Here is a 57,306-nt window from a genome sequence, read left to right as displayed (position 1 = left end):
CTGGCTAGTTGGCAAACGCATCAATGATGAGATACTGAAAAACAGCCGAGCTGCGTATGGCAAGCAAATCGTGACTACACTCGCCCAGCAGCTGACGCAGGAATACGGTGCCGGCTGGAGCCAAAAGCAACTGCTGCACTGCATCCGATTTGCCAGCATTTTCGATGATGAGCAGATTGTCTACGCACTGCGTAGACAATTGACCTGGACGCATATCCGGACAATCATTTACTTGGATGATGAGCTAAAGCGCAACTTTTATATCCAGATGTGCAGGCTTGAGAAATGGAGCTCACGTACCCTGCAGGACCGGGTAAGATCTATGCTCTACGAGCGCACAGCAATATCTAAACAACCGGAAGTCACTATCCAGAATGATCTGCAACAGCTGAAGGATTCTAGCCAGCTCACACCTGAACTGGTTTTCCGAGATCCGTATATTCTTGATTTCTTAGGTTTAGCAGATACCTATTCAGAGAAAGATCTGGAAGCCTCCATATTAGCAGAGCTGCAGCGCTTTATAATTGAGATGGGAAGTGACTTTGCTTTTGTTGCCCGTCAGAAGCGCATTACCATCGACAATCGGGACTACTACATTGACCTGCTCTTTTACCACCGGCGTTTGAAGTCCCTGGTGGCGATTGATCTGAAAATAGGCGAGTTCGAGGCCGGCTTCAAAGGGCAAATGGAGCTATACCTACGGTACCTGGAGAAACATGAAATGGTGGAGGGGGAAAACCAGCCGATAGGGCTTATCCTCTGCACCGGCAAGAACAAGGAGCATGTAGAGCTGCTGCAGCTGGACAAAAGCAATATTCGCGTAGCCGACTACCTGACGCAACTTCCACCGAAAGAGCTACTGCAGGCAAAGCTGCATCAATCCATTGAGATTGCCAGAAGCAGGTTGTCAAAGGAGGAGAGCTAGTAAGAGGAGCGCTGAAAAGAACCTACAGAACATAAAAGCAGGTATAAAGCACTATCGTTTTGAGTATAAATCCACTCCGGGCAATTCCGTAAAGCATAAGACAGCAAGTTGGGAAACAATGGAGTACAGGCCGATTGATACACAGAGGCAGTATGAGTTTGTCGCCAGGCGCATAGAGCAGCTACAGCATGCTGCCCCCCACGCGCCGGAGGCAGATGAGCTGAAGATACTGACAGAACTGATAGTGGACTATGAGCTGAGGATGGCGGCTTCTGACGATAAGCCGTCCGGAGCCTCTGCGCCTGCCTCTCCGGCATAGCTGAAACCGATGCGGAATCCGTAACCCGCGTTGTGTATTGCGCCATGCGCCTACCCCCTTATTTGTCCGGAATTGCACCCTTCTCAGAAAACGCCCCTGTTTAACATAAAAGTGGTTATGGGGGAAGAGAAGCCTTTGACAGCTAACTGGTCAGAATGAAAGGACTGCTTTAGATGGGCAGCAGGTTGCCGTCACTTTTACAGCATCCGTCCTACCGCTACATCGTCGTTCTCTCAGAACCGGACCAGCAGGCCGCCGCCCCAGTGGTAGCGGGAGTCGTAGCCGCCGGTTAAGGCAAAGCGCTTGTTGAGCACGTACTGCAGGTCCAGGTGGTACTCCCGGTCGGTGTTAACGCGCCAGCCGAAGAACAGGCGGGGCAGCAGCCAGGCATCGCTCTCCAGGTTCAGCCGCACGTGCCCTTTGGCGTTCACCCGCAGCTCCGACTCGATGAAGAAAGGCAGGGTATACCGCACCCCGACCACCGGCAAGGCGAATTTCTGGTCATAGAGCCTGTCGCCGTTCAGCACGCTATAGTACTTCTCGCGCAGCGCAGTAACCCCGACAAAGGGCCGTAGCCACTGCGTCAGGTACCGTTCGTAGCTCAGGTCGGCCTCATACTGCCCGCCGTAGTTGGCATCGGCCTCCATCCTGAAAGCGCTTTTGGTGTTGGTATAGTTCGCGTCAAACTCCACCATGTTGCTCTTGGCGGCGATGCTCCCGAAGAACACCCGCATGATGTCCTCTTGCAGCAGCCCCTTGACCGGGTATGGCTGCATAATGGGGTTGCGCTCGCTGCCCTCGTAATGCACGATGCGGGCCATGCCGCTCACCAGGTGGTAGAGGATGTGGCAGTGGAAAAACCAGTCTTTCTCCTCATCCGCCGCAAACTCGATGGTGATGGTGGTCATGGGTGGCACATCCACCGTATGCTTCAGGGGCGCGTACTCTCCCTGGCTGTTGAGCACCCGGAAGAAGTGGCCGTGCAGGTGCATCGGGTGGTTCATCATGGTCTGGTTCACCATCTTAAAGCGCACCACGTCTCCTTTTTTTATGCGGATGTAGTCGGCCTCGGAAAGCACTTTGTTGTTAATGGACCAGACGTAACGGTACATGTTGCCCGTCAGGTTGAGTGTGTATTCTTTGCGCGGCCGCGACGCCGGGAAGTCCGTTTTGTGGAGCGCCCGCAGCATGTTGTAGTTATACTCTACCAGCGTGTCGTTGTCCTGGCTGCTTTCCATCGCCATGTCCATCCCGGCCATACTTCCTTTCTGCGGATTTTGCACCGTGTCCTGCTGCAAGGTATGTTGCTGGGCGGCCATGCCTGGCGGCATGTCTTTCATTTTTTCGGTGGAGTCCGGCATAGTCATGTTGCCCATCTGCATGGTGTGGTCCATATGCATGCCCGGCATCTGCATCGGTTTGGTAGTATCCGGTTGAGGCTGCTCCATGTGCATGTCATGCATGCCGTCCAGCTGCATCTTCTTCTTTCCCTTTTTCTTGTCCATCGGCATACCCTTCATGCCGCCCATGTCCATGCCGGCCATTGGGCCGGGCATGTTCACGGCCATTGCCGGCATCATGGCGCTCATTAGCCACACGTTCGGCTTCGGAATAGCAGGAGGCGCCAGCGTGTCGCCGCGCCCGAAATAGGCGGAGGCGTAACCCGACACGTCCTCGGGGGTGGCCCGGAACTCGGCGGTGCCGCTGGCGGGGATGGTGAGGATGAAGTCATAGGTCTCGGCCACGCCCACCAGCATGCGGTCCACCTCCACGGGCTCCACATCGTTTCCGTCCGCCGCCACTATCTGTAGCTTGCCGCCGCCATACTGCAGGTAGCAGTAAGAGGAGGCGGCGCCGTTGATGAAGCGCACGCGCACGCGCTGACCGGGGCTATACTTCGACAGGTCCAGCCGGGGCCGCCCGTCCAGCAGAAAGCGGTCGTAGTACACATCGGCCACATCCATGGGCGGCATGCGGTGGAAGGCCGCCTTGAGGCGCTCGCCCCACGCGTGGTGCTGCAGCAGCTTGTCCAGGCTCTGGGCATAGCCTTTCCGGAAAGAGTACCACTCGCTGCCCTCGTCCTCCCGGCGCAGGTTCTTCATCACGCTGCGGGGCTTTTCGTTGGTCCAGTCCGAGAACAGCACCACCACCTCATCGTCCACCGCATAGCGCTTCTGCCGGGGCTCAATCACAATGCCCCCGTACAGTCCCACCTGCTCCTGCAGCATGGTGTGTGAGTGGTACCAGTAGGTGCCGGACTGCTTGAGGGCGAAGCGGTAGGTTAGGGTCATGCCGGGCCGGATGGGCGGTGTGGTGAGGTAGGGCACGCCGTCCATGATGTTGGGCAGCAGCAGGCCGTGCCAGTGTACCGACGTCTCCACCTGCATGCTGTTGTGGACGTGTATCACCGCAGAGTCGCCTTCGGTGAAGCGTAGCGTGGGGGCCGGGATGGAGCCGTTCACGGCGATGGCGCTCACTCTTTTGCCGGTGTAATTCACGGTGGTATCGGCAATGTCCAGGTTGTACTCCACCACCTTTCCGGTGAAGGGCGCCGTGCTTGCCTGGGGTTGCGGCTGGTCCGGGTGCTGCCGGGCAAGCAGCAGCGTGGGCAGACTAACTATAAGTATAAACAGAAGGGGAATTTTTTTCATGGGAAGAATGGAAAGCCCGCTGTGCAGGCAGAATGGGTTACTCAATCGTGAAAGTCCAAAGATGTTATACCGGCCAACGGGAAGTTTGTTACCTACCCATCAAATATGTACAAACCGAAGTGAAAAATATAAACCGATTTTACGTAGCTGGCGTAACTGAAATGTTTTCAGCAGGTTGCCGGAGTCGGCTATGGCAATGATGAACAGGGGCAGCGCGGCCGAAGCAGCGCTTTGGCTGGCTTGCCGCGCCGCAAACTGGCAAATCAGTCGATTATTTAGTACATTTACCTACTGGAGAAGACATTGCCGGTTGAGGATAACAATGCGCAGAAAAAAGAAACAGGACAGATACACACAGGTGACGGGGCTGCTATTGCTGGCGGCCTTCCTGTGCATGTATGTGGTTCAGTTTGCCTGCAACGTGCCGCACCTGGCGCAGCGGCTTCAGGCTGTTGCCATGGCTCCTGCCGCAGCACCGCACAGCCACCATGGCAGCGAAGCCGCCCCCCACGAACATAGGCAGGCCGAAAAAGGCCATCACAACGATAGCCACAGTCACGGTGCTTCCTCTAAAGACAATTGCTGCTCCGGCCTGGAGGCAGGCCCTTTGCTGCAGGCCGCCATGCACACCACCCTGGTTCCCACTGCCAGCCTGCAGCCTTTTGGCGCGGCCGTGTTCTGCAAGGCCCTGTTGGTGTTTTGCTTCAGCAACCTCACGGCTGCCATCTCCCATCCGCCCCCGGATTTCCTTCAACCCAAATTCCCAGACATCCGGGTGTTCCTGCATTCGCTTATCATTTGATGTACAAGCCTTCGCGTTGTTTCTGACAGGTGCTTTCCAGCTGCCGGACAGGAACATGGCGTGGTCGTGCCTATGGACGGCTGTCTTTCGCAGCATCCCATTCCGGCGCGCCTGTTATCTATAGAACTTATACATCAATTACCATCGCTGCGGCAGCTCTGGCTTCCGCAGCGGTGCAATCTTATTTTCAGTGATGGAAAAGGGGAATAGCGACACAGGGCACCACAAGGTGCTGTACATAAAAAACATGGTTTGCCCGCGCTGCATCAAAGTGGTGCGCGACGAGCTGACGGCCCTGGGGCTGCACGTGGTAACCGTTGCGCTGGGGCAGGCGGTGGTAGCGGAAACCGGCGAAGCGCAGGAAGCCGCCATCGAGGCGGCGTTGCGCCATAACGGCTTTGAGCTGCTGCGCAATAAGCGGCAGGAGTTGGTGGAGAAGGTAAAGCTAACCGTGCTCGACCTGATTTACCAAGGCAAGCTGCCCCTGCTTAAAACCACCGTTGCCACCTACCTGGCCGAGGAGCTCGGGAAAGACTACTCTTCCATCAGCACCACGTTTAAGGCGCTAGAAGGGGTGGCGCTCAACAGGTATGTCGTGCTCCAGAAAATATCGCGGGCACGCGAGCTGCTGGAGTATGATGAGCTCAGCATCGGGGAAATTGCCGGCAGCCTGGGCTACAGCAGTCCACAGCACCTCTCCAGCCAGTTTAAAGAGGTGACGGGCCTGACGCCGCTAGCCTACAAAAAGCGCGCCCACCTGCCCCGCAAGCCGATTGATAACCTGTACTGACGCAGTGGCAGAGGGGCCATGCTTCCTGTGGAAAGGCAGGGGCAACTGCACCTGCGTAGAGGGGGTGTCGGCTCCGTTATACTTTTATACTTCCAGCGCACCCTGGCCTGCTGTTTATATTTTATACAAAGCATCTCATATAAAACATTCACTCTAAATCTTTAAGCATCATGAAAAACAAACTGATGGGCCTTGTACTGGCTACACTTTCGCTAACCGCCTGCAACGGCGCAAACACGGAACAGGCAAACACCGACGTACCCGCAGCCGCTTCGCCGCAGGCGGAGGAGACAACAGCGGACATGCCCGCTACAAGCGCCATTCTGGACAGCTACCTGGCGCTGAAGAACGCGCTGGCCGCCGACGATGGAGCAGCTGCCGCCAAGGCAGGCGACGCCATGGTATCGGCTATGGGTAAATTCGACAAAGCTGCGCTGACGCAGGAGCAGCAGGGGGTGTACGACGACATCATCGCCGATGCCAGGGAGCACGCCGAGCACATCGGCCAAAACGCCGATAAAATAGAGCACCAGCGCGAGCACTTCGAGATACTCAGCAAAGACATGTATGATTTTGTGAAGGCGTTTGGCACCAGCCAAACGCTGTACCAGGACTTCTGCCCGATGTATAACAACAACAAAGGCGCCTTTTGGCTGAGCAGCACCAAAGAGATAAGCAACCCTTACCTTGGGAAAAGCATGCCTGCTTGTGGCCAGGTGAAAGAGGAAATCAACTAGCGATGCGCCTCCCTTACCGCATGCTGCTGGGCGTGGGCATCGCGTTGCTTGCCATTCAGTTGATACCGCCTGCCCGCCCTGACAGCGGGCAGGCGGTCACGCGCGACATTGCCCAAGTATACGGGATGCCTGAAAATGTACGTGTGCTGTTTAAAAACGCCTGCTACGACTGCCACAGCGACAACACCCGCTATCCATGGTATTTTAGGGTGCAGCCGCTGGGCTGGTGGCTGACAAGCCACATAGAAGACGCCAAGGCCGAGCTTAACTTGAGCGCCTTCGGCGCTTACTCCCCCCGAAGGCGGCAAAGCAAGCTGCGGGGCATGGTCAACAGCCTGCAAGATGGCACCATGCCGCTACAGTCGTACACGCTGCTGCACCCGGCGGCGCGCCTCTCGGATGCTGAGAAAGCGGAGATGATACGCTGGATAAGAAAGGCAAAAGCCAGCAGCGGCACAAGTCAGGAGCAGCCCTGACAGCTTGCAACACAGCAGCGAGCCTTACCTGTAATTGTAAGTATTAAGTATAAAAGGCACGTTCAAGTGCCCTGTGTTTAGTAAAATTTACCCACTCCTTACCTTTCCTCGGAGGGGGAAGGAGTGGTTTTTTAAAACTACCGTTCAGCGCAACGGGTGTTAAGTACAAGTCGCGGATGATTCGTAGGGCCTGCCCCTCCGTTGCCGAGCTTCTGATTTGGCGCTCAGCTTCCCTATCCTGTTTGGGAGGCAACGAAGCCAAAACCGTACAATCTCACCCGTACATGCGCTGGTTAGCGCTTATATATTTTAGGGTAATTTGTACAAATTTATGGTGAGTTTTCCCCACGTAAACCTTCTGGCAGTTGAGCTAGCGCGCCGCGCGTGCGGTTTAGGGATAGGCGGCCTGCTCCTATGCAGTCCCCATGACCGCCGGTGTTTTCTTTTGGTTTGTACGCAGTGGTGTCCTCGAAAACGCTTTGCTGTGCCGTTTGGGCAGCTTCTAGCTAATCGCAAAGCTTGCTTTTTACTCTTCCTGTAAGGCCTGCATCCGCTGTTCTTCCTGCTCCTTCTCCCGGCTGCATTTCCGGAATCACCGTTTTGCCGGCTGCTGCAGCCAGTAACTTTTAGGTGAGATGTACGGTAAAATATAGCACTTTATTAATTTTTACGTTTCATTAATCCATCCTGATTATGGCAAATTTTGTACAGCAACGCTATTCTCGTGCCCAGGTGCTTTGGCTTGCCGCGGCACTGGCAACAGGGCTGTCAGCCTGCTCCGGCAACGGCGGCAAGGAGCGGGCCGACGAAGGCGCCGCCGCCACAGTGCACCAGGACAGCCAGCGCAAAATCACCCCCTCCGACATTGCCCTGCCGCCCGGCATGCAGATTGAGGCGGTGGCTACCGGGCTCAGTTACCCGGTGGATGTGACCTTTGATGGCAACGGCAATGTATACCTGGCCGAGGCCGGCGGGCACACCTACGGCACCAAGCCTGCCAATGCCCCGGAGGCACGCATTCTGCAGCTGATGCCAGACGGCAGCCAGAAGGTGCTGTATGACAAAGTGGTGCCAATCGATAACATCAAAAGCAACAACTCCTCGGCCGATATGGAGGAGGGACTCATTCCGCCGGTAACCGGCGTCACCTACCACGAGGGCAAACTCTACATCGCGCACCGTTCCCGTTACTCCACCTATGACTTGGCGACCAAGGAATTCAAGACGATAGTAAACGGGCTGCCGTCGTGGGGGGAGTTTCTCAATGCGAAGCCAATCTTTAAAGACGGGAAAATGTACTTTTTCCTCTCCACGCAGGGTAACTCCGGCGTGCAGGAAAAGCATTGGGTAAACGTCATCGACATTTTCAACAAGCCCGAGGCGCATGAAATCCCTGGCGAGGACATCACCCTGACGGGGCAGAACTTTTGGGTGCCGACCGGCAAAGTGAAAATCATGCAGGCAGACTCGGTAAGCACTGGCGTGTATGTGCCGCTCGGGCAGCAAACCAAGCCGGGGCAGGTGATAAAAGGGGAGAAGGTATGCAACGGCGCCTTCTTCAGCTGCAACCCCGACGGCAGCGGCTTGCAGCGCATCGCCTGGGGCATGCGCTCCAGCTTCGGCTACCGCTTCTCACCGGACGGAAAGCTCATCACTACCATGAACAGCGCCAACCCCATGCCGCCGCGCGGCCTGTACTTCGATTATGAGCCGGTGTATGAGGTGGTGCAGGACGAGTGGTACGGCTGGCCCGACTACTACAGCGGCATTCCCATCACCGACAAGCGCTTTGGCGTGAAGGAGGAGGACCAGAAGTTTGTGCTGACAGCGGAGACGCGCAGTAAGCTGCTGAAGGGCAAAGACAAGCCACGGCAGCCGGTGGCGCTGCTGCCCGTGCACAGCGCCGCAGAGGGCATGGTGTTCGGCAACAGCGGCTTTGGCGTGCCAGAGCAGGACATTCTGGTGGCGGAGTTCGGCGTGATTATCCCGTTTTTCAAAGGCAACGCGTTTCATCCGGAGCTTCCCAAGGGGGTGCCTACGGAGGAGAACGCGCCGCCCGGGGTAAAGTATAACTGGCCGGGCTTCAAGGTGCAGCAGGTCAACCTGACCACCGGACAGGCCAGCGACTATATCCACAACAAAAACAACCTGCCTGCCTCAGCCAAAGGCACCGGCGGCCTGGAGCGCCCGATACAGCTGGAGTGGGGACAGGACAGCGCACTCTACATCGTCGATTTCGGGGTGGTGGAGTTTGAGGACAGCGGCATGAACGCCCACCCCTTCACCGGCGTGCTCTGGAAGATGAGCAAATCCAAGTAGTGCCTTAACTAAACCTAGATAGATTATGAAGTGGACGTATCCGGTCCTGGCTGGTTTTATTGTGTTAGTGCTGGGTTTTGGGCTGCTGAATGTGCTCAAAGAAGACCTGGAAGTAGCCCCCTGGGCGAAGAACGGCGCGATGGAGGGCCGCCTGACAGGGCACACCAAAAACGTGACCCGCGTGGAGGCCGCTAACGCCAAAGACCTGCACCACTACCTGAAAACGGCTATTCCCTACCAGGAGGCGCAGGTCGCGGCTGACGCCCCCACAAAAGAAAACTGGGAGGACTTTGTGCGGGCAAGTATAAAGCCCACCGAAAACCCGCAGCATGTGCTGGTGCTGCCCGGCGGCGGCGAGCAGGCGCTGCAATGGGCGCTGCCCGCCATATACTATGCCTTTTACTATGGCTCGCCCCTTGTGTTTGCCCATGATGGCAACGTGTCTGCCGCTGATGCGGCCAGGTATAAGCACCTGAAAGCCTTTCTCATCGGGCCGGAGGAACTGGTCTCTGCCGCGGCAGCAGAAATGTTTGCCAGCTCGGAGCGGGTGGCGGGCCGTGATTTGGCTGACCATGCCGTGAAGCTGGCGGAAATACGCGACGAGGCCCATGCGTTTGGCTGGGGCCGCACCCACGACCGGCGCAACGGCTACTTCCACTATGTGCTCACCACCCCGCGCGACGCGCTGCTGGGGCTGGCGGCCCTGCCGTACGCCGTCAGCAACAACGCCTCGCTGCTGTACGCCTCCGATGAAGGCGGCATACCGGCCGCGCTTGACCGCTACGCCTGGAGCCAGCGCACCGACTGGTTTGTGTCGCCCTCCGAAGGCCCGTTCAAACACTTTTGGGTCGTGAGCCCTTTGGTGAGCTACGCGGCGCAGGGGCGGCTGGACCTGGCGATAGAGAAGGCGGCCTACGCCAGCATGGGCGACATCTCGCTTGGGTACATGGAGGCGCTGGCCATCCTGCTGCTCGCGCTGGGCATCGCCTCGGCTGTTTTTGTGCTGCTGCACGCCAGCTATACCTTGCAGATGGTACACATGCCTATCAAAATCGCGTGGTGCCTCACTGCGCTGGTGCTGCCCGTGCTGGGGCCGGTGCTCTACCTAAATGCCTATAGGCGGCCAGCCTACCAGGATGAAAAGGGCATGTGGCACTGGCTGCGCCCGCAGAACATCCAAAGCGCCGCCGCCACGGCCATGGGCTTCGGCTATGGTGCCCCGCTGATGGTGGCCATCGGCTTCCTGTTCGTGTGGTTCGGCTTCCCCATCTTCTTCCCCGCCTGGATAGAGGGGCCGTTTTTCTGGCTAGGGGCGGGCATGCCATTGATGATGTTTGCCATGTATGTGCTGAGCGTGCTTGTGGTGTGGCCGATGGTGCAAGTGCCGATGAAGGAGATGATGCTGGACATGCCGAAGAAAAAGCTCGTGCGCGTGGCCTTTGGCACCACCGCCCTGAGTATGCTGGCCGTTAGCCTGGGCATGATGACAACCGCCTGGTGGACGCTGATGTACCATATCCCGATGATGCCGAAGGAAGACGATGTGCTGTGGTTTGGCACCATGTGGCTGGCCTGCATCGTCGGCTTTCTGGTTGCCTGGCCGCTCAACTGGCTGATGATTCGGTCTCATTTAAAACCTGGAAACGTATGATTCGCAAACACCTTTATAGTATAGCGTTCCTCTTTGCGGCTGCCTCCTGCGGCACTACCGAAGGCCCTTCCGGCGCCGGAGACATGCCTTTGCAGCATGAGGCCAACTTTACGGCTTATACCGTGCGCCTGCCCGGCAGCAACCCTGAGGAGCAGGCCATCCTGCTGACGCAAACGGTGTATGCTGCCACCCGCGAGGACAATGCCGTAGGCGCGATAATCCTGTCTCCGCAAGATGAAAAGGTGGCTTTTACGGCCATGCAGCGCATCACACACATGCCCGTAAACGCGCCCCTGCTGTACCTCTCCAAAGACGGGCACCTGCCGGAGGCGACCCTGAACGAGATGCGGCGGCTGAAGCCAGACGGCGTGCTGCAGGACCACCGCATCCAGGTGTATGCCGTGGATGTGCCGGAGGCGGAGGTGGCGAAGGTGCGGGAGGTGCTGGGCTACAAGGTGCGCACCTTCCGCGCACCCGACCCGGTGCAACTGGCGGAGGTGCTGGACCGCTGGCAGGCGGCCCTCAAGTCAAACCACCCGGACGAAGTGCTCGTCTCGGCTATTGACCACCCGGATGGGCTGAAGTATGGCATCGGCGCCATGGGCTGGAATGCGCACATGGGCAAAGGCTTCGCCTGGGTGTATACCGATTCCATTCCGGCCGCCACCAGGCACATTCTGGAAAGGCGCTACGGCGATGCCGGCGCGTTTATTTATCTCACAGGCGGGGCAGATGTCATATCAGACAAAGTGGCGAAGGAGCTGGGGCAGTATGGTCTGGTGCGGCGCATCGCCGGTAAAAACGTGTATCAGGCCAACACCGTAAACGCTGGCTACAAGGACTATGGCCGAAACTACGGCTGGTGGTGGAACTGGGAGCCCCGCGGATTCGGATGGGGCATTTCGGAGGCGGGGCACAACTTTATAGTCGGCAACGCCGATAACATGCTCGGCATGATTCCGGCGGCGGTGCTGGGGCACATGGGCAAGCACGGCCCCATCCTGCTGGTGGAAAAAGACAGTGTGCCCGAGGCCGTGAACGGCTACCTGGCCATGGTGAAGCCTTTCCCGACGGGGCCGCAGGAAACCATCCTGAACTATGGCTGGATTATAGGCGACACCGGCAGCGTATCGATGGCCACCCAGCGGCAGGTGGATTTCCTGCTGTCTCCTTTCAAACAACCGAAGGCTTCTAAACCGCTTGCAGCAGCAGACACACTCCAAAAGAAATGAACAACAACACCATACCTAAAGAAGACGGCGACCTGCTGGTCGGCTATACCAATTCCGACCCGGCGGGCAAGCCGCTGTACCATCCCGCCATGCTGCGGCTGGCCATCCTGTGGGCTGTTGTGCTGGCGATTGCGTTTGGTCTGCTGGCCTACTTAGTGGCAAGCGGCACCTGGCCGATCCGTGGGTTTGGGCAGTTTGATTCGGCCGGAAACGGGCCGGCTGCTTTTGTGGGTGTGGTGGTCGGCGCGGCGCTGGGCGGCCTGATAGGTGCCTTGCAGGGCCTGCGCCGCATGGTGAAGTCCGGCACCAGTCCGCAAATAAAAAAGAACAAACACGGGAGCGACAGATAAGCGTACATCTTAGCCTATGAACTACCTATACTTGCTGGCGGGGATTTTCCTTTTCGTGGGCACCATCGCCGACATTGTCAAAACCACCCTCTCATCACAGGGTGGCGGCGGCATCACCAACGTGGTGTCCAAAGCCGTTTGGAAGCTTTTCTTTGCGGCGGCAGGTCACCGCGGGAAGTCTAAATTGTTGGGTTACGCCGGGCTGGCGGTGCTGCTCTGCATCCTGCTGCTCTGGATTTTGGGCATGTGGGGCGGCCTGTTTCTGATGCTGCTCGCTGACCCGGATGCCGTTGTCAACAGCAGCACACACGCCAGCGTGTTGGAGAAGCTATACTATGCAGGCTACACCCTCTCCACCCTGGGCAACGGCGGTTATATGCCGGGCTCCAACAGCTGGCGGCTCGTTACCGACATCGGCAGCTTTTCGGGCCTGGTCTTCATCACCACGTCTATCACCTATTTTGTGCCGGTGCTGTCGGCTGTGAACCTGCAAAGTCAGCTCAGCCTGCTCATCAACAGCATGGGCGAAACGCCTCAGAAAATAGTATCCAACAGCTGGGACGGGAATGGCTTTTCCGCTTTCACGGACAATGTGCCTTCCCTGTGCCAACTGCTGCTGAAACATACCATCGACCACCATTCCTATCCGGTCATCCACTATTTCCACAACAGTAAGCAGCGCCTCTCGGTGGTGTTGAGCTTGGCCAAGCTGGACGAAGTGCAACTGCTGCTGGCGCATGCGGTGCCGGCGGGCAACGGAAACGACCAGCTGAAACTAGCCATGCTGCGTGCGGCGCTGGAGGATTACCTGGGCGTGGTGCTCCAAAACTACGTGCACACGCCCGATAGCAAGGGAAAGTTGCCTGTGCCTGATGTAGGACAGCTGGCGGAGTATAAGCTGCCACTAAAGCCGCTGCCGGAGATAAACAGTCTTTTTGAACAGCAGCTGCGGCGGCACCGGGAGCAGGTGAACGCCTTGCTGCAGAACGACGGCTGGGACTGGCAGGACATTTACCAAGGGCAGACGGTGCCTGCTTAGCATAAAGCGGCGGCTAAAGCCCATACTGCCGCGGCAAAGGGCACTTAACCCAAAGGTGGGCAGTTACGTTTTTTTATCATCAAACAAGACAATCGCTGTGGCCCCATTATTCCAGTACCTGCTCCTGTTCGGCATGCTGCTCCTGACGGCGGCCTTTGCGGGCATGCTGTACCTAATCCGCAAATCGCTGGGCAAAACAGTGCAGGAGCCAGGCAAAAACATTCCCGCGCAGAGCGGCGCGCTGGCCCCGAAGCCCGCTTGGGGCCGCTACCACGTGCATTACTATGGTTTTGCGCTGCTTTTCCTGTGCTTCGACATGGAGATGGCCTACATGTATCCATGGGCCGTGGTGTACAAAGAGCTGGGGCTGACGGCGCTGCTGGACATGGGCGTGTTCCTGCTCATCCTGTTTCTGGGGCTGATTTATACCTGGAACCAGGGCGGTCTGCGGCGGCAGTAAAACGGGTTTAACGGAGGTTTATACTTTGAAGTAACAACAGCATTTCAAAAAATGGCAGCGATGCAGCACTACTCTACCACAGAACAGATGAAAACCGGTGCCAGAAAGGGGGCCATGCGTTTCCTCAGACGGTTGCTGGCGAAAGCCGCTGCCCACGCACCGGTGCTGCTGGTGGTGCCGGGGGCGGAGGTGGCGCGCACGCAGGGATGGAATTTTGAGGCCGCAAGTATAGCCGTGGCGGACAGTCCGCGGGAGGCGAACGCTTTGCTGGTGCTAGGCCCGCTGTCGGCGGAGCTGGTGCAGCATGCCGCGGTGGCCTATGCGCAAATGCCGCGCCCGCGCGTGCTGCTGTTCTCCGGGTTTGAAACAGCAGAGCCGCTGCCCGCGCCGGACCTGCTGGTCACTTCCGAAACGAACCTGAAGGCAGCGCTGCAACAGCTGCTGGCGCAGCATGCATGGCGGTCCGGTGCCGCGCCTTACCAACCGGAAATGCTGCAACAGGCGGCGGAAAAAGCCTCTGGGGAGCAGGGCCATAGCATGATGCACCACGACCACAGCGGCGGCCACGACCATCAATCCCATGCAGGGCACGATATGCAGCAGCAGGGGCATTCGACACATCCGCATGGAGGCCACAGCGAACACCCGAAGCAGCCACACGAGCATACTGCCAGCCACGACCACCATACTTCAGAACACCCAACGCATCTGCAGCAGGAAAATCATCCGAAAGAAGAAAATCCGGAATATACAAAAGAGCAGCAGAAGGAAAGTGGGGAGCAGCAGAAACAGGGGCAGCCGGACCACGCCATGCATCACCACGGGCAGCACGAGGAGCAGGCATCGGAGCAGCACAAGGGAGAAATGCAGCAGGGGGAGGGAGCGCACCAGATGCAGATGGACCACGACAGCATGAACCATGATAGTATGGACCATGGCAGTATGGACCACGGCGGCGGGCATGACATGGGCTTTATGTCGATGGTCATGATGACGAAACACATGCCCCGCAGCGCAGACGGGCTGGCTATGGAGCGGAACGAGGCGCACTTCGGCCCTTTTTTCCCCGGCTTGCCCGGCGGCCTGCACATCCGGATGACGCTGGACGGCGACACGGTGGTAAAAGCGGAAACGAAGCAACTGCCCCTCCGCCAACGTATGACCGCTGCGCTGCCGATGGAGGCGCAGGCGTTTGTGAGCCAACTTTCCCAGGCGCACCCGCTGACGCCCGAAACCTACCGCCTGCTGGCGGAAAGGGCCCTGGCCAATGCGCTAGGGTTTCAGCCGGAGCCGCAGCAAAAGTGGCAGGAGATGGTGGCGCTGGAGCAGGAGCGGGTGCTAAGCCACCTGAACTGGCTGTCCACCTTCGGCGTGTCGGTCGGCAGCGCCTGGCTGCAGCAGCGGGCGGCGGCTTATTATCAGCAGTATAAAACCAACCCGGGCCGCGCGTATGACCTGCTGCGCTTTCTGCAGCAGGTGCGCCAGCTCCCGTATCTGAAGCAAAAGCTGCAACGGGCGGGCGCAGTGCCTGCCAACCTGCTGCACCACGTGTCGGGCCCGGCGGCCCGGGCAGGGGGCGCAGCGCAGGACGTGCGGACGCAGGAGCAGGCATACCGAGGGCTGGGGTTTGAGCCGGTGACCGAAAGCCAGTCCTCCAATGCCTGGGGAAGGCTGCTGGTGCGGCTGGCGGAGACCGGGCAAAGCGTACGGCTTGCGGCCCAGGCGGTAAAGCAGCCGGAGAAGCACCCAACACGCAAAGCGGCGACAACCTACGGCGGTTCAGGAGAGGGCCGCGCCAGCATCGAAACGCCCCGCGGAAAAGCGGACCTGCACCTGCACCTCCGCGAGGGCATCGTGCAGCACATGCACCTGCAAATGCCGTCGTTTAGGCTGCTGGCGATGGTGCCCACGGTGGCCGAAGGTCAGGAACTGTCGGATGCGCTGGTGGGCATCGCCTCCTTGGATATTTCGCCCTGGGGAATCGGGCTGTAAAGTATAGACAAGTATAAACAAGGTATGGAAGACGTGTACAGCCGGCTGATTTTTATTTTCCTCTTTGCCGCCGGGGCGTACCTGCTGGCGGTGCTGGAGCGCTGGCTGTGGCACGGCAGCTTCCGCCCGGCGCACCCGGTGCAGGCGCTGGCGCGGCTGCTGGTGCAGGAAAGCGTCACGCCCCGTAAGTATGACAAGGTGTTTTTTGAGACGGCCCCGTTTCTGTTTATCGCCGCCGTGTTGGGGGCGGTGTGCGTGCTGCCCTTCGCCGAGAACCAGGCCATCCTGCACCTGGCGACCGGGGCGCTCTTTGTGAACGCGGCGCTGGCCTACGTGATGGTGGCGGTGCTGATGGCGGGCTGGGCCCCGAACGGCGTGTACCAGCTCATCGGCGGCTGGCGCTTTCTGGGGCAGCTCATCGCTTATTCCATGTCCATCGTCATGACCATCACGGCCACCGTGATGCGGGCCGAGTCCATGGACATGACGGCGATTGTCACGTCCCAGGCCTCGCTCTGGAACATCGTCTACCAGCCGGTCGGTTTCCTCCTGTTCTATGCCGCGGCCATGGCGCTGGCTTTTCTGCCGCCGTTTAATGCGCCCACGGCCCCCGGTGAGCTGGCGGGCGGGGTGTGGGCCGAGTTCACCGGCACCAGGCTGCTGGCGTTCCGGCTGGGGCGGCTGCTGCTGGTGCTCACGCTGTCGCTGAGCGTCACGGTTTTTTTTCTGGGCGGCTGGCTGGGCCCGTGGCTGCCGGGGGCGGTGTGGGTGCTGCTCAAAACGCTGGCGGTCGCCGCGTCCTTTTTGGCAGTGGGCCGCTACCTGCCGCGCATCCGCCCCGACCACTTGCTGGCCTGGAGCTGGAAATACGCCACACCGGCGGCGCTGTTTAACATCCTTTGGGTCGGCATCATCTTACTGCTATGAGCGAGGTGCAATTCGGTTTTCTGGTGTGCTTCGGGCTGGTGGCCATCTGGTTTGGCTGGCGCGTGTTCAGGACCAGCTCCATGGTGCGATCGGCCCTATCGCTGCTGGCGTCTATGGCGGCGATGGGCGCGATGTTTCTGGCGATGGAGGCGGAGTTTCTGGGGGTGCTGCAACTGATGATGATGGCGGCGGAGATGTGCATCATGGCCGTGTTTATGATGATGTACATGATGGACCCCGGCGGCATGGGCCAGATGGACATGACGCATCAGCCGAAAGCCGCCGCGGCAGGCGGGGTGGCGGCGGGGATTACAGCCGCCGCTGTGGCGGTGCTCGCCTTCCACGGAAGCACCATCCCCGCCGCGCCTTCTCCCGGTGCCCAGAATCACGACCTGGGTATAGAGCTGATGACGCGCTCGATGATGCTGTTCGAGACGGCGGGTGTCTCGATTCTGGTGGCGATGATTTCCGCGACCGCGACAGCGCTGGCCTATAAAACCAACCAACAAGAAAACTAACATATGGAACTGACGGTGACACTGCTTATCGGGGCAGTACTTTTCGGGATTGGCATGTATGGCGTGCTGAGCCAGACCAACCTGGTGATGCTGATGATGGGCGTGGAGCTGATGCTGGGCGCCTGCATGGTGAACCTGGTGGCGTTCTGGCGTTTCCGGCACCCCGACAACTACGCCATCCAGATGTTTGTGCTGGTGGTGATGACGGTGATGGCGCTGGAGGCCGCCGTTGGTTTTGCCGTCGCCACGCAGCGCTTCCGCTCCAAAGGCTCCGTAGAAGCGGAGGAGGCCAACGAACTGAAAGGCTAAGGCATGGCGGCAACGATAGGTATACTTGCACTGGTGATAGGGGCCCCGCTCGCGGCGAGCGCGGCCATTTATCTGTTCAGAAGCAAGGGGCACGTACTCGGCATAATGGGGGCTCTGCTGTCGCTGGCGGGGGCGGCGTGGGTGCTGGCGGCCGTGCAGCGGGGGCAGCGGGTGGCGCTGCAAATGCCGGGGCTGCCGCAGTTCCCGTTCCGACTGCAGGCCGACCCGGCCGCCGCCTTGCTTGCCGTGGTCGTGGGCACAGTGGCGCTTTTTATCTTCCTGTATGCCTATGGCTACATGGCCCCGGAAAAAGGGAAAACGTGGTTTTGGGCCGGCATGTCGCTCTTTCTGGCCGCCATGCAGCTGCTGGTGCTCTCCGGCGACTGGGTGCTGTTCGTCACGGGATGGGAGCTGATGGGCTTTGCCTCTTACCTGCTCATCGGCACCTGGCACTGGGAGGAGGACGCCCGCCGCGGCTCCGCCAAAGCCTTTCTGCTGACACGCTTCACCGACCTCGGCCTATACCTGGGCGTCTTCATTATCTTGATTCACACCGGCTCCAGCTACATCAGCGGCGCTGCGCAGCCGGCCGTACCCTTGCTCGGGGCCCTGGCCTTGCTGCTGGCCGTGATGGGCAAGTCGGCGCAGGTGCCGTTCCAGAGCTGGCTTTCCGGGGCCATGGCCGGCCCCACGCCGGTGTCGGCGCTGCTGCACTCGGCCACCATGGTGGCGGCCGGGGCTATTCTGCTGCTGCGGGCCTTCCCGCTGCTGCCCGCCGCCGCACTGCCCTTTATCGGTGCGGTCGGCGGCGGCACCATACTTTTGACCGGCCTCACCGCCTTGGTGTCGAAAGACCTCAAGCAGCTGCTGGCGGCCTCCACCTCCAGCCAGCTAGGCTTTATGCTGCTGGCCATTGCGGCGGGCTTCCCGGCGGCGGCCTTCGGGCATCTGCTGGCGCACGCGTTCATGAAGAGCAGCCTTTTTCTGGGGGCGGGCGTTTTTCAGCACGGCTACGACGGCACGGCCTTTGAAAAACTGCGCGGTGCCGGGAAGCGGCTCCGGCCAACGGCGCTGCTCTTTGCGGTGGCGGGCGTGGCGCTGGCCGGCATCCCGCCGCTCATCGGCTACTACTCCAAAGACGGCATTGTGGCGGCAGGCTATCAGTCGGGCGGGCTTGGCCTATACTTTGGCGTGGCCCTGCTGGGCGCCTTTTTCACGGCGGCCTACATGGCCCGCGCCGTCCGGCTGCTCTACACCGGCACGGCGGCGAAGCCAGAGGTGGAGCGGCTGCGCAGGATGCAGCTGGGGCTGGTCGCTTTGGTTGTGGTGGTGGCCTTCGGCGGCATTTTCCTGGAGAGGGTGGCGCTGTTTGCCGGGTATGAAATCCCGACTGCCGGCATCGCCAAAATCGGGGGGCTGGCTGCCGCTTTGGCTGGGCTGGCGGTTGGCTGGTACATCCGCTCCGCCAGGGTGTTTGGCGGCGCGACGGGGTTTCTGCAAAAGAACTACCCCGTTTTGGGCGGCTACAGCGCTTTGGTCGCGGCCCCGGCGATGCAGGTGGCGTACTGGTGCGCGGCCTTCGACAGGCAGCTCCACGCCTTCGTGCTGAAAGCCGGCGCGGCGGCGAACGTATTCTCTCAACTCGCTAAAACCATAGACAGCGCCTTTCGCGACGTCACCTGGATAACCGGCACCGAAAGCCTTTCGCTGGGCCGCTACCTGCGGCGGCTCGACGACGAGGGCCTGGAGGCGGGGGTGTCCGGGGTGGCCGCCTCCGTAAAAAAGCTCGGCAAGCAGGCCAGGCAGCTGCAGTCGGGGCTGGTGCACCGGGAGCTGCTGTGGTCGGTGGCCGGTGTGGCCGTGCTGCTGCTTTTATGGTTGGTTTCGATGTATGACTGAGGCCATAGTATAGAAAAGTCTCCCCTTGAGGGGGATAGGGGGATGAAAAGGCGCTAACGGAACAAAGCAGCCTTGGCTAAAATGGATTCATCAAGAATGGATTCATCTAAAATTGCCTTAAAAAATATATTCGCAGGTGTAATCATCCCCCCGCCCCTTCAAAGGGGGACAAAAAACATTGCCTAACGTGCTCAAAATTACTATTAGCAAAGTCAATGGGTTTAGGAGGAATAGTATGATTTTCAAGTATAAACAGTTGAAAATCATACCAGCTGTTTTGTTTCTATGCCCCATACATACCTGAACTAAATGTGTCACTATACTTGAAACATGGAAAACTCTTACGCTTTCCCCTTGCTGTCTGTTTTGCTTTTTCTGCCGCTGGCGGGCGCGGCGGTTATACTTGGCGTCCGGCCCAAAAGCCCGCGGGTGGCGCATGCGATAGGTATCGGCGCGGCGGCGCTGGCCTTTGCCGCGTCCGTCGGTGTGTGGCTGCGGGGCGTGCCCGGCGGTTTCTCACAAGTGGAGGAAGTCAGCTGGATACCCTCGCTGGGCGCGGCCTACCGCGTGGGCGTGGACGGCATCAGCTTTCCGCTGGTGCTGCTCACCACGCTGCTGTTTCTGGCCACGCTCCTCTACTCCATCAAAATTAAGGAGAAAGCGGCGACCTATGTGGCGCTGCTGCTATTGTTGGAGACGGCCTGCCTGGGCGTGTTTCTGGCGCTGGACCTGCTGCTGTTCTACGTCTTTTTTGAGGTGACGCTGGTGGGCATGTACTTCATTATCGCGGGCTGGGGCCACGAAAACCGCAAGCAGGCGGCGCTCACGTTCTTTATCTACACGCTGGTGGGCAGCCTGTTTCTGCTGCTGTCGCTGCTGGCGCTTTACCTCTATGCCGCGCCGCACACTTTTGATATGCGCGCCCTTGTCGCCCACCCGCCCTTGACCGGCCTTGTCGCCACGCTCGCTTTCTGGGGCCTGTTTCTGGCCTTTGCCATCAAAACACCGCTGTTCCCGTTTCACACGTGGCTGCCTGCCGCGCACACCGAGGCCCCCGCGGCGGGCAGCACCATTCTGGCTGGCGTGCTGCTGAAGCTCGGGGGCTATGGCTTTCTGCGCTTTTCCCTGCAGATGACGCCGGACGCCTTCCGGGAGTATGCGCCAGCAGTGGTGGTCATCGCAGTGGTGTCGGCGCTATACGGAGCGTTTGTGGCGCTGGCCCAGACCGACATCAAGCGCATGGTGGCCTATACCAGCGTGAACCACATGGGCTACATGGTGTTTGGCGTGGCTGCCGCCGCCGTGGCCGGTGCCGGGGCCCGCACCACGGCGCTGGACGGGGCGGTGCTGCAGATGGTGAGCCACGGCGTGGTGACGGGCATGCTCTTTCTGCTGGTGGGGGCGCTGCAGGACCGGGTGAAGACGCGGGAGATGGCGCAGCTGCGGGGGCTGCTCCATACGGCGCCGGTACTGAGCGGGCTGTTCATCCTGGCGGCATTCGCCTCGCTGGGGCTACCGGGGCTGGCGCACTTTCCGGCGGAGTTCCAGATTTTTTTGGGCGGCTACAGCGTGTTTCCGGTGGCGGTGGGCTTTCTGCTCCTCGGCCTGCTTATCACCACGGCGCTTTACATCCGGGCCATCCAGAAGGTGTTTATGGGCGAGCGGCCGGAAGGCGTCACCGACTACGGCGACCTGGGCGCGCGGGAGCTGTGGGCCATTGTGCCGCTGGCTGCCGTTATACTTGACGTTGGCGTTTTTCCGGGGCCGTTGCTGGCGCTGATACATGAAACGACTAAACTGCTGGGCCTATGAGCCAGATGGGAAAGGACCTGTTGCTGTTGCTGCCGCAGCTCATCGTGCTGCTCACGGCCGTGGGGGCGCTGGTGCTGGAGATGCTGCGCAGGCCGCTGGGCAGCCTGGCCCTACTTATACTTGGCCTGATGGCCGCCGCCGGACTAAGTATAAGCCGGCTGGGGCTGGAGACGACGGCCTTTTCGGAGACGTTCCGGGTGGATGCGCTCAGCCAATGGGCAGTTATCCTGCTTTGCGGCGCCACCATCCTGCTGGCCCTGCTGGTCCGGAGCGAGCTGTGCGGCACCGGCCGCGAGGGCACCGTCTATAGTTTGCTGTGCTTCAGTACGCTGGGGGCGCTATTGCTGGCCGGCAGCGGCGATGTGATGCTGCTGGTGCTGGGGGTGCTGCTGAACAGCCTGAGCGGTTTCGCGCTGGCGGCTTACCCGAAGACGGACGCGGCCACGGAAGGGGCCCTGAAGTACTTTGTGTATGGCTCGGTGGCGGGCGCGCTGATGGTTTTTGGCCTCACCTACTGGGTGGGCCTCACCGGCAGCACGCTGCTCTCCAGCCTGCACGACCCGGACTTGTCGCCTTGGGCGCTTGGGTTTGGCTTTGTGGCGCTGGTGGCGGGCCTCGGCTACGCGGCCTCCCTTTTCCCGCTGCACTTCTGGACACCCGACACCTTTGAGGGAGCGCCTGTTTCCATCGCCGCCTTTCTGTCGGTCATCCCAAAAGTGGGGGCCATGTTTGCGCTGGCGCAGGTGGTGAAGGAGCTGCCGGTGGCGGCGGTGAACTGGCCGCTGCTGCTGGCGGTGCTGGCGGTGCTGGCGGTGCTGAGTATGACCTTTGGCAATGTGGTGGCCCTGTGGCAGCAGCACCTCGTGCGGCTGCTGGCCTACTCCACGGTGGCGCAGGCGGGCTACTTTCTGCTGGGCGTGGTGGCTATCGGGCAAAGCAATCTGGCCATCGATGGGCTGGTGGTGTTCAGCGCCGCCTATGCCGCCATGAACGTCGGTGCTTTTGCGGTGGTGCTGCTGAGAGGCAACAAGCTGACGGATTACCAGGGGCTCGGCAAGCGCAGCCCGTGGCCTGCCGTCGCCCTCACGGTTTTCCTGTTCTCGCTGGTGGGCATTCCGCCGCTGGCGGGTTTCGCTGGCAAGTTCCTGCTCTTCAGCGCCGCCATCGACAGCCACTATACCTGGCTGGCCGTGGCAGCTATCCTTAACAGTGCGCTGTCGCTGGCGGTTTACCTCCGGGTCATCATCCCGATGTATGGCGGCAATGCCTCCGTTGCGCAGAAACAGCCGAAGCTGGCTGTGGCGGTGTGGGCCTGCTGCCTAGGGCTGACGCTGTTGCTCGGGCTTGGCGTGCAGTGGCTGCTAGAGGGATAGGTAGTTCTTTATAGTCAATACGTTTATAGACTGCGTCATAACTTATCGTAAAAGGGAATAGGATAATTTATGAACAGTTGACTATAGATGTTTTCAATCCAACTTTTGGCGAAGGAGAGTTTGCTGCAACAACTCTCCTTCGCAGTGCTGCTGATTTTCTCCAGTTCCTCCAGCGTCTTGCTAAGCACCTCTTCACTTATGGCATTCTTTACCTATTTCCAAATGCGCTCAATGGGGTTGAGGTCAATTGAGTAAGGAGGCAAACTCACCAGCACTACCCCTAACTCCATCGCTTTGGCTTCCACAGACTTTGCCAAATGCGTCCTGTGGTTATCCCACACCACGATCGTTTCAGCCTCCTCATTGGCAGCCCGTATGGCCTCCAACATCCGCCTCATCGTCTGCTTTTCCCCTGCCAATGAAGAGAAGCACGCTTGTACAAATAAGAGCGTAGAAGCCAAAGAAGTTACGTTTCTTCCTGTCAATCACCGTAATTTAGGACGGGTCATTTTATAGCTCTTATCCTGCCTCGTCCTGCTATAGGTTGACAACCCAATCTCAAAAACGGCCCGAATAAAGCGACGGGGCAGGGGAGTACCTCTAACAGCTCTCATTAGACTCAGTGCTTCTCCTTTTGCCATCTCATATAACTATGTCTCTTTAGGAGTGAACCACTGAGTTTATGAGACATTCAGGCCAATAAGCGCCTGCTATGTGAAGGGTACTGCCACGATGGGGTTTTGCACTGCAATCTTTCTGACGTATAGTTTATCTGTTAGTTCAGCTGCATTTACCTGACTGCCGTTCGTCGGTTTAACGTAGTCACTACTTAGATGTAGTAGTTGGTTGCAACAGAACTAACAACAGCTAAGGCACCGGGGCATGCAGCGGTTTCCGCTGGGGCTGATCTTCGAGGCTGCTCTGGGCGCCACGCTGACAGGGGCTCCCTCCGAAGGCTCCCCGTATTTTCCGCGGAAACGTAAGCGACAACGTTTAAAAACCTGCTCATTCAAAATGACAGTTGACAAACCTGGACTTAGAGGAAAACGCGCGGCGACGCTTGCCCAGGTGTTGTTATTCTACATGCTGAGCCTCCTGGTGCTGATGTCCACGTCCCGACTGGCCAAAGGCCTGCCCGCAGAAGCCGCTGATTTACTGTCTGTCTCTCTGGCGTCTGTTTTGACCTTCCTTTTGGTTTACCTGTTTGCAAGGTGGGGGAGGCTCCGCTTGGCAGACGTCGGGGTGGTTCCTGGAAAGGCTACCCTCCAGCGATTCATTACAGGGTATGCCGTCGGGTTGCTGATGGCAGCGACGCAAGTGCTGACAGTATATGGTTTCGGCCACCTGCGGCTTACCCTCGTGCCAAACATGGCTGCCTTGCCAATCGCGTTAGCGTTCCTGCTTTACTTTTCTGTTGCCTGCAGGGAAGAATTGGTTTTCCGCTCCTATTCGCTCAGAAGCCTCGCGTCTTCTTTTTCATCATCAGCGGCCTTGGTCTTAATTACCGTGGTCTTTGTCTTGGAGCATGCCGCCGCCGGGATGACCTGGAGGATGGCGGTTGTCGGTTCCGGCCTAGGCGGGGTCTTGTTTGGACTGGCGGCCCTGAAGACAAGGGGGCTGGCTCTTCCTCTGGGGCTCCACAGCGCCTGGAACTTCGGGCAGTGGGCGGCCGGCTTCAAAAACGGGCCGGGCATTTGGAACGCTGTCGTTGAGAAAGGGCATGAGAGGGAAACTGAAAACCTCGGCTTGGCAGCTTTTGTGCTGGTGATGCTGTTGGCAATAACAGGCATCGCCTCGTTCTATAGACGGAAAAGCGCTGAAGAAACAGAGCCGCCGCACACATCGAGCCCCTGAGGCAACGGCTTGGCAGCGACGGCTCAGCCACACAGCTTTTGGTGTACTTGGGAAACGGCGGGGCTGAAGGAGCACGTAATACCGCAGCTTCAGGCCCGCTCCTAAACGCTCGTTATTTACCCTGTCGCTGCCACCACCGATAGTCTTCCTCCGAGAGGTTGGCTTTCATGTACTCCTCCATGCCCCGGTCATTGAGCTCTGCCACGAAGCGGCGGAAGTTGAGCACGTTTTTGCATTCCTCGAAACCCATCTTCCGGAAGCTGCTTTTCATCGGCTCCTCCAGGGATCCTATCCAGTCCTGGAAGTGGCTCGGCTGCGGCTCCGCCTCTCGCTGCTTATAGTAGTCGCCGGCCATTAGGCCGACGCGTTTGAACTGTTCCTCATCCATTGCTATATAAATTGCTATATAATAGGTGTGCTTTAAATCAAAGAAGCCTTTTCCCGCAGCTTGGAGATGGCCTTGCCGTAGTCCCGCTCATTGAGGGGGAAGAAGTCAGCCGTCAGCCCGGTGAAGGTGAGCCCGTCCCAGGTGCCGGAGCTGTCGCAGTACATGAGCAGGTATTCTTTGACGGGTACATGCTGACTTACGTGCAAAAGGATGGCGCTGATGTTGTTGGTCACCGACATGCCGCCCCTGTCCAGGTCCCTGACCCAGACCACGTCCCTGTCGATGCCCCACTCGTAGTCCGAGCGGGCGGCCTCTGCCTCCGTGTTCGTGCCTCTTTGCTTTTTCATTGGTTTAAAGTTAAGCCTCTTTTTTGAAAGTCGGGAGGGGTTTTTACCTTTGTTACATACCCTCTACGAACGTAGAGATGGGGTAATGCCGCCGGTTGGAACACAAGCCTACTTTCGCTCGGCACCCTTTACACTGGCATATCATTCTTGTTCTGCATTATTTTCTAATTCATTTCCTCCTGCACCCTGTGCTTTGCTGTCTCGATGAGGCTGCAGACTTGCTATGAGGAAGCCCATGGCCACCTGTCGGGGTTTGTGCTAAATATGCGCGCATGACCGCCTTTAGGCTTCTATTTCTGCTGGAGCCACCGCAGACGCCTTCCATTCCACTCCAATTCTTCCGTCACGTCCCTGTACTGTCCATGCAGGAAGGCCAGCCGGTCGTGGTGCAGGTCGCTCCGGAGCAGTGCCAGCACGGCCTCCTGGTAGCAGTAAAGCGCCTTTTGCTTCAACGTGTAGTAAGTAAGCCGGCTTTCCCTGGCAAGGTGTGCCTCGTTGTCCAGGCTCCAGAACTGGCCCGGGAACAGCCGCTCTATTTCAACCTGAAAGGGGTTATGGTAAACTATGTTCATGTATTCGTCCTCGACTGTGAGAGTGGGGGCGCGCCAGCCAGGGGCCGGCGCGGCGGCCGGTAGTGCAACCGTTTGCAGCTTCCGCTTGGCCTTGTTGGCGTACACGCGGCACTTGTCTGAGCAGTAGATGGTCTTGGGCTTATTGGTCCAGAAGCCCTGCTCGCAGTAGGGGCAGTTCCTCTCGTAGACTTTGGAATTAGCGGGAAACTCCTCGCGGCTGAACTTTGGCATATCGGTTAAATAGGAGGCGAATATCGTAATAATTACGTTATTTATTTAATATTTTTTCCTTATCCTGATTCCCCAACAATTAGATTAATGTACTAAACGCGAATATATCAGCGCCTTACCCATTATACCCTAATGACTCACAATCTATTGCATGATGCATGACTGAATGCTCAAAGAGCCAGTGAGGCGAGTCCGGGCAGGGGTAGGGGAGGCCCTGTTTGCTTGTTGGGGCATTCTTGAGATATTTATCAGGCGTAAACGTCTGTTTACTAATATGTTACTGTGTGTTATGCGGGTGCGCCAGGCAACACTCCCGATTAATCTTTGGCTTATAAGTTATTGCGGTTAAGGCACTTGGGGCTTTTAATTGAAGCTCTCCGGGCCGAGTGGCGCTTCCCCGGTGCCTGCGTCGGCCATGCGGACGTGCAGGCGCTGCACGGTGATGGGGAAGAAGGGCTTGCCGCGGCGGGTGGTGAAGCCGTGGGTGTTGAGGCGGTCGGCAATCTGCTGGTAGGAAAGGCCCTTCTCCCGGTACATCAGCGTCAGTTCCGCCGCCTGCCGGTTGGCCTTGTGCGCCGCCGCATTTTCCCGCCGCACCTGGAGCCCCTTGGATCTAGCATGCTCCGTTAAGTTATCAGGCGTGCCTAGGGAAAAGCCCTGCTGCTTCTTCTGTTGCAGCGCCGCCCGTGTCCGGGAGCTGATGAGCTCCCGCTCGTGCTGGGCGAGCACGGCAAAGATGCCGATGGTGAGCGTGTTGGCGTCGGGCATGTCCACGGCCAGGAAGTTCACGTGGGAGTCGCGCAGGCGGAAGATGAAGCCGGCGTTGCGGCTGAGGCGGTCGAGCTTGGCGATCAGCAGCTGGGCCTGCTCCCGCTTGGCCCGGGCGATGGCCGCCTCCAGCTCGGGGCGGTCGTCGCGCTTGCCGCTCTCCACCTCCACGAGCTCGGCCAGCAGCTCATCGCCCGGTTTGAGGAACCGGTTCACCATCTCGCGCTGCGACTCCAGGCCGAGCCCACTCTGGCCCTGCTTCTTGGTGGATACCCGGTAGTAGGCCACGTACTTCATCTTCTACTCCTTATTATATAGGTGAAACTAGGTGAAACTCGTCACCAAAGATAGGCATAACATTTTACAAACGGTCGTTTGTAAAATGTTATGGGGCCACAAATTTGTAAAAAGTTTCTGCTCAGCCGCAGGTTTTAGGAAATCAGTAGGTCAAAAGAAGGATGTAGTCAAAGGCAATTCATCCGGAAGCGGCAGGGGAAGAGGTGCTTTCTTTAACTTATGCTGTCATAGGCAGGTTAGCTGTACAAATCACCTGTTTTCCGGTTGTGGGCAAAGAAAAGCAGCATGCCCATCGCATTTTCATCATAACGTAAACTATACTGGACAAATACCTGTATAGTTGTGAAATATAGTTTATGTTATGGCAAAGCCAAGCCCCTTATATCCCTCCTGGCAGCGGCTGCTGGCTGAGCTAGGTGAAAACATTAAGTTCGCCCGGCTGCGGCGCAAACTTAGCGCTGAGCAGGTGGCCGAACGCGCTGCCATCTCGCGGCCCACGCTGAGCCAGATCGAGAAAGGGGAGCCCACGGTGGCCATGGGGAACTACCTCAAGGTACTGGCGGTGCTGGGCCTGGAGAAAGACCTGGCGCAGGTGGGTCGGGACGACAAGCTCGGCCGCAAGCTGCAGGACGCCGGGCTGCCGCTGCGCGCAAGGGCTCCTAAGCATTCAAGCGACACCTAAAACGATGGCGAAGCACAAGGATCTGCACCTTTGAAAGTAGCCGTTCTACCATCCTTTCAAAGGCCGAGTTAGTCGTTTCCGACTAAGCTGGCGACTAAGTGAGGGAGCATTTTAAGTATGGAGCACCTGGGGTGACGGCTTATGCCGCTAAACGCAAAGAGACACTCGGGCAAGAGGCCCTTTTATCTCTCGTCACTTAATCTATAACCGCGTGTCAGGCCCTGCTTATCAGATCTTTGTTTATCTGTTCTTAGTTAGAAATTTGCAATTCGCGAATTACGAATCAACGGTACATAAAAAACACAGCGATATGCGGCCGCAGGACATCGTAGTGCTGCTGCCATCGTCGCCCAGGGCAATGGCAGACAGATGGTGAAGGACATCGCCCTGGAAATCTGCATTAGCCCGTCAGAGTAATGCGGGCCCCTCGTGGACGAGACTCCTGAACTGTGAAGGTTCAAAAGAACCTTACTATACTGCCTTTCAAATGCCATTCTCAGCACCATTTGACAGTGACTACAATGAAAGTGTTTACTTCAAAGGGCTACCTATCCTAGTGCTTCTTTAACTCTGCAGAAGCGGGATCGTAATAATAAGCGCTGACAGTGCCATCTTTGATTTTTTCTACCATTTCATCAATGATGAAGATCGGAACCAAAAACCACTCTCGTGCTTTTACCGGTTTTCCAAAACGGTCTTTGATTTCAATATCGAGCTTTGCTGCACCGAAAAACTTGTGAATGATATTCTCAAGCTTCGTCCTGTTGATGTTCGCCAGTTTATAAGTGGCTGCGATTTCTACATCGGCCATAAGAAAGGTTGGGTCATTTTTAGCATTCGCAAGCCGCTTTTCGACAGCTCCACCCGTTACTCCAATTTTATGAACAATCTCTCGGTTATCTTTAATAGTAGGATGATCAGACAGGCTACGCAGAACGTAGATCGTTCCGCTTTCCTGATCATCTTCACTGTTCTCGCCGGAGAATAGTGGTCCTGAATCGGAGTCAGTGATAAACCTACTGGTTTCATCCTTATACATCGCTCTGATTAGAGACCTGAGCAAAATATTGCTTTCAGTTCCGTTGGCATAAATAACCCGCAGGCGAGCATCTTCTTCACCATTGGGAGCTTGTAACGTTTCTCCAATCTCGGCTATATAGGCCATTTGCCCCCCTACAATAATAAACTGAGCTTTCTTCAGGCTTGTCTTGGTGAAACCGGCGTCTTTTCTGAAACGAATAGTTTTTCTGAAACCAGTATCAATGTCTCTTTTAACTGCCGCAAATAATGGCTTAAAGTTCTCGAAATCTTCGCAGCGGGTACGGTTGGCAATTTCTTCTGCAGCCTTTTTTTCTACGCGAGGCTTTACGTGTTTTAAATTTGTGATTGAATCCTCGTTATTAGCTTCCACACCAAGCTGCGCCAGTAGTTCCTCATCATCCAAGTCCTCTGAAATGTCTGCACCAGGTTTACTTTCGCTATCCAGAAGATTTTGATGATCCAGCTCTTTAAGAAGGTTTCTACACTCTTCCTGCTTGCGTATTTGTTCAAGCCTTACGGCGTACAGTCTTTCGAAAATATCTTTATCTTCTCCGTGTTCGGGCAATCGGCCATGCTTTTCCACGAACTTTTGTATCTCCTCAAAACCAACGATAATTCGCTCTTCTCTGGGCGAGTACTTAACGGCTTTTTTGGCTTCTACCTCTATGCCGAGTTCTGCTAAAAGCGCGTCATCTTCTTCAGTCAGTTTCTGTTGTTTAGCCATTTCTCTCCTCTGCTTTTAAACGAGCCAAGTACGCAATACCTTGTGCCATACGTTGCTCCCAAGGGTCGGCGGATTTTATATCTGGTAACCTGCCTCGCTCATTTTTGAATTTCAAAGCCCGTTTGGCAAGGTCTCGTGCTTCATCTATTGATATATTGGGCTTTTTGGCTGAAATAACTTCTGCCAGAGCCTTTAGGCTTTTTTCCGTCATAGCCTTAGCTAAGATAGAATAGGCTTCACTAAAGGGGTTAATGCTATCAATCCAATCTACATCCAGTTCGCGCACATCCATAGCAAATTTACGTACTCCGTCAATCAAGGCTGTATTGGCGCGGCTAGATAATTCACTGTCATTGTTGATGGCTTCTTTTGCCTTCTGCGTCAGGTTCAACGCAGCAACAGCATGCTGGCGCACAGCTTCTACATCCTCATCGTCCAGCTCTGGATACCTTTCTTTGATTATCTTCCCCATACGGATTTGGGTGAGCTCCTGGGGCACTACCTCTTCGTCAAACAGACCACGTTCAATTGTCTGCTTGTCTTGAACAAATGCTGCGATAACCTCATTCAAATCTTCCTGGCAAATACGCTGGGCATCTTGGCTTTTGGGCGCAGAAAGGCCTTTTATCTCAATGTGGTATTGGCCCGTCTCCTCATTAACGCCAATATTCTCTTTATCTGGATCATAGCCGCCTTCCCCATAGTGCATTCCTTCAACTGGTCCTGAGTCTTTTTGTTTTGGCACAAAGTTGAACTTAGGGGCCAGCACCTGCTCCATTAACAGGCTGGCTGAAATTGCCTTGAGTGTATCATTAACCGCATCGGTAACGGCCTCTTCTGCAGCATCGGGTTCGGCGATGAGGTTGGTAAAGCGGGCCTGGGTTTTATTGGGTGCATCCCGTGTGGCGCGCCCTATGATTTGTACAATCTCGGTTAGGCTAGAGCGGTAGCCTACCGTGAGTGCGTGTTCACACCATATCCAGTCGAAACCTTCTTTGGCCATTCCTAACGCGATAATGATGTCAACATGGTCGCGATCCTTTTTTGCTTCCGGCATTCTCAGCGCGGCTAGTACTCTTGAGCGCTTTGCGGAATCATCTTCAACCAGATCAGCAATTTTTAAAACTTTACCCTCTGGCGTTTTAACTAAATGAAAGCCGGTGCTTGGGTCAGTACCCTGCCACTCGCCAAGCTCAAACAAAATGTGCTCAACTTCCTTGATCTTATCCCCCATACTCTCGCGCGAATTGACGTTCGGTATATGGATGATCGTTTTTTCATTAGGGTTAAGAACATTTAAAATCTCGTCAGCATAAGCCTCACTATAGAAGTAATAACCAACATGCAAGGTTTTAAGGTATTCGTAGCCGTTAAGTTGCTCATAGTAAGTATAAGTAACAGTATCGAATTTAGCCTCATCTTCAGGCAGTAGAACAGGGTTGGCATCCCCACGAAAGTAGGAGCCTGTCATGGCCACAATATGTGTCTTATCGCGTTCTACCAGTTGCCTGATTTGTGAACCGAGAACATTACCCTCATCGGCACTTACATGGTGGAATTCATCAATGGCAATGAGTCGATCGTCAAAAGCCTCCACCCCGAATCGCTCTACGGCAAAGCGAAACGTGGCATGGGTGCAAACCAGTACCCTGTCTTCGCTGCTCAGGAAAGACCCAACGGCATTAACCTTGCTGCCATCTTCTCCTGGGGCATTGCATAGGTTCCATTTTGGTTCTACATGCCAGTCATAGTGGAAACCAAATTTGCTAAGCGGTTCATTGGCAAAGCTGGAGCCAATAGACTTTTCCGGAACCGCGATAATAGCTTGTTTAACGCCTTGGTTGTTCAGCTTATCTAACGCGATAAACATAAGTGCCCTACTTTTCCCAGAGGCTGGAGGCGATTTGATGAGCAAATACTGCTCACCACGCTTTTCATAGGCGCGCTCTTGCATGGCGCGCATGCCAAGTTCATTTGAGTTGGTAGAACTTCCGGTGCTTTTATAGTTGACAGTAACGGAGGGTACAGCTTTTATTTCGCTCATGAATTCTTGGCTTTAGTAGTCATTTGAGTGTAAAGATCAAAAAGTTTTTCCAGGCGCTCGGTGTCGTTTTTGAACCGGCGGCCAATGTAAATGCGCTCCAACACTTCATCGTTACGATCATGGGCGCGGCGCAGGTCTTCGGGCATGGCCTCCGGATCGTAGAGATCAGCGATGGTGGCGGGGAAATGCCGCTCACGCGCGATCAAAATCTCCTCCGCACAGCGCGTAAGGTCTTCCTTATTTTTCTCAGTAAGCTTGGGAACTGGAAATGTGTTCCAGCCAAGCGTGTTGGAATAACGAAAGTCAGTTTTTATTTTACCACATACTGTGGCAATCCATATAAGATGGATGCGAGAGGCTACTATTGCCATATTCCAAAGAGGGGCGTTATAAAGGGCCAAATTGGGCGCAATAACGATTGATCCAGCATCTAAATAACCACAGGGCAAATACTCTCTACGTTCGGATGAAACACTTGGCACTATAATTACTTTTTCAGAACCATTTTGCCTCACTTCTCCGAATCTATAGGAAGAACTTGCTAATTTCTTAGTTGCTGCACGTGAACTATTCAGTCGCGCATTTTTCGTGATTTCTATTCGATTAGCAATCCACTCATTTTTTGTTGCAATTTTTGCCTCATCTTCAGAAAGCCAAAGGCATGAGCGAGAAATTCCATTTATAAATTCCCTTGCTCCCCATGCCTTGCGTAAATATTTACGTTCTACACCATACTGGTTTATTGCTTTTTCAGCCTCAATATTATCGAATAATAGCCCACCATCATCATTTGCCATAGATCCAAAGTCCATACTGCCAATGGCTGATAATTGTGAACTTCTTTGAACAACATTAGTATTCGAACCTGGAATAAGATAAGCATTGATATTGTCTGCTTCTTTCACCATCACACTGCCATCATCGGCAATAGAAAATAAACGGCGTGTTTTTCTGACTTGATTGGTTATACCAATTACAGCTACAGTTACTCCAGCATTATGGCTTGCTAAATTTGCCCATTTAAATGAAGTATGCGCGAATGCAATCTCATGCCCAGTAGCAAAAATTAAGGACCAAAGTATTTCAACTTGCCTGCCTTGGCAAATTGAATTAGTAGAAACAAACGCAGATGCTGCGTTTGTTTTTGTTCCATAATCCGCTGCCTTCATAAACCAACCTGCGACGTAATCAAGTGTCTTCCAATTTTTGGTACGGTGATCGAAAATTGCTTTTAGGTCAGACTTCTGTTCATCGTTCTGTGTTTGACTTCCTTTGTAAGGCGGATTGCCGCAGATGTAAGTTTCACCGCCTTCGTTTTCAAAGTCAATTTCAGATTGATCTATAACATTAGAAAAAAGATCATTGCTGTGAATCCTCACACCCGTGCCTGTTGGCGGACAGACAGATAGCCATTCTATCCGGAGGGCATTGCCGCGAGTTATCCAGTTTTCTTTGCTCAGCGGCAGAAAATCTGCAATGGCCAGTTTCTGTCCCCGGTAAAGTACATCGCATTGGTATTCAGCAATAATAAGCGCCAGGCGTGCTATTTCGCAGGAAAAATCGCGTAGTTCTATTCCACGGAAATTGGTGAGTGGTATTTCCGTAGGCCTGTCGCCTTCGCCACGACGTTTGTTTATCTCTGCCTCTATCTCCCGCATTTGCTTGTAGGCAATTACTAAAAAATTGCCGGAGCCGCAGGCCGGGTCAAACACTCGGATGCGGGCCAGACGTTTGCGCAGGTTAAGCAGCTTACGCCCGTTATCGCCTGCTTCCTCCAATTGCGCGCGCAGATCGTCCAAAAACAGCGGATTGAGTACTTTCAGGATATTTGGTACGGAAGTATAATGCATACCCAGGGCACTACGTTCGTCTTCATCAGCCACCGCCTGAATCATGGAACCAAAAATATCCGGGTTGATTTTCTTCCAGTCAAGGTTGCCAATGTGCAGCAGGTAAGAACGAGCAATCTTGGTAAACTTCGGGCATTCAATAGAACCGGAAAAAAGCTCCCCGTTTACGTAAGGAAAGTTTATGGCCCAGCTGCGTATGTTTTTGGCTTTCCGATCTTCGCGCTTCGTATCCATTGCCCGGAAGATCTCACTCATCACCTCGTGCGTATCGGAAGCATCAGAGGCGCTGGTTCTCTGAATGGTATCGACAAACGGATTGTTCCCGCTAAAAATGCCGGTATCCTCAGCAAAAAAGCAAAAGATCAGCCGAGCCAGGAAATGGTTCATGTCGTGCCGCCGCGCTTCTGTAGCCCAGTCTGGGTTATGGCGCAAGAGTTCTACATAGAGCTTATTAAGGCGCGCCGTAGCCCTTATATCAAAGGCATTTTCTCGTATTTGCTTTACGGTACTGATACCTGCCAGAGGCAGAAAGAAGCCAAAATGCTCGTTGAATTGTGGGTAGTCGCAAGCAACAGTCTCACCGCTACTCATATCTTCGGCCTGAAACTCCTTACCATCGGTAGCTAGGATGAATTTGGCCTTAGCTCTAGCTGTTGCTGGGCTATTGCGGAGCCGGTTCAGCGTTTCTGAAACCGCGCCTTCTTCGCATACAACTATGTGAATATTGTTTCGCTGGAGAACTCCGCCCTCTACGTCCGATTTATTATTGTTGCCGGTTTGTAGGCGCTTGATGGTTGTAGCTTTATTGCCAAAAGCTTCCAGAAAAGCATAGGGAAACTCAACAGGATTAAAAGGCTGTTCTGCCAGTAATGAAATAGCTTCCTCAATCTCAACTGCGTTCATTTCTTACTTCTTATATGATCAAACTACAGAAGAAGGCACAGCTTTAGAATATTTATGGGATACTTCTTTGTTATTCTAGAACTACCGTGATCTGAGTTAGAGTGACTGGTTTATTTGTTAACAGGGTTAGCAATTTACCTAAAATATGATAAAGTATATATCAATATGGATGAGTGCTAAGAGAAGTTTTAAGGCTATCCCATAAAATACTGGCCTTAAAACTTCTCATTTTGACTACCGTGACTCTATCCACCAGGGCATGGATTAGCACATTTTAGGATAGATTATATACCGTACTTCTCATGTAGGATCTAACAGCTACATTAGATCCATATCAACTCTTCCTGTCTCCGAATGCCTTAAGGCGTGCAGCGACTATTCCCAAGACGGTAACAATCTCTTCCGCGTCAGGCAGCGTACCATACACAAGAGAACGGAATTCCTGCTGATAAGCAGTCTCTAAAGAATTCCAAACCCCTCTTACATCGGCGAACAGCAGACAAGCATCTAACGGCTGCATGGCCCAGTCCCCCTGAAATTCGCTATTGCGGGCGTCATCGGCCTGCACGGCCTTGATCATTTCGAAGAAGTGCTCGCTGTGCAGAAAGGCGGTCACTGCAGGTGCTTTTAGCATGGCATGCAGATCATATACATGGCGAATCTTGCTACCTAATTCATCTATCGGGTTTTCGGCGTAAGAAGCCCGCACCAGGGCCAGCACTTTCTCTGTGAAGGTGCGCTCCAAGCTGACCACATTCACCTCAAAGGGCTCTAGCCCATACTGGCGGATCATGTCCAGCAAGCCGCGTTGAGCCATAAACTGGCTGATGTAGGTCTTGATCGACATCAGCTGGTGTGGGTTAGGGCTGGCAAAGGAGTTAATCTCGACTAAAATCTTGTCGGTAGCCTGACCGTAGTCTCCCTGCACGGAGGCCCCGTAGTCGTGCAGCGTTTTGCGGAAGCGGGAGCCCTTGCTGGTCCGGTACGGGTCAGCTACCTCCACCATGTCCTTCGTGATCTCTTTTGAGATTTTGCGGATCAGCTGCATGACCTGGTTATTAGTCATGCCTTCGTCAGCGTTGATGGCTAGATCAATGTCCTCAGAAAAGCGCTCAATCAGGTTGTAGGCCTTAGATAGGGAGGTGCCGCCCTTGAAGATGGCCTGCTCCACGTAGGGGGAGTGCGCCAGCCGGTAAAGCACCAGTGTTACCCAATAGTCCTTCTCCACATACACATCCCTGATCTGCAGGGTCTCTGCCGTAGCCGTAATGGCATCCCGGAACACCTCCGGATTTTGGTGCAGGTTCATATGATACTCCAGTCTCTTCTGTTGGGCAGTATGCTCTCGCTAATGCCCAATTTGTATTTTGTCAGCGGGTTGAGCGACTCCCTTAGCCTGTCTGCTTCCTGTGCATAACTCAGCTGCTCCAGCAGGGCTCCCAGTAGGGCACGGGTAGCGGGGTTATAGTCCAGCGCCAGCTCCATGAACCGATTCATGTCACGTTCGGCTAACTCTTTGATATACTTAAGCAGAATGAGGATCGTCTTTTCGCTGTTGCGGTCCGGGATCTTCTTAAAACCGCGTAGTGCGTCCAGGACCTGAAGCTTGTCAATGTCAGACTCCTTGAAGTTGGCGGGGCTCTGAACATAACGGATTTTAGTTTTTCCTACGTTCGCCACCCGGCGCTGCTTGCGTGTCATCAGCGTCACCTCCTGGGGAACCTGCGTGGTCAGACCCAGCTGGTTGTAAAGCCCCAAACCGCTCTCGTACCCTTTGACTTTGCCTTTGGAGGTGCTCAGGCTCTTGATGATCTCTTTTTCGGATGGTCTTACTTTCCCGAAAACGGTTTCCTTCGGCTTATAGTAGCGGCCTTTTGCCAGTCGGTTGATCACCCCTTGCTTGGCCAGGCGGCTGAGCGCCGCTGCCAGGGCCTCCAGTTGACTGTCATTTACCTGAAAGTCGGCATATGTCAACAGCTGCCCGGGCTGGGCCTGCTCAATTCTTTCCCGGACTTGCTGCATAATGCTCATGTTCTGCTTCCTCTGTAGAGTAAAACCGCTCTTCAAAGATAAGTATTAGCCTTATATTTTGTCAAGTTTTTTCGTTATAAAACTTGACAAAATACCTTTATCATAAATATTAATTTATGATATGATTGTTCTAAAACATTATAACAGGTAGATAATCACAAGGAATTATGAAAATATTGGATGCAGAAACTTCAAAAGAATTGATTATTTTACAATTAATATAAAGTAAACTCTTGATGAACCTTGAGCTAAAAAATTAGGTAGCGTAACACTATAAAATTTTTATGCGCTCTAGCAATTCTGTATGTCCGGGTGCTTCCCGCCCCATCCATTTGTTCCCATTGATCAACCACTGCTCATAGTGGCACAGCCACAGGACAGTCATCGGTATCAAGTCATAGCTTACCCAAAGCCTCCGGAATGGAGAAATATCCGGAGGGTAATACAGACACAGGCTGCTATCAGGATACATATGGATAGCAATTGACGCGACTATTTTGGGTTTCAATATAAAGACCTTGTGCAGGGACTGAGACATGTACTGAACCTGCACATGGTACTCATTTCTGTAATCGGGATCTCTGACTACAAAGTCAACATAGAGAACTTTTCCTGCTATCCGGGTTTTACAATCCGGAAAATGATGCCTGATAGCAGCCAGTTGAACGAATTGTTCTAGCGCAGAATATTCCTCGTTATAAGTTGCCCGTATCATAGTGGTTACGTTCACGTGGCACGGTAATTCCCGCTGTACCTTTTATGATATTAATGCCGCCGCCGATGGTAGCTGCTCCGGATTCTAACTGTTTTGCTTTCACGGCCAGTCGCTCACCACGTGTATCTTCCTCCTTCATCTGTGGAAACTCAGAGCCGAACAGCGACCGCCATAGTTGAACCTGTTCACTCATTAACTCCGCCTCGTACGCCTTCCGTGCAGTGGCTGCAGCTTCTACTACATGATCATAAAAGGCTACAAAGTCTTCATTTGAAACCCGCTTCCATACATTGTGAGAAGGTACCCCTCGGTCAGCTAATACTGGAGTCGTTTCGTTGGTGCGGTTCCAGGCATAGTTGGAAACAATGGCCTCCAGCGTTTTGACAACTCCCTCTGCTACCGATGTAATATAACTGGGGCAGCAGTCGCCGATCATGTGCTCTATAGGATAACCCTTTGGATATTTGAGATCAGTCAGCTTACAGACGCGCCACCATTTCAAGGCTTTCACCACATTGACAAAATGGCCATTGGTGTTCTTGTTCTTATCACGTGTCCACCGGATCTGTTCCAGCGGGTTAGTCTCCACCCAGTAGTTAGCCTCCTGGTCCGGGATGTAGAGTGAAACTGTTTTCCATTCAGCTGCTGCACGCACAGACTCAACCATCAATGAAGTCCAGTTCCTCTGTACGGAAGGCTCAGCCCATGAACTCACTAGCCGCCAATTGCTTCCTAACTCCTCCAGGGCAAGTGCGGTTGTTACACTATCCGACTTAAGGAGCGCCTTGTTTGCTTCTGAGGGGGCCGATGTAATCACGATGTCCAGATCCACATAGGAAAGTTCGATACCAATAGAACGTCCCTGAATCCGGTACTTGCCTTTGTAGTGCTTCTCAACAAAAGGAATGAACAATTTTAAAGCCTCTTCAGGGGTGGTAGTGTGTCTGTCAAGGTTTGTCACCACGATAATATCGACATCCGCCCGCTTGCCATTTTTAGGCTTGATGGCAGTCGCTCGCCTGTAGCTGCCTTGAAGAAAGGTGCTGACAATGATTTCAGATAAGTCAGCATCATTGGTAAGCCGGTCGCGTAGGGTGTTGTGGCCGGTAATTAAGTCATCCAGCTGGCTCTTGGTGAGCCGAATGTTGGACAGGAACTCAAGAAAGTAAGGGTTTACAGACATATTTATAAGGGTTTTAGTTTTGATGGTGAGAGTATTTTAGGAGGTTCATAAGATTGCCGATGAACTGCGTTCGAAAGTTAGCCGCGGCAAACCGGTCCATTCGGTTAGGTTCGGGTATGATCACGCCCTTTCCGAAATAGAAGCAATAGTTCGGATGGGCGTTGATGAATGCGTGTACCTGTTCAAGAGTCCAATGAAAACCGTCATTGTTGATAACAAGAATGTCTTCTGAGGCAAACTCAGCGTCTTGCAATTGTTCCAGTTTGGTGAGGGCCGTTACATTAAAGCCATTTGTTTCAAGCATGCGGTAATGGTAGTCATCGCTTCCGTTCCGGTGAGACAGCAGTACGACCCGGTGCCGCTCCTTGACTGATTTCTCGAAATCATATTCTTTAAGTAGCCCAAGGAAGTCATTCCGCCGATCGGTAAGTATCTTGTTAATAATCTCATCAACCTGCTTGTTGATTTTGGCTGGAATAACTTTTAAGCACATCCAAGCCAGTCCTAAGATGCTCCCAAACCCAAGCCCGCTTAGAATCCATGCCCAATTTTTGAATGGCTCATATTCTTTGAGTGACGCTTCCAGTTCATCGTTTTCACTTTTCACAACAGCTATATCTTCCTTCAAGCGTTGATTCTCCTTTTCCAAGGAGCTCAGACGTTCAACGATTGCCTCGGTGGAAGGCAGCTTCTGCTGGGCAGGAGCTTGTATGGAGATGGACATAAAAAAAACGATGGCGATAACGGCCATACAGGCTCGCCGGAAACAGAGGCAACTCTTTAGTAGTGGAGTTGTAAAGTCAGCTACTTTATAAATGTCAAAGTTCCGGCCTTCCTGACAGCCGGGGGGTACATAATGTGCCATCCTCAGTGTAAAGTTTATTATTCATATATAGACCTTTGGTCTTCAAATTATATGCCATTATGTTTCGTGTATTTAAAATGTTTCACAAATGAAACAGATAGTAATATTTTGTCCATAAAACTTGTTTCATACATGAAACATTGTCAGCTTTACGGAAAATACATGTCATGAAACCGAATGAAATAAACACTGACAAGCTGGCGGTTCTATTGAAAGAGCGGCGTGGCAAACGTGGTCTTCGTGAGGTTGCCCGAGAAATAGGTGATGTCAGTTCCCCGACCTTATCAAGAATAGAACAGGGCAGGTTGCCAGATCTTGACACCTTTATCCGGCTATGCCGCTGGCTGGGCATGTCCCCTGAAGATTTTGTTATTGAGCAGTTTGACAAGTCTGTCGCCCATCAGGAAGCTTCTGTTCCGGAGAAGATAGAAATACTTCTAAGAGCGGAGCGTACTTTGCAGCCGGATACAATAAATGCAATTGTTAAAATGGTTAACTTAGCAATCGAAGCCAGTCAGAAAGACGACAAGAAGTTGACCGAAGACTAAGTTACATAGATTTAATTTGCAGTATGAAGTTGCGGCGCGGATTCAAAACTGAGGCTGAGAGACGGTCGGTTCAGTTACGAAAAGAGTTAGGCTTAAGGGCCTATGATTGCCTGTTGGCCAGGCAGTTGGCAGATTATCTTGGTATCACTATCTTTGCGGTAAACGAGATTCCGGGCCTGACAGGTAGTGATGTTGAGACAATCTGCTCTGGAGATGTTTCAGCCGTAGCTGTTATTGGATGCACGCCTCCTTTGATTATTCATAATCACTTGCATGCACCTACTCGACAGGAAAGTGACCTGATGCATGAGATAGCTCACTGCATGCTGGGCCACAGATCAAAGTGTCAGGAAGAAAAACAATCCTTCTTTCTGCATTCATATGATCCGGAGCAGGAGGAAGAAGCGCAGTGGCTTGGTGGGTGTCTTCAGATCCCAAGAGAAGGGTTAGTATGGGCGCTCAGGCAAGGCATGGATGTAGCAGCGGTTGCTTCTTGGTTTAAGGCAAGCCGACAAATGGTCAGTTATCGCCGCTCTATAACGGGAGTAAGCCGTCAGCTGAGGCGCTGAAATTTTGACTTTACTAAATTAAACATCTATTATCCGATGCCCAAAATAGAACTATTTAACATAAGGTAAATTATAAGACTATATAAATATAGTGATTATTAATAATTTAGATGGCTAAAGTAAAAGCTCTGCTGAAACAATAAAAACGATGTATCACCGACTCAGGGGCGTGCGGCCCGGCGTTCGTAAAACTGCTATCGGTTGAACAGACCCAGGTAGATCAGCACCAAGGCAATGGTATCGTAGAGGGCGTGCGAGAGGATGGGGCGCCACAGGTTCCTTCCGAGGAGCCTCAGGACACAGCTCCAGTAAAGCCCGCCCAGCGTCGCCGCCACAACCCCAAAGATGCCTTGCTGCCAGTGGTAGAGGCCGAACAAGATACTGGCAGCCACCGCCGATAGCCAGAAGGCACCCCTCCTGCCTCCAAGGTGCTTCTCAAAGATGCTCTGGATGAACCCCCGGAAGACGACCTCCTCGTAAAAACCGCCGACCACCCAGGCGGCGACCAGGGTCATGGCCAGTCGCTGCACGCTGCCCCGGATGAAGTCATACTCGGTGTAGTCCGGCACGGTGAAGAAGTGCGCGATCAGCGGCCCGTACACCCAGCGCATGAAAGCCACCCACACCAGCGCCGAGAGCAGGCCCACCGCCACCGTCCCTGGTCTCACTCCGTCTCTCTGCAGGCCAAGGCTGCGCAGGCTCTCCCCGCTCCGCCTCAGGTAATAGAGCAGGGCTAGAAAGCACACCAGGGCATAGGAGTAGAAGGGGAGCGGCACGTAGTGCGGGAAAAGCACCAGCAACAGGACCATCCCCAGGTCCGGCAGGCTTCTCCTCCAGCTTGGTTTCTCCATGGTGTGCCGCTGTTATACTTGGCAGCAGAGCGCCAGGCGCGCCACCTCCCGGGCCTCAATCAGCTCGTCCTCCCGCAGCCGGGAAAGCGCCTCCAGCAGGGCGCTGTCGGTGACAAATACCCTGTCCCGGTAGCAGCCGCTGGCGTAAAACCGGCAATAGAAGCACTCCTCGTTCACCCTGGTGTAGACCAGCTGGTCACAGGAGGCGACCTCTTTCAGGAATGTATGTATCTCGCTCATCGCTATTAAGTCATGCAGCAGTTGTCGCAGCTCAGGGAAGGCGGAGGCGGCAGCATTAGGGTGAAAACAGCTGTTTCGGCCTGAGGGTTATGCTATATTATGAAAACTCATAGCGTAAAAAGGCTTTTCCGGGGTAAAGCGACAGGGGGAGTTAGTGAAGCTGCGCCCCGCCTGGCGTTACCTCCTCCCCTCCCCCGCCGGAGCGGCCCGGAATAACGGGAACCCTGCCCCGGCTTTGGGAGTAAGCACAGGGGAGTTTCCTACACTGCAGACCACACAAGCGGTTTCTTTGAGCGCAGCGCCCCCTGACGGGGCGGCTGCCTGGGCCAACACCTTAACCGAAACCGCCATGCTCCTGTTCGACAACAGCGCCATCAAGCTAAGCTACGACCCATCCACCGACATCCTGGAGGCCGACTACCCGGACCTGCACGGGTCCCGGCTCTCGGAGGTCATCTTCAACCTGGATAAGCTGGTGGAGGCGGTCAGCAGCTATGACATCAAGCTCGTCCTGCTCAACTCCAGCACCACGGCCGTCTCCGTGGGCGACGCGGAGAGCCGGCAGGTGGCCGCCCACCTGGCCGCGGGGCTGGCGCGGACCCGGGTCCTGCGGGTGGCAAGGGTGTCCTCGCAGGACCAGTCCGTGGAGGAGACGGCGCAGGCCAACATGGGCCACATCCGCCGGTCCCTGCGGCTCCCCTTCGAGCTGAAGAGCTTCCCCTCCCGGGAGGAGGCCGTCAGGTGGCTGCGGGGGGAGGCGTGAGCTAGGCACGCACCTTGTATTAGGTTATAGACATTTCTTAATATAGGTAAATATTTTATGATATTAGTCAAACAAACGCTCACCTTTGCTGTACTCTACCCAAACGCCTCGCCATGCTCCTCTACAAAGGCATCATCACCCTTGACTATGACCCGGCCACGGACGTGCTGGTCGCCGTCCTGCCCGACGCCCGGCAGTTCGGGCTCTCGGAGATCGCCATGTGCCTGGGCCTGGTGGTGGAGAGCGTGAGGAGCTACGACATCAAGCTCCTGCTGCTGGACGCCGTCGGCACGGAGGGCGAGGGGCAGGGGGCCGCCTACGCCAGCTTCATCTCGGAGTTGAGCAAGACCCGGCTCCGGAAAATGGCGCGGCTGGCGGGGGCAGACGACGGGTGGCAGGAAAGGTCGGCCCGGATCGCCGCCGAGGGCCGGCAGGGCCCCCACCGTCCCCTGGAGTTCCGCAGCTTTGACAGCCAGGCCGAGGCCTTGGGCTGGCTGGTGTCCTCTGTGCCCGCTTAAGCCCCCGCCGCCCGACCATCCAAAGGGCGGGGAAGTTGTTTCCTGCTAAACCGGCGACTAAGGTAGCGGCCCAGGCACAATGATTCCCTCCCCCTTCGTTATAGGGATGCCTGCCGCCGCAACCTTTTTGCTTGAAAGGAGTTTAGGCCAGGCAGTAAACTTTCAGCACCACTCAATGACAGGTAAAACAGCGCCACGGCCTGGTTTCAGGTACGACATCAACGCCCTGCGGGCAGTAGCGATCCTGGGGGTCCTCCTCTTCCACTACAAGGTGCCCTTCTTCCAGGGGGGCTACGCGGGGGTGGACGTGTTCTTTGTCATCTCAGGCTACCTGATGACCCGCATCATCGCCCGGTCCATCGACAGAAAGGACTTCTCCTTCAGGCACTACATCACAAAGCGGCTCCAGCGGATCGCGCCCGCCCTGCTCTGCCTGGTCACGGTGCTCACCCTGGCCGGCTTCTTCCTTTACCTCCCCCAGGAATACAGCCTCAACGGGCAGAACGCGGCGGCGAGCGTGCTTTTCCTCTCCAACATCCTCTACTGGCAGCACTCGGGATACTTTGACCCCTCCTCGGACATGAACATCCTGCTGCACACCTGGTCCCTCTCCGTGGAGTGGCAGTTTTACCTGCTCTATCCAGGCGCGCTGCTGCTGCTCGGCAAGGTGTTCAGGAAGCGGCTTTCCTACCTGCTCTGCTTCGCCGGGGTTACCGTGCTGATCGCAACGCTGTCCTTCATACTTGCAGAAACCAATCCGACCGCCTCTTTCTATTTGTTTCCGACCAGGTCCTGGGAAATGCTCTGCGGGGGGATCGCCTTCTTCGCGGAGGGCCACATCAGAGGCTACCGGTGGCGGAGGGCCGTGGCCGTGGCGGGGTATGCGGCCATCGCCTGCAGCTTTGTCTTCCTTGACACCGCCATGCCCTGGCCCGGCCCCTTCACCCTGCTCCCGGTAGTGGCCACCTTCCTGGTGATCCTGGCTGATTGTGGGGACCTGCGGCCCGTCCGGCTCGGTGCCGTCCAGTACATCGGGCGCATCTCCTACTCCCTGTACCTGTGGCACTGGCCCGTCTTTGTCCTGGCCCAGTACTTCGGCCTGGTGGCGGGCCCATGGGCCGTGGCCTCCCTGACGCTTGCGTCCCTGGCCCTGGGCCACCTGTCCTACCGGTACGTGGAGACGCGCCGGCTCGCCGGCAGCGGAACATTGGTCGCGGCCATGGTAGCCCTCTTCGCCGGCACGGCCGGCCTGGCGTACTTCAAGGCCAACCAGCTCCTCTACAAGGACAAGACCATCGCCATCGAGGGCTACCTGAGCGAGCACGGGCGGGAGCTGGGCGCACAGTACTGGCGGGATACCTGCCACGTGAGCAACATGGAGGACTTTGACAAGGGGCGCTGCCTGTGCATCGAAGAGGGCAAGGAGAACATCCTGCTGCTCGGCGACAGCCATATGGGGCAGCTGTCGCGCTCCCTGCGGGAGCGCCTGGAAAGCAAGGGGGTCCACCTGCTCCAGGCCACGGCCTCCGGCACCTTCCCCACGCTCCGGGCCCATGAGGGGGAGGAGGCGATGGTCCGGCCGCTGATGGACTACATGTTCCGGCAGTTTATCCCCAGGCATGCAAGCGACATCGACGGGGTCCTTCTGACGGCCAGCTGGGCAGGCAAAAAGGACATCCCCCGGGACAGCATCCTTTCCGGCTTGCGGGAAACGCTGGCATACTTCCGGCAACACCACATCGAGGCGCTGGTGGTGGGGCAGACAGACCGCTACACCATACCCTACGCCACGGTAGCGGCCAGGGACTTTGAGTACGGCCGGAGCACCGGGCACAGGTTCCGGGACGCCTATGCCGCCGAGCTGGACAAATACCTGAGCAGGCACCTGGGGCCGGTTTACATTCGGGTGTTCAACTCCGGCAGCGCCCCGCGGCTTTCCCCCCGGGGGGTGCCCTACATGGCCGACAACCACCATGTGACCCCGTACGGGGCGGACCTGATCGTCTCCAGGATCCTGGCTAGCCCCGAGGCACGCGATTTCCTTGATTTGAGCGACAAGCCTGTGGCGTCTCGAAAGTAGCACCGCTCCCCGGCATTTCCTGCTCGCTTGGGAGCGGGTGCATGCCCCGGCATCGCCGATTGCACAAGCCAAGGCTTGCCCAACGCAGCTGCAACCTGCTTATGCCCGGGCGCGACGTCAGGTATAGCTGAGTACAGGCCGGGGCTAACAAAGGGGCCTCAAAAAACCCTTAGCTGACCAGCACGGCCAGGTACGCCATGTAGCAGGCAAGCAAAATCATCCCCTCCCACCGCACCAGCTGCCTTCCTTTGCCGGTGAAGAGGAAGACGAACAGCAGCAGGCTGGCCGCGATGTTGACGGCGATGTCCAGAAAGGAGCTCTTACTTACCGGCAGGGGGGCGATGACGGTGGAGAGCCCCAGGATCAGGAAGATGTTGAAGATGTTGGACCCCACCACGTTGCCGATGGCGATGTCCACGTTCCTCTTCCTGACCGCCACTACGGAGGTCGCCAGCTCGGGCAGGGAGGTGCCGATGGACACCACAGTCAGCCCGATCACCCTCTCCGACAGGCCGAGCGCCTGGGCGATGCCCACCGCGCTGGTCACGATCAGCCTCCCACCCACGACCAGCCCGGCCAGCCCCAGGCCGATGAGCAGGAGGGCCTGCAGGTACGTGTAATCCTTTGTCTCCGTCTCCTCCCCGGCTGCCCCGCCCTGCGCCAGCCTGAGGTTGTAGACCAGGAATATCGCAAAGAACAGCAGCAGCAGGAGCCCTTCCGTTCTGGAGATAAGCCCCACGGCCGCGCCGTCCAGGAGCGCATCGCCGGAGACGAGCAGCACGGAGACGGCGGCAAGCAGGCTCAGGGGGATCTCCAGCCAGGTGGTGTTGGTCTTGACGGTGAGGGGGCGGATCAGGGAGCAAACCCCCAGAATGGCCAGGATGTTGAAGATGTTGCTCCCCAGCACGTTCCCCAGCACCATCTCCGTGCTGCCGCCGGTGGCGGCGAACACGTTCACCACCAGCTCCGGGGCCGACGTGCCGAAAGCCACGATCGTCAGGCCAATGACAATGTTGGGGACGCCCAGCCGGGACGCCAGGCTGGAGGAGGCGTCGACCAGTTTGTCGGCGCCGAAGATCAGGGAGACGAACCCTGCTATAAGGATAAGGTAATCGACCATTGCCTGTTATGCTTAGCGCCACATACGCAGGAACGGCAAGCTGCCCCTGCGAGGGCACCTGCAAAAGTAGGGTATTTTGGCAAGACCAGAACCAGCAGGGCGGCTACATGTCGCCTCGCACCTGCACGCCCCAGCTGCCGGCATTGCAACATGATGCTGTCCTGGCCGTAAAAGACATGGAGCACAAGAAGTTACATGTTTTCTATACCATTGAGTATAGGATAGGTTGAGAAAAGGCTGTCTCCCACGGACAGCCTTTTTGTTCTACTGCTGCCCTTCACCGGCCTTCCATCTTGCGCAACAGGCAGTTGCGTAAATACGAGGTTTAAAGAACTGTAGCCATGCGCTTAGGCCCATTGCCGGATGGTACGGCAAAAGGGTGTTGCTTTGCCAGCGTTACCCGTGCACCATGGGGTTCCTAATTCCAATAGGTGCTTAGGGGATACACCGGCTAACAGTCTCATAAACTCAACCTTATTGGGTATAGAGGAAACAGTTTGATGAGATGGCAAAAAGAGAAGCATTGAGCCTCATAAGAGCTGTTAGAGGTACTCCCCTGCCCCGTCGCTTAATTCCGCCGTTTATTGATACAGCCTGTTTCTGTGACCCGTCCTAAATAACGTTGACCGATGCTTTGTCCTTCAATTTGGTCAATCTATATCAGGACTAGATATGTTATTTCAGGTGAGATTCAACCTATCCATTCGCGGCCCCGCGGGCACTACCGGACGAATAGGCTAGTCGGCATCCTCAGAGCACATGGCACAGATAAAGCAGAGCGGGAACGGGTGAAAGCTTAGTATGCTTGTCAGTCTGCCGCAGCCGTGGGTTCAACGTGAATCATCACGTCGATGAACTGCGGAAGGTGCCGCTGTATGTTGTCCTTTACCTGGTGTGCCACCACGTGCCCCTGCTCCACGGTCATGTTCTTGTCCACCCAGATGTGCAGGTCCGCGTGGTTCATGACGCCCATCTTGCGCGTGTGGCACTTCTGTACCTTTACCACGGCGGGTACTTCCCCGGCCAATTCCGCCACGCGCTGGTTCAGGACAGGGTCCAGCTCCTCGTCCAGCAGCTCCCCGATCGCGGGCCGTAGTATGTGGTAGGCATTGATCAGAATGATACCGGCGGCCAGCAACGCAGCCCAGTCATCGGCCACTTCGTATCCCTTGCCTCCCACTATCCCGATCGTGATGCCGATGAAAGCCGCCGCGGACGTGATGGCATCGCTGCGGTGATGGAAGGCGTCGGCCTTTACCGCCTCGCTGTTTGCCTCCAGACCTGTCTTCAGCACAAAGCGGTAGAGCAGCTCTTTGGTCACGATGACAACCAGCAGGATGAGGAGCGTGTACGGGGCTGGCGTCTTGTGCGGCGACTGGATGTTCCCGATGCTCTCCCTGCCGATCAGGAAAGCCGCCGCACAGAGGGCCAGCGCAATGCCGATAGCCACCAGCGCCTCGGCCTTGCCGTGCCCGTAGGGGTGGTTCCGGTCTGCCGGCCTGGAGGACCATTTCAGGCCCAGCCACAGCATAGTGGAGGTGAAAATGTCCGCCGTGGACTCAATGGCATCGGCTATCAGAGCAAAAGAATGCCCGAAGATGCCGCCCAATGCCTTCAGTACCGCCAGAAAGGCACTGAACAATATCCCAATGAGCGTGGTTTTAAGTCCCTGGTGTGTTGTTGGCTGTGCCTGGTTCTCCATGTGGTGCTGTTCCTTCTGTCTATTAAACTCGGCACAATCGCCGGATGCTACCCCTACCCCGCCCGCCTGCTGGTACACGACAGGGGCGCCCAAGCCCGGCCTAAACGAATGGGAGGCCTCCGGCAGGCAACCGCAAAATTACTAAAATCTGTAGAAAGCGCCCCGCAATCACCACCCCAGGGGAGGTGACAGGCGTCTACAAGGGCTGCCGTGGCAAACATGTAGGTCAGCAACAGGGTAAATCTGGTGGCCCTTCAGCACAGTCGGGTTACGGGTGGTGCGGGAAACGGTGCTTGCGGCCAGGTAAACAGGCGGAGCCAAACCGCAAAAAACAACCCGCCTTCTGCCAAGGCGGGTTGATGAAACAGGTAAGCCGTTTGGCCACCATGGCGATCGTCAGAAATTCAGTTTACTGGTCCTACTCCAGTATTCTTACCGCGATAGGGTCCAGGCTTTGGCCTGTTTTCTCTACCTCGACCTCCACTTTTCCGCCTTCCTTCAACTGGTCGAAAGCAACGGTTTCGCCATCCTTGGTCAGGGTCGTGTTTTCGGTGAAGTACAACTCCAGACGCTTGTCATCCGCAGTCTTCACATATATCTCAGACTTGTCGGCCTCCACTTCGTCAATCGTCCCCTGGTAGGTACCTGATTCCACCACGTCTGTGCTTTCTTCGCACGAGTAGAGGAACGGGACCATGAGTAACACTGCCAGGAACAGGTTTTTGAATCGATTCATCGCGTTGTTTTTGGTTTAGTCAAAGAAACAAAATAAGGCTCGCAAGTCCAAAAGGCCTTTAGCCCGCATACAGGTTTTACAGGGATACGCGGCAGCCATTCTCCATGTAAAGAGCCTCATCAAGAGCATTTGTTGTGGCCCATCCTGGTTTCGGCTATAGTATACTTGCTTCATCGCATTACTATGATTTTGCTCCTACCGGTTTCCCTTCAACCCCCTGCTTCTTACTACCAGGCATAGGCAGCAACATACTCCCTCTAGGATAAGCCGGGGGCACACCGCCTATGGGCTACCCCTCTGATAAGCGTCAGTCTGCGTGCTCCGTTTCTCCCTTTCCCATCTCTGAGACTAGGTTGTAGGCCCCACTGTAGGCAAAGCGGGCGCTGTCCGGCACTTGCTCCAGTGGCCTTACCTCTACCCAGCCGTCACCCATGCTCCCTGTAGCCACCGGCACCCGCTTAAAGACCCAGCCCTGCCCTGCACCAGGCGCGGCGCTGTTCCCGGCCCTGGCTGCGTCTCCGCCTGGCTCCTCCCCCGTTTTATAGAAGACGAACTCCTGCCCCCCCTCCTGCACCACGGCGGCCTCGGGCAGCGCCGGCACGGTGGCGCTATCCGTCGCAATACGCCCCTCGATATAGGTACCCGGGATAAGGCCCTCCGTCTCTCCCCTGATGTCCCCGTGCAGGTGCACGGCCTTCACGTCTTGCTCAAAGGCAGGGCTGATGTTATACACCACGGCCCGGTACTCCTTCCCAGGCGAGTTGCCGATGGTGAAGTACACGCTCTGGCCGACCTTCACCTTCGCCATGTCCTTCTCAAAGACCCTGAAGTCGGCGTGTAGCTGCGACTTGTCCACCACCGTGAACATCCGCTGCTGGGGCGGCACGTACTGGCCGGTGTTGACGCTCACCTGCTGCACGGCCCCACTAATGGGAGAGACAACCGGAACCGACTGGGAGATATTGCCGGACAGCACGCGTGCCGGGCTCACCCCCAGGATGCGGAGCCGGGACTTGAGCCCCTCCACCTGTGCCTTCCCGGCCTTAAAATTGGATGTAGCCTCCTGCAGGTCCCTGCCGGAGCCGACTTGCTGCGCATACAGCCGCTGCTGGCGCCTGTACTCCTGCTCCTGGAACTGCAGCCTGCTGGCCGCCTCCTGCAGGTCCACCTGCATCTGCACCAGCTCCGGGTGCGTCAAAAGGGCCAGCGTCTGCCCCTTCCGCACCTTGTCTCCCTCGATGACTTTGATTTCCTGCACGTTTCCCCCCACCACGGCGCTGACCTCCGCCAGGCTCTGCGGCGGCACCTCCAGCTCGCCCGTTACTTTTGTGGTGGCCGACAGGTTCCTGTTTTGCAGGGGGCCCAGCTCCAGGCCGACCGCCTCCGCTTGCGCGGGCGTCAGTTTTACGGTCCCCGCCTCCTGTGCTCCCGCCTCCGTGTGTGCCGCAGCGGCTTCTCGCTGCGCTGCCTGCTTGTCTGGTGTGTTACAGGCGCCAAGCAGGAGCAGCGCGCCCAGTAAGAGGCCTATGTTGTTTTTGATATGCATCTTCTTTAGGTCGTTTATTGGTTTGCTGATTGAAGAAAGTAAATAAGGCGCGCCTTGGTTTCCAGGTAGCTGCCCAGCGCCTGCTGCGCGTCCAGCTCCACCTGGATAGCGTCTCTGATGATCTGGAGAAAGCCGATGTAGTCCACGGCCCCCTCCCGGTAGGCGATGATCGCCCCGTTGCGCTGCTGCACCGCCAGCGGCAAAGCCTCTTGCTGATAGTACTGCCAGGAGTTGAGCCACTTTCTGTACTCCTCCACCAGGCTGCCGTAGCCGGCCTGCAGTTCGGCACGGGTGCGTTGCAGGTCTTGCACAGCGATCTCCCGCTCTATCCTGGCGGACTGGGCGCGCCCCCGCTCCGGGAAAGGCAGCAACGGGAAGCTGATGCCCACCTGATAGCTGTAGAACCCGCTTCGCCCCCCTACCTCCTGGGAGGCGTACTGCCCGCTCAGGCTGGGCAGGTAGGCGGCCCTGGCCGCACGCTGGCGCGCCTTGGCTACCTCGACCTGTTGCTGCGCATAGTCCAGCAAAGGGTGCTGGGCAAGCGAGTCGGCCAGCGCTGGGACAGCCGCCGTCAGCTCTGCAGGGGCTTGCATCCGGACAGTAAAGGTAGTGTCTGCCCCCAGCCATTGGTTCAGCTGGCGCACCGCGGCCCGGAAATCCCGGTAGGCCTGCTCCTTTTGAACGGTGATCCGCCTGGACTCATTGGTGGCCGCCAGGTACTCCAGGTGGGAGATGGCCTCTGTTTCGTAGCGTACCTCGGCTGCCCTGGTGAACCCGGCCAGCACTGAGTCCAGCTGCTGGTAGAGCGTGTAGCGCATCCGGGCCGCATACGCCCTGCCCCAGTCGATGCGCACCTCCCGGGCCACCTCCAGGGTCGTGAGCTTCACTTCTGCCCGGGCCAGGTCCACTTGCTCCCGCTGTAGCCGGAGCCTGGGCGCGATACCGAACAACGCTATGTTTTGTTGCTGCACGCCGACGCGGTTGTAGACGCCGTCCTCCGTTCCGCGGCCGACCTCTTCCTTTCCGGAGAACACCTGGGTGCTGCCCAGGTCCCATGCTGTTTTCCTGAGGGCCTGCTGGTTTCTAACGCCCAGCCGGGCCGCCGTGACGGCAGGATAACCGGCCACGGCCCGCTGAACAGCCTCCTCAACGGATAGAGCAGGAAGTTTATCCGGAAGCACAGGAGTTCCCTGTGCCCTGGAAGCGGCGGGGACAAACAGGAGCCCTGCGCCCAGCAGGAGAGGCGCCAACAGGGACGGGGCCACGGCAACGCCTGCGCTGCCTCCGCGTTTACCGGCCCTGGCCTCGACTACGTAATACAGGATAGGCAGCACCACCAAGGTCAGGAAGGTGGCCGTCACCAGCCCCCCGATCACCACCGTGGCCAGCGGCCGCTGCACCTCCGCGCCGGCAGAGGCGGACAGGGCCATGGGGATAAAGCCCATGACGGCGGCCGTGGCCGTGAGCAGGATGGGGCGCAGGCGCTCCTCCGTCCCCACGAAAATCCGCTGCCTGAGGTCCGTTACGCCTTCCTCTTTCAGGCTGTTGAACCGGCTCACCAGCACCAACCCGTTGAGCACGGCCACCCCGAAGAGCACGATAAAGCCCACGCCGGCCGATATGCTGAACGGCATTCCCCTCAGGGCCAGGGCAAAGACGCCCCCGATGGCGGCCAGCGGCACGGCCATGTAAATCATGATAGACTGGGCCAGTGAGTGCAGCGCAAAGTACAGCAGCACGAAGATCAGGGCCAGGGCGATGGGCACCACCACCTGCAGGCGTGCCTTGGCCCGCTGCAGGTTCTCAAATGAGCCGCCGTATGTGACGCGGTAGCCGGGCGGCAGGTCCAGCTGCGCGTTCAGCTTGGTCTGTATGTCCTGCACCACGCTCTCCACGTCGCGTCCCCGCGTGTTCACGCCCACGTTGATGCGGCGCGACGTGTTGTCGCGCGAGATCTGCATCGGGCCCGGCTGGTAGCTGATGTCGGCCACCTCTTGCAGGGGCACCTGCTCCCCGCTGGGCAGGTCGATATAGAGGTTGCGCACATCCTCAATGCCACGGCGGTTCTCCTCTGAGAGGCGCACCACGATGTCAAAGCGCCTTTCCCCCTCAAACACCACGCCGGCCACCCCGCCGGCGAAGGCGGCGCTGATGTAGTTGTTGAGCCTCTCGATGTTCAGCCCGTACTGGGCGATCTTTCCCCGGTCAAAGCGCACGGTCATCTGCGGCAGGCCGGAGATCGCCTCCAGGTTCACGTCCCCCACGCCCGGCACCGTCTGGATCAGCTGCGCCATCTGCCGGCCTTTGCTGGCCAGCACCCCCAGGTCCTCCCCGTAGAGTTTCACGGCCACGTCCTCCCGCACGCCGCTGATGAGCTCGTTGAAGCGCAGCTCCACCGGCTGGCTGAACACGAAGTTGATGCCCGGCAGCACCGAGAGCTTCTCTTTGATCTTTTCGATGAGCTCCTCCTTGGAGTCTGCGTTCACCCATTTCTGCTCGTCTTTTTCCAGGATGATGAAGGAGTCCAGTATATCCATCGGCATGGGGTCGGTGGGGATGGCCGACACCCCGATGCGGGCCACCATCGTCTTCACCTCCGGGAAGTTGGCCAGCACGACCTTCTCGATCTTCTTGGACTGTTCGATGCTTTCGGACAGGGAGGAGCCCGGGCGCAGCAGCGCCTGCATGGCGATGTCGCCCTCGTCCAGGCTCGGGATAAACTCCCCGCCCATGCGGGCGAAGGTGAAGCCGGCCCCAACCAGCAGCACCACGGCGGCAATGACCACGATGGCTTTGTGGTTCAGGGCCTTACGCAGCAAAGGCAGGTAAAGGCGGTGCATCCCGCCCATCAGCCGGTTGCTGGTGTGCTCCACTTTACGCTCAAAACGGCCCAGCAGGCTCTTCTCAGAGGAAGGCCTGAGGAACAGGGCCGCCATCGCGGGCACATAGGTCAGGCACAGGATAATGGCCCCAAGCACGGCAAAGCCGAAGGTAAAGGCCATGGGTTGGAACATCTTGCCCTCCACGCCGGTCAGGAAGAGGATGGGCGCAAACACAATCAGGATGATGATCTGGCCGAAGAAGGCAGCATTCATCATCGTACTGCCGGACTCATAGGCGACCGCGTTCATCTGCTCCTGCCCCAGCGCCTGCTTCCCTTGCCTGACCTTCTTCTCGATCAGGTGCACCGTTCCCTCCACGATGATCACGGCCCCGTCCACAATGATGCCGAAGTCAATGGCGCCCAGGCTCATCAGGTTGGCCGACACGTGGAAGACGCGCATCAGGATAAAGGCGAACAGCAGGGCCAGCGGGATGACCGAGGCGGTGATCAGGCCGCCCCTAAAACTGCCCAGCAGCAGCACCAGCACGAACACCACAATCAGCGCCCCCTCCGTCAGGTTCTTGGACACCGTGCTGGTCGTACGGGCAATCAGGTTGCTCTGGTCGATAAAGGGTTTGATCACCAAACCCTCCGGCAGGGATTGCTGCACCTGGGCCATACGCTCCTTCACTGCCGTGATGACTTTGTCAGGGCTCTCGCCGCGGAGCATGAGCACCATGCCGCCCACGGCCTCCTGGCCGTCCTGCGTGAAGGCCCCGTAGCGCACCTGACTGCCGAACTGCACGGCGTCTGCCACATCCCGGACAAGGATCGGGGTCCCGCCGTCGTTGCGGACGACGATGTTGCGTATGTCGTCCAGCGAGCGCACCAGGCCCTCGCCCCGGATGAAGTTGGCCATGCTGTTGCGCTCGATGTAAGCGCCCCCGGTATTGACGTTGTTTTTCTCCAGGGCCTCGAACACCTCGGAGACAGACACATGCATGGCGTTGAGCTTGCCCGGGTCCAGGGCCACCTCGTACTGTTTGATGTTTCCCCCGAAGGCGTTTACCTCCACCACGCCCGGCACAAGCGCCATCTGCCGCGCCACGATCCAGTCCTGGATCGTGCGCAGCTTGGTGGGGGTGTACACCGAGTCATAGCCCGGCTGCGGCTCGAGCACGTACTGGTAAATCTCGCCCAGGCCGGTGCTAATGGGGCCCATGGAGGGCGTTCCGAACTGATCCGGGATCTCCTCGCTCACCTCGCGGAGCTTTTCCTGCACCAGCTGCCGGGGCAGGTAGGTGCCCATATCGTCCTCGAAGACGATGGTGACGACGGACAGGCCGAAGCGGGACACGGAGCGGATCTCCTCCACCCCCGGCAGGTTGGCCATGGCCAGCTCCACCGGGTAGGTGACAAACTGCTCGATGTCCTCTGTGGAGAGGTTCTCTGACGTGGTGATGACCTGCACCTGGTTGTTGGTGATGTCTGGCACCGAGCCCAGGCTCACGGTGGACATGGCCCAGGCGCCCGCCCCGATCCAGGCGATGACCAGCAGGCCGATGATAAGCTTGTTCTTGATAGAAAAAGCGATAATTCTGTTAATCATGGTTGGTTTCTTTATGCGCACGGAGAGGAAATGGCGCGCCCCGCCCAAGGCAGCCATCCCCCTGCAGGGGGATGATCACAAACAAGCCCGGCTGCAGCCGCTTCGGCCATGGGGCTTTCCAGCCTTTCAGTGTGGCTTCCGCGTGCTCTTGCCGGTGCGCTAGTTGTTTTTGGCTTCCTCTTTTAGGATTTTCGGTTCCGATGGGCAAAAGGCGTCTTAAAGCCCAGGGCCTCTTGTGCTTTGATTTGTTTGGGATGAACAGGACGGGACCAGCAATGGGCACGCCCGCCCGTACCGGCGGTACAGCGGTATTGTCCTGTCCTTAAGAGAATAGAGGGGTATTAGGCTACCTGAGGCGGTTGCCAGATAGCACGGGAGCGGGAGGAAACATGGAGGCTCTGATACTGCCCCTGCCGCGGGGCTACGTTCTGTAAGGAGGCGTATTCGACTGCTTGCGTAGGCTGTGGCTGGAAATGGGTGTGGCAGCAATGGCAGGAGCAGAAAGGAAGGCAGCTGTCTGCCCCACTGTCCTGGTGGTCCTGGTGCAGGTCCGCCACAACGATGGCCACCTTGCCCCTTTCGCCGGGGGCCGGCCTGTCTGCGCATGGCTTCAGGGAGAGCGTCAGCAGAAGCAGGGTCAGTATGTGGAGCGCTAGCCTCATCTACCGCAAAGATACGCATTATAACCGTGCAACACTATGGCAAGTTCGCCGCCGCACCGACCAAGGCTGGGTCTGGGGAGTGGGCAAGAGGGTTGCCTTTCACCCCAAGATCGCTTTTGCCCAGCTACGCCAGCATGCCCAGGAGGAGAAACAAGAGGAAGCCGCCGAAAAAGGAGGCCGTCAACAAAGGCGACTCCGGCTCCTCGTGGGCCTCGGTCAGCAACTCCTCGGTCACCAGGAACAGCAGCGCCGCCAGACCGAAGGAGAGGATGATCTCCAGCAGGTTGCCCGAGGCCCCGCCCAGTAGCGCCGTGCCGATGGCGGCCCCCACCAGGAAGGTGACGCCCAGGCCTCCCAGGATCAGCAGGGTCTTCGTTCGGGTGGCGCGGCTCTTGCCCAGGGTCACGGCCACGGCCAGCCCGAGGGAGAAGACCTCGGTGGTGAGCGCCAGCGTCAGCAGCACCCCCTCCTTGGCCCCCGCCGCAAAGCCGATGCCCAGCAGGAAGCCGTCCACCAGCAGGTCCACGCCCATGGCCGTGAGCAGGCCCAGGGGGAGCGCCTCCGCGGCCTCTCCCCCTCCTGCGGGCGGGTGCGCGTCGAGCTTCTGGCTCAGGTAACGGACGGCCAGCATGGCCACGATGCCCAGGCCAAAGCCGAGCACGATCTCCAGGGGCGCGTGGAGGCGGACGATGTCGGGCAGCAGCTCGACGGAGACGACGGAGAAGACCACGCCGGCGGCAAAATGTAGAATGCCGCTGCGGAGAGCGGGACCGGGGGGAAAGAAGATGCCCACCGCCCCGCCAATCATAATGGCTCCCAAGGGGAGCAGGGCGTACAGCAGTGCGTTGATCAGAGCGTTATCCATGCTTGGGTTGCCGCAAAGCAAAGTTGATGTCTTGCCTTAAGCTACGCAAAGAATGGGGCCCCGGATATAAATCCGGCTTTTGGGACAGCTACATGTAAAAGAAAAAGGTTGCCTCGTCCTGAAAAAAGTTGACAGTTGGTCCCGTCCTGGAAAAAGTTGACGATTTTGGATGAATGATAAAATCAAGAAGTTAATACCGGCTATAGCTTGTCAAATGTGTTCATTTACTCTTCGATGGTCTAATTAAGTACGGAATTAGCTTGACGCTAGCGCTACTTTTTTCATCTAACTACTACTACTATTATTGCAGCTGTGGACTTGTGGTTAACTCTGCAGGAGTTATCCATAAATCCACAGCTTGTTGGCTCATATGCCTTCAGCTTCTCTGGCCGGTGGCGTACTCTTCCACTGCTTCACTAAAGGTTCTTCCACTTGGTGAGCCTGTGAGGGAGTCAGGTAGCCACAGCTCATGTGAGGGCGAAGGGTATTGTAGTTGCGGATACCCTTTTCCACGGCCAACAAAGCCTCCATATGAGACTTAAACACCTGATTGAGCCGGAACTCATGCTTCAGGATTCCGTTCACCCTTTCGGCGATCTGGTTCTCGTACGCCTCGCCGCTGTCTGTCATGCTAATGGCAATGCCTGCTGTCCTTAGCTGCTTTACATACTCAAAGCTGCAGTACTGCACGCCCCGGTCAGAGTGGTGAATAAGCCCGTTCCCTTGTTTACTGCGCGTGGCAAGCGCCATTTCCAAGGCGCTCAGGCAGCCTTCCGTGCTCAAAAACTGATGCAGGCAGTAGCCCACGATCTTCTTGGAATAGGCATCGGTGATCAGAGACAGGTAGTTGAAGTCAAAGCCCACATAAATATAGGTCATGTCGCATACCCATACCTGCTCAGTTTCCAGGACGGGGAGCTGCTTTACCAGATTAGGGTACTTCCTTAGAAGATGGTTAGAGTACGTGGTCTTGGGCACAGATCTTCTGTGCCGGATGAGCAGATGGTGTGCCCGGAGCAGCTCATGCAGCCGGTCCCTGCCCATGGTGATCCCGCTTTTATGCAGGGGCTCCCGCAGCAGAAGGTACAGCTTCTTTGTCCCCAGCCCGGGTATCTCCCTTCTGAGGGCGGTCACCAGATCCAATGCCAGCATGCACTGTGCAGCACGCCGGTCCAGAAATACCCTCCGCTGATGAAATGCTTGACGGCTTTTCCCAAACAGTCGGCAAAGGCAACCGACACTTGCCTTTGCTGTTCCCTTATGCTGAAGGGTCAGGACCGTTTGGTACCAGGCTTTTTTCGGATCGAAATCTTCAGGTCCTTTTCGGCCACCTCAATCATCGTGTGCAGGGCCAGGATCATCAGGTTCGCCTCTTCCAGGGCTTTCTCCAGCTGCTTGTTCCGCTGCCTCAGGGCTTCCAGGTTTTGCTTTTGCTTCTCATTCATGGGTGGTAATGATATAAGTCCTTGCTCAATCTTACGCTGATAGTCAGTAACCCAGTGATGAATTGTTTTGACGCTGTGTACGCCAAGCTCCTGCATGATATGCCTGGCATCTTCGCCGCCAAAAAGCACGCGAAAGGCAGCCGCCTCCTTGA

52 protein-coding genes (1 of these 52 only partly in view) are annotated in these 57,306 nt (G+C 56.5%); 25 read left to right on the top strand and 27 right to left on the bottom strand.

What is annotated here, in order from left to right; all coding sequences use genetic code 11:
* On the top strand, window positions 1-925 hold the 3' portion of the coding sequence (locus tag ABDW72_RS19765) for a PDDEXK nuclease domain-containing protein (protein WP_347160351.1). 110 nt of this gene lie to the left of the window's left edge; only the last 925 of its 1,035 coding nucleotides appear in the window; its start codon lies beyond the left edge, outside the window; it ends in the stop codon at window positions 923-925.
* A gap of 118 nt (window positions 926-1,043) precedes the next feature.
* Window positions 1,044-1,244, top strand: coding sequence for a hypothetical protein (locus tag ABDW72_RS19760; protein ID WP_347160350.1), 201 nt, complete (start codon window positions 1,044-1,046; stop codon window positions 1,242-1,244).
* 233 nt (window positions 1,245-1,477) lie between these two features.
* Here ABDW72_RS19760 and ABDW72_RS19755 read toward each other — a convergent pair whose 3' ends face one another.
* Both ABDW72_RS19755 and ABDW72_RS19750 read right to left on the bottom strand, forming a co-directional pair.
* Window positions 1,478-3,895: a multicopper oxidase domain-containing protein gene (locus ABDW72_RS19755; protein WP_347160349.1), complete on the bottom strand. Its 2,418-nt coding sequence runs from the start codon at window positions 3,893-3,895 to the stop codon at window positions 1,478-1,480.
* A gap of 370 nt (window positions 3,896-4,265) precedes the next feature.
* Window positions 4,266-4,682, bottom strand: coding sequence for a hypothetical protein (locus ABDW72_RS19750; protein ID WP_347160348.1), 417 nt, complete (start codon window positions 4,680-4,682; stop codon window positions 4,266-4,268).
* Window positions 4,683-4,890: 208 nt separating this feature from the next.
* On the opposite strand from ABDW72_RS19750, the gene ABDW72_RS19745 reads away from it, so the two are divergent.
* The 16 genes from ABDW72_RS19745 to ABDW72_RS19670 all read left to right on the top strand — a co-directional run bounded on the left by ABDW72_RS19745 (window position 4,891) and on the right by ABDW72_RS19670 (window position 22,581).
* Complete coding sequence (locus tag ABDW72_RS19745; protein WP_347160347.1) at window positions 4,891-5,487, top strand: helix-turn-helix domain-containing protein; 597 nt, start codon at window positions 4,891-4,893, stop codon at window positions 5,485-5,487.
* Between the two features lie 170 nt (window positions 5,488-5,657).
* Complete coding sequence (locus ABDW72_RS19740; protein ID WP_347160346.1) at window positions 5,658-6,224, top strand: DUF3347 domain-containing protein; 567 nt, start codon at window positions 5,658-5,660, stop codon at window positions 6,222-6,224.
* A gap of 2 nt (window positions 6,225-6,226) precedes the next feature.
* A complete protein-coding gene (locus ABDW72_RS19735; RefSeq protein WP_347160345.1) occupies window positions 6,227-6,700 on the top strand; it encodes a heme-binding domain-containing protein in 474 nt (157 codons plus the stop codon).
* 693 nt (window positions 6,701-7,393) lie between these two features.
* Window positions 7,394-9,019 carry a PQQ-dependent sugar dehydrogenase family protein gene (locus tag ABDW72_RS19730; protein ID WP_347160344.1) on the top strand — a complete coding sequence of 542 codons (1,626 nt, stop codon included), beginning with the start codon at window positions 7,394-7,396 and terminating at the stop codon, window positions 9,017-9,019.
* Between the two features lie 25 nt (window positions 9,020-9,044).
* Entirely contained in the window at window positions 9,045-10,670 is a 1,626-nt protein-coding gene (locus ABDW72_RS19725) for a DUF4396 domain-containing protein (RefSeq protein ID WP_347160342.1), read from the top strand.
* Window positions 10,667-11,902, top strand: a complete 1,236-nt coding sequence (locus tag ABDW72_RS19720; RefSeq protein ID WP_347160340.1) for a hypothetical protein — start codon at window positions 10,667-10,669, stop codon at window positions 11,900-11,902. Before ABDW72_RS19725 ends, ABDW72_RS19720 begins: the two co-directional genes overlap by 4 nt.
* A complete protein-coding gene (locus ABDW72_RS19715) occupies window positions 11,899-12,252 on the top strand; it encodes a hypothetical protein (protein ID WP_347160339.1) in 354 nt (117 codons plus the stop codon). Before ABDW72_RS19720 ends, ABDW72_RS19715 begins: the two co-directional genes overlap by 4 nt.
* 16 nt (window positions 12,253-12,268) lie before the next feature.
* The gene (locus ABDW72_RS19710; protein WP_347160338.1) at window positions 12,269-13,291 is read left to right on the top strand and encodes an ion channel; all 1,023 of its coding nucleotides are present in this window, start codon (window positions 12,269-12,271) and stop codon (window positions 13,289-13,291) included.
* Between the two features lie 97 nt (window positions 13,292-13,388).
* Complete coding sequence (locus ABDW72_RS19705; RefSeq protein ID WP_347160337.1) at window positions 13,389-13,751, top strand: NADH-quinone oxidoreductase subunit A; 363 nt, start codon at window positions 13,389-13,391, stop codon at window positions 13,749-13,751.
* 51 nt (window positions 13,752-13,802) lie between these two features.
* On the top strand, window positions 13,803-15,743 hold the full coding sequence (locus tag ABDW72_RS19700; protein ID WP_347160336.1) for an NADH-quinone oxidoreductase subunit D-related protein: 1,941 nt from the start codon (window positions 13,803-13,805) through the stop codon (window positions 15,741-15,743).
* Between the two features lie 24 nt (window positions 15,744-15,767).
* Window positions 15,768-16,670, top strand: coding sequence for a complex I subunit 1/NuoH family protein (locus ABDW72_RS19695; RefSeq protein ID WP_347160335.1), 903 nt, complete (start codon window positions 15,768-15,770; stop codon window positions 16,668-16,670).
* Window positions 16,667-17,188, top strand: a complete 522-nt coding sequence (locus ABDW72_RS19690) for an NADH-quinone oxidoreductase subunit J family protein (RefSeq protein ID WP_347160334.1) — start codon at window positions 16,667-16,669, stop codon at window positions 17,186-17,188. Before ABDW72_RS19695 ends, ABDW72_RS19690 begins: the two co-directional genes overlap by 4 nt.
* 3 nt (window positions 17,189-17,191) lie before the next feature.
* Complete coding sequence (gene nuoK / locus ABDW72_RS19685; RefSeq protein ID WP_347160333.1) at window positions 17,192-17,497, top strand: NADH-quinone oxidoreductase subunit NuoK; 306 nt, start codon at window positions 17,192-17,194, stop codon at window positions 17,495-17,497.
* 3 nt (window positions 17,498-17,500) lie between these two features.
* Window positions 17,501-19,396 (top strand): NADH-quinone oxidoreductase subunit 5 family protein, encoded by a 1,896-nt coding sequence (locus ABDW72_RS19680; protein ID WP_347160332.1) that lies wholly within the window; start codon window positions 17,501-17,503, stop codon window positions 19,394-19,396.
* A gap of 330 nt (window positions 19,397-19,726) precedes the next feature.
* Window positions 19,727-21,208, top strand: coding sequence for a complex I subunit 4 family protein (locus tag ABDW72_RS19675; RefSeq protein ID WP_347160331.1), 1,482 nt, complete (start codon window positions 19,727-19,729; stop codon window positions 21,206-21,208).
* Window positions 21,205-22,581 carry an NADH-quinone oxidoreductase subunit N gene (locus ABDW72_RS19670; RefSeq protein WP_347160330.1) on the top strand — a complete coding sequence of 459 codons (1,377 nt, stop codon included), beginning with the start codon at window positions 21,205-21,207 and terminating at the stop codon, window positions 22,579-22,581. The genes ABDW72_RS19675 and ABDW72_RS19670 overlap by 4 nt, the downstream gene beginning before the upstream one ends.
* Window positions 22,582-22,793: 212 nt before the next feature.
* Here ABDW72_RS19670 and ABDW72_RS19665 read toward each other — a convergent pair whose 3' ends face one another.
* Entirely contained in the window at window positions 22,794-22,979 is a 186-nt protein-coding gene (locus ABDW72_RS19665; protein WP_347160329.1) for a transposase, read from the bottom strand.
* Between the two features lie 484 nt (window positions 22,980-23,463).
* Here ABDW72_RS19665 and ABDW72_RS19660 point away from each other — a divergent pair, with 484 nt between their 5' ends.
* Window positions 23,464-24,435, top strand: coding sequence for a CPBP family intramembrane glutamic endopeptidase (locus ABDW72_RS19660; RefSeq protein WP_347160328.1), 972 nt, complete (start codon window positions 23,464-23,466; stop codon window positions 24,433-24,435).
* 112 nt (window positions 24,436-24,547) lie between these two features.
* On the opposite strand, the gene ABDW72_RS19655 is transcribed toward ABDW72_RS19660, so the two are convergent.
* From ABDW72_RS19655 to ABDW72_RS19640, 4 genes are all read right to left on the bottom strand, one after another.
* Entirely contained in the window at window positions 24,548-24,823 is a 276-nt protein-coding gene (locus ABDW72_RS19655; protein WP_347160327.1) for a hypothetical protein, read from the bottom strand.
* Window positions 24,824-24,855: 32 nt separating this feature from the next.
* Window positions 24,856-25,170: a hypothetical protein gene (locus ABDW72_RS19650; protein ID WP_347160326.1), complete on the bottom strand. Its 315-nt coding sequence runs from the start codon at window positions 25,168-25,170 to the stop codon at window positions 24,856-24,858.
* A gap of 290 nt (window positions 25,171-25,460) precedes the next feature.
* Window positions 25,461-25,742 (bottom strand): hypothetical protein, encoded by a 282-nt coding sequence (locus tag ABDW72_RS19645; RefSeq protein WP_347160325.1) that lies wholly within the window; start codon window positions 25,740-25,742, stop codon window positions 25,461-25,463.
* 594 nt (window positions 25,743-26,336) lie between these two features.
* Complete coding sequence (locus ABDW72_RS19640; RefSeq protein ID WP_347160324.1) at window positions 26,337-27,038, bottom strand: recombinase family protein; 702 nt, start codon at window positions 27,036-27,038, stop codon at window positions 26,337-26,339.
* 361 nt (window positions 27,039-27,399) lie between these two features.
* Between ABDW72_RS19640 and ABDW72_RS19635 the strand changes: the two genes are divergently transcribed.
* Window positions 27,400-27,720, top strand: coding sequence for a helix-turn-helix domain-containing protein (locus ABDW72_RS19635; protein ID WP_347160323.1), 321 nt, complete (start codon window positions 27,400-27,402; stop codon window positions 27,718-27,720).
* A 553-nt stretch (window positions 27,721-28,273) separates the two neighbouring features.
* Here the strand turns inward: ABDW72_RS19635 and ABDW72_RS19630 are convergent.
* The 8 genes from ABDW72_RS19630 to ABDW72_RS19600 form a co-directional block, all read right to left on the bottom strand.
* Complete coding sequence (locus ABDW72_RS19630; protein ID WP_347160321.1) at window positions 28,274-29,485, bottom strand: GIY-YIG nuclease family protein; 1,212 nt, start codon at window positions 29,483-29,485, stop codon at window positions 28,274-28,276.
* Window positions 29,478-31,529, bottom strand: a complete 2,052-nt coding sequence (locus tag ABDW72_RS19625; protein ID WP_347160320.1) for a DEAD/DEAH box helicase — start codon at window positions 31,527-31,529, stop codon at window positions 29,478-29,480. The genes ABDW72_RS19630 and ABDW72_RS19625 overlap by 8 nt, the downstream gene beginning before the upstream one ends.
* Window positions 31,526-34,282, bottom strand: a complete 2,757-nt coding sequence (locus ABDW72_RS19620; protein WP_347160319.1) for a class I SAM-dependent DNA methyltransferase — start codon at window positions 34,280-34,282, stop codon at window positions 31,526-31,528. Before ABDW72_RS19620 ends, ABDW72_RS19625 begins: the two co-directional genes overlap by 4 nt.
* 334 nt (window positions 34,283-34,616) lie before the next feature.
* Window positions 34,617-35,591, bottom strand: coding sequence for a nucleotidyl transferase AbiEii/AbiGii toxin family protein (locus tag ABDW72_RS19615; RefSeq protein ID WP_347160317.1), 975 nt, complete (start codon window positions 35,589-35,591; stop codon window positions 34,617-34,619).
* Window positions 35,588-36,313 carry a type IV toxin-antitoxin system AbiEi family antitoxin domain-containing protein gene (locus ABDW72_RS19610; RefSeq protein ID WP_347160316.1) on the bottom strand — a complete coding sequence of 242 codons (726 nt, stop codon included), beginning with the start codon at window positions 36,311-36,313 and terminating at the stop codon, window positions 35,588-35,590. The genes ABDW72_RS19615 and ABDW72_RS19610 overlap by 4 nt, the downstream gene beginning before the upstream one ends.
* A gap of 271 nt (window positions 36,314-36,584) precedes the next feature.
* Complete coding sequence (locus ABDW72_RS20430; RefSeq protein ID WP_488168643.1) at window positions 36,585-37,028, bottom strand: type II CBASS E2 protein; 444 nt, start codon at window positions 37,026-37,028, stop codon at window positions 36,585-36,587.
* Entirely contained in the window at window positions 37,009-38,211 is a 1,203-nt protein-coding gene (locus ABDW72_RS19605; RefSeq protein WP_347160315.1) for an SMODS domain-containing nucleotidyltransferase, read from the bottom strand. Before ABDW72_RS19605 ends, ABDW72_RS20430 begins: the two co-directional genes overlap by 20 nt.
* Before the next feature lie 13 nt (window positions 38,212-38,224).
* The gene (locus ABDW72_RS19600) at window positions 38,225-38,962 is read right to left on the bottom strand and encodes an SH3 domain-containing protein (protein ID WP_347160314.1); all 738 of its coding nucleotides are present in this window, start codon (window positions 38,960-38,962) and stop codon (window positions 38,225-38,227) included.
* 281 nt (window positions 38,963-39,243) lie between these two features.
* On the opposite strand from ABDW72_RS19600, the gene ABDW72_RS19595 reads away from it, so the two are divergent.
* Together ABDW72_RS19595 and ABDW72_RS19590 are read left to right on the top strand one after the other, a co-directional pair.
* Window positions 39,244-39,624 carry a helix-turn-helix domain-containing protein gene (locus ABDW72_RS19595; RefSeq protein WP_347160313.1) on the top strand — a complete coding sequence of 127 codons (381 nt, stop codon included), beginning with the start codon at window positions 39,244-39,246 and terminating at the stop codon, window positions 39,622-39,624.
* Between the two features lie 23 nt (window positions 39,625-39,647).
* Window positions 39,648-40,193, top strand: coding sequence for an ImmA/IrrE family metallo-endopeptidase (locus ABDW72_RS19590; protein ID WP_347160312.1), 546 nt, complete (start codon window positions 39,648-39,650; stop codon window positions 40,191-40,193).
* A gap of 194 nt (window positions 40,194-40,387) precedes the next feature.
* Here the strand turns inward: ABDW72_RS19590 and ABDW72_RS19585 are convergent, their stop codons facing one another.
* Together ABDW72_RS19585 and ABDW72_RS19580 are read right to left on the bottom strand one after the other, a co-directional pair.
* Window positions 40,388-41,044, bottom strand: a complete 657-nt coding sequence (locus ABDW72_RS19585) for a CPBP family intramembrane glutamic endopeptidase (protein WP_347160311.1) — start codon at window positions 41,042-41,044, stop codon at window positions 40,388-40,390.
* Between the two features lie 12 nt (window positions 41,045-41,056).
* Window positions 41,057-41,284, bottom strand: a complete 228-nt coding sequence (locus tag ABDW72_RS19580) for a hypothetical protein (protein ID WP_347160310.1) — start codon at window positions 41,282-41,284, stop codon at window positions 41,057-41,059.
* A 349-nt stretch (window positions 41,285-41,633) separates the two neighbouring features.
* Here ABDW72_RS19580 and ABDW72_RS19575 point away from each other — a divergent pair, with 349 nt between their 5' ends.
* The 3 genes from ABDW72_RS19575 to ABDW72_RS20410 all read left to right on the top strand — a co-directional run bounded on the left by ABDW72_RS19575 (window position 41,634) and on the right by ABDW72_RS20410 (window position 44,645).
* The gene (locus tag ABDW72_RS19575; RefSeq protein ID WP_347160308.1) at window positions 41,634-42,047 is read left to right on the top strand and encodes a hypothetical protein; all 414 of its coding nucleotides are present in this window, start codon (window positions 41,634-41,636) and stop codon (window positions 42,045-42,047) included.
* Between the two features lie 113 nt (window positions 42,048-42,160).
* Complete coding sequence (locus tag ABDW72_RS19570) at window positions 42,161-42,565, top strand: hypothetical protein (RefSeq protein WP_347160307.1); 405 nt, start codon at window positions 42,161-42,163, stop codon at window positions 42,563-42,565.
* Window positions 42,566-42,644: 79 nt separating this feature from the next.
* Window positions 42,645-44,645, top strand: a complete 2,001-nt coding sequence (locus ABDW72_RS20410; RefSeq protein WP_430438170.1) for an acyltransferase family protein — start codon at window positions 42,645-42,647, stop codon at window positions 44,643-44,645.
* A gap of 169 nt (window positions 44,646-44,814) precedes the next feature.
* Here the strand turns inward: ABDW72_RS20410 and ABDW72_RS19560 are convergent, their stop codons facing one another.
* The 10 genes from ABDW72_RS19560 to ABDW72_RS19515 form a co-directional block, all read right to left on the bottom strand.
* On the bottom strand, window positions 44,815-45,765 hold the full coding sequence (locus tag ABDW72_RS19560; protein WP_347160305.1) for a calcium/sodium antiporter: 951 nt from the start codon (window positions 45,763-45,765) through the stop codon (window positions 44,815-44,817).
* An 808-nt stretch (window positions 45,766-46,573) separates the two neighbouring features.
* A complete protein-coding gene (locus ABDW72_RS19555) occupies window positions 46,574-47,467 on the bottom strand; it encodes a cation diffusion facilitator family transporter (protein ID WP_347160303.1) in 894 nt (297 codons plus the stop codon).
* A 418-nt stretch (window positions 47,468-47,885) separates the two neighbouring features.
* Window positions 47,886-48,203, bottom strand: a complete 318-nt coding sequence (locus ABDW72_RS19550; protein ID WP_347160301.1) for a hypothetical protein — start codon at window positions 48,201-48,203, stop codon at window positions 47,886-47,888.
* Window positions 48,204-48,510: 307 nt separating this feature from the next.
* Window positions 48,511-49,749 carry an efflux RND transporter periplasmic adaptor subunit gene (locus ABDW72_RS19545; protein ID WP_347160300.1) on the bottom strand — a complete coding sequence of 413 codons (1,239 nt, stop codon included), beginning with the start codon at window positions 49,747-49,749 and terminating at the stop codon, window positions 48,511-48,513.
* Between the two features lie 14 nt (window positions 49,750-49,763).
* A complete protein-coding gene (locus tag ABDW72_RS19540; RefSeq protein WP_347160298.1) occupies window positions 49,764-54,182 on the bottom strand; it encodes a CusA/CzcA family heavy metal efflux RND transporter in 4,419 nt (1,472 codons plus the stop codon).
* Window positions 54,175-54,390, bottom strand: coding sequence for a hypothetical protein (locus ABDW72_RS19535; RefSeq protein ID WP_347160297.1), 216 nt, complete (start codon window positions 54,388-54,390; stop codon window positions 54,175-54,177). Before ABDW72_RS19535 ends, ABDW72_RS19540 begins: the two co-directional genes overlap by 8 nt.
* A gap of 133 nt (window positions 54,391-54,523) precedes the next feature.
* Window positions 54,524-54,844, bottom strand: a complete 321-nt coding sequence (locus tag ABDW72_RS19530) for a DUF6660 family protein (protein WP_347160296.1) — start codon at window positions 54,842-54,844, stop codon at window positions 54,524-54,526.
* Between the two features lie 124 nt (window positions 54,845-54,968).
* Window positions 54,969-55,709: a ZIP family metal transporter gene (locus ABDW72_RS19525; RefSeq protein WP_347160295.1), complete on the bottom strand. Its 741-nt coding sequence runs from the start codon at window positions 55,707-55,709 to the stop codon at window positions 54,969-54,971.
* Window positions 55,710-56,075: 366 nt separating this feature from the next.
* Complete coding sequence (locus ABDW72_RS19520; RefSeq protein WP_347160361.1) at window positions 56,076-56,984, bottom strand: IS3 family transposase; 909 nt, start codon at window positions 56,982-56,984, stop codon at window positions 56,076-56,078.
* A partial coding sequence (locus ABDW72_RS19515; protein WP_347160294.1) for a hypothetical protein occupies window positions 56,981-57,306 on the bottom strand: 326 nt, incomplete at its 5' end. The genes ABDW72_RS19520 and ABDW72_RS19515, both read right to left, overlap by 4 nt.

This window comes from Pontibacter chitinilyticus, assembly GCF_039748935.1.
GTDB lineage: Bacteria > Bacteroidota > Bacteroidia > Cytophagales > Hymenobacteraceae > Pontibacter > Pontibacter chitinilyticus.
The sequence above is the reverse complement of the archived record's forward strand: the minus strand, read 5'-3'. Positions and strand labels throughout refer to the sequence as shown.

Coding starts and splice junctions, on each gene's coding strand:
- ABDW72_RS19555 (WP_347160303.1), bottom strand. CDS start 47,467: ATGGAGAACCAGGCACAGCCAACAACACACCAGGGACTTAAAACCACG.
- ABDW72_RS19545 (WP_347160300.1), bottom strand. CDS start 49,749: ATGCATATCAAAAACAACATAGGCCTCTTACTGGGCGCGCTGCTCCTG.
- ABDW72_RS19695 (WP_347160335.1), top strand. CDS start 15,768: ATGGAAGACGTGTACAGCCGGCTGATTTTTATTTTCCTCTTTGCCGCC.
- ABDW72_RS19595 (WP_347160313.1), top strand. CDS start 39,244: ATGAAACCGAATGAAATAAACACTGACAAGCTGGCGGTTCTATTGAAA.
- ABDW72_RS19675 (WP_347160331.1), top strand. CDS start 19,727: ATGGAAAACTCTTACGCTTTCCCCTTGCTGTCTGTTTTGCTTTTTCTG.
- ABDW72_RS19645 (WP_347160325.1), bottom strand. CDS start 25,742: ATGAACATAGTTTACCATAACCCCTTTCAGGTTGAAATAGAGCGGCTG.
- ABDW72_RS19525 (WP_347160295.1), bottom strand. CDS start 55,709: ATGGATAACGCTCTGATCAACGCACTGCTGTACGCCCTGCTCCCCTTG.
- ABDW72_RS19740 (WP_347160346.1), top strand. CDS start 5,658: ATGAAAAACAAACTGATGGGCCTTGTACTGGCTACACTTTCGCTAACC.
- ABDW72_RS19640 (WP_347160324.1), bottom strand. CDS start 27,038: ATGAAGTACGTGGCCTACTACCGGGTATCCACCAAGAAGCAGGGCCAG.
- ABDW72_RS19755 (WP_347160349.1), bottom strand. CDS start 3,895: ATGAAAAAAATTCCCCTTCTGTTTATACTTATAGTTAGTCTGCCCACG.
- ABDW72_RS19615 (WP_347160317.1), bottom strand. CDS start 35,591: ATGAACCTGCACCAAAATCCGGAGGTGTTCCGGGATGCCATTACGGCT.
- ABDW72_RS19735 (WP_347160345.1), top strand. CDS start 6,227: ATGCGCCTCCCTTACCGCATGCTGCTGGGCGTGGGCATCGCGTTGCTT.
- ABDW72_RS20430 (WP_488168643.1), bottom strand. CDS start 37,028: ATGATACGGGCAACTTATAACGAGGAATATTCTGCGCTAGAACAATTC.
- ABDW72_RS19605 (WP_347160315.1), bottom strand. CDS start 38,211: ATGTCTGTAAACCCTTACTTTCTTGAGTTCCTGTCCAACATTCGGCTC.
- ABDW72_RS19715 (WP_347160339.1), top strand. CDS start 11,899: ATGAACAACAACACCATACCTAAAGAAGACGGCGACCTGCTGGTCGGC.
- ABDW72_RS19630 (WP_347160321.1), bottom strand. CDS start 29,485: ATGGCTAAACAACAGAAACTGACTGAAGAAGATGACGCGCTTTTAGCA.
- ABDW72_RS19690 (WP_347160334.1), top strand. CDS start 16,667: ATGAGCGAGGTGCAATTCGGTTTTCTGGTGTGCTTCGGGCTGGTGGCC.
- ABDW72_RS19725 (WP_347160342.1), top strand. CDS start 9,045: ATGAAGTGGACGTATCCGGTCCTGGCTGGTTTTATTGTGTTAGTGCTG.
- ABDW72_RS19560 (WP_347160305.1), bottom strand. CDS start 45,765: ATGGTCGATTACCTTATCCTTATAGCAGGGTTCGTCTCCCTGATCTTC.
- ABDW72_RS19575 (WP_347160308.1), top strand. CDS start 41,634: ATGCTCCTGTTCGACAACAGCGCCATCAAGCTAAGCTACGACCCATCC.
- nuoK (WP_347160333.1), top strand. CDS start 17,192: ATGGAACTGACGGTGACACTGCTTATCGGGGCAGTACTTTTCGGGATT.
- ABDW72_RS19665 (WP_347160329.1), bottom strand. CDS start 22,979: ATGAGGCGGATGTTGGAGGCCATACGGGCTGCCAATGAGGAGGCTGAA.
- ABDW72_RS19540 (WP_347160298.1), bottom strand. CDS start 54,182: ATGATTAACAGAATTATCGCTTTTTCTATCAAGAACAAGCTTATCATC.
- ABDW72_RS19655 (WP_347160327.1), bottom strand. CDS start 24,823: ATGGATGAGGAACAGTTCAAACGCGTCGGCCTAATGGCCGGCGACTAC.
- ABDW72_RS19570 (WP_347160307.1), top strand. CDS start 42,161: ATGCTCCTCTACAAAGGCATCATCACCCTTGACTATGACCCGGCCACG.
- ABDW72_RS19625 (WP_347160320.1), bottom strand. CDS start 31,529: ATGAGCGAAATAAAAGCTGTACCCTCCGTTACTGTCAACTATAAAAGC.
- ABDW72_RS19530 (WP_347160296.1), bottom strand. CDS start 54,844: ATGAGGCTAGCGCTCCACATACTGACCCTGCTTCTGCTGACGCTCTCC.
- ABDW72_RS19660 (WP_347160328.1), top strand. CDS start 23,464: ATGCAGCGGTTTCCGCTGGGGCTGATCTTCGAGGCTGCTCTGGGCGCC.
- ABDW72_RS19680 (WP_347160332.1), top strand. CDS start 17,501: ATGGCGGCAACGATAGGTATACTTGCACTGGTGATAGGGGCCCCGCTC.
- ABDW72_RS19710 (WP_347160338.1), top strand. CDS start 12,269: ATGAACTACCTATACTTGCTGGCGGGGATTTTCCTTTTCGTGGGCACC.
- ABDW72_RS19700 (WP_347160336.1), top strand. CDS start 13,803: ATGGCAGCGATGCAGCACTACTCTACCACAGAACAGATGAAAACCGGT.
- ABDW72_RS19720 (WP_347160340.1), top strand. CDS start 10,667: ATGATTCGCAAACACCTTTATAGTATAGCGTTCCTCTTTGCGGCTGCC.
- ABDW72_RS19550 (WP_347160301.1), bottom strand. CDS start 48,203: ATGAATCGATTCAAAAACCTGTTCCTGGCAGTGTTACTCATGGTCCCG.
- ABDW72_RS19590 (WP_347160312.1), top strand. CDS start 39,648: ATGAAGTTGCGGCGCGGATTCAAAACTGAGGCTGAGAGACGGTCGGTT.
- ABDW72_RS19745 (WP_347160347.1), top strand. CDS start 4,891: ATGGAAAAGGGGAATAGCGACACAGGGCACCACAAGGTGCTGTACATA.
- ABDW72_RS19730 (WP_347160344.1), top strand. CDS start 7,394: ATGGCAAATTTTGTACAGCAACGCTATTCTCGTGCCCAGGTGCTTTGG.
- ABDW72_RS19635 (WP_347160323.1), top strand. CDS start 27,400: ATGGCAAAGCCAAGCCCCTTATATCCCTCCTGGCAGCGGCTGCTGGCT.
- ABDW72_RS19650 (WP_347160326.1), bottom strand. CDS start 25,170: ATGAAAAAGCAAAGAGGCACGAACACGGAGGCAGAGGCCGCCCGCTCG.
- ABDW72_RS19750 (WP_347160348.1), bottom strand. CDS start 4,682: ATGCAGGAACACCCGGATGTCTGGGAATTTGGGTTGAAGGAAATCCGG.
- ABDW72_RS19670 (WP_347160330.1), top strand. CDS start 21,205: ATGAGCCAGATGGGAAAGGACCTGTTGCTGTTGCTGCCGCAGCTCATC.
- ABDW72_RS20410 (WP_430438170.1), top strand. CDS start 42,645: ATGATTCCCTCCCCCTTCGTTATAGGGATGCCTGCCGCCGCAACCTTT.
- ABDW72_RS19760 (WP_347160350.1), top strand. CDS start 1,044: ATGGAGTACAGGCCGATTGATACACAGAGGCAGTATGAGTTTGTCGCC.
- ABDW72_RS19585 (WP_347160311.1), bottom strand. CDS start 41,044: ATGGAGAAACCAAGCTGGAGGAGAAGCCTGCCGGACCTGGGGATGGTC.
- ABDW72_RS19580 (WP_347160310.1), bottom strand. CDS start 41,284: ATGAGCGAGATACATACATTCCTGAAAGAGGTCGCCTCCTGTGACCAG.
- ABDW72_RS19610 (WP_347160316.1), bottom strand. CDS start 36,313: ATGAGCATTATGCAGCAAGTCCGGGAAAGAATTGAGCAGGCCCAGCCC.
- ABDW72_RS19620 (WP_347160319.1), bottom strand. CDS start 34,282: ATGAACGCAGTTGAGATTGAGGAAGCTATTTCATTACTGGCAGAACAG.
- ABDW72_RS19600 (WP_347160314.1), bottom strand. CDS start 38,962: ATGGCCGTTATCGCCATCGTTTTTTTTATGTCCATCTCCATACAAGCT.